Below are 55,046 nucleotides of genomic sequence, written 5' to 3' on the forward strand. Positions count from 1 at the left end.
TCCGAACACGCCGAAGCGGCGCGTTACACCCAAACAAGATTTTGGGTCCCCGCGTTCGCGGGGAAAACGTGGAGGGAAGGTGCGGCACGTGACCGTAGGAGCGACGGGGGCGCCCAGCCCTTGTCCGCGAAAATGTCGCGGATGAATCCGCTTCTACAGGGGGAGGATCGGCTCGCTCCTACGCAGGGCAGGAGCGAGCTGGGGCTGGGATCAGCTGCGGGGCGTCGGCACCGGCAGGCGATGGGAATCGCCGCGGCCCATCGGGAAGTACTCGAAGCCGTAGCGCGCCAGGCGCTCGGGATCGTAGAGGTTGCGGCCGTCGAAGATCACCGGGGCTTTCAGCTGACTGGCCAGCAGCTTGAAGTCCGGCGCCTTGAACTGCTGCCACTCGGTGCAGACGATCAGCGCGTCGGAGCCGCCCAGGACCGCTTCCGGGGTGCCCATCAGGGTCAGGCGCTCGTCGTGGCCATACAGGCGCTGGGCCTCGGACATGGCTTCCGGGTCGAAGGCGCGGACCTTGGCGCCGGCTTGCCACAGCGCTTCCATCAGGTCGCGGCTCGGCGCGTCGCGCATGTCGTCGGTGTTCGGCTTGAACGACAGGCCCCAGAGGGCGAAGGTGCGGCCGGCGAGGTCGCCCTTGTAGTAGGCCTTGATGCGTTCGAACAGCTTGTTCTTCTGCCGGCGGTTCACTTCTTCCACGGCGCGCAGCAGGTCGTTCGAGCAGTTCGCTTCCGCGGCGGTGTGGATCAGCGCCTGGACGTCCTTCGGGAAGCAGGAGCCGCCATAGCCGCAGCCGGGGTAGATGAAGTGGTAGCCGATGCGCACGTCCGCGCCCATGCCCAGGCGCACCGACTCGATGTCGGCACCCAGGTGCTCGGCCAGCTCGGCGATCTGGTTGATGAAGCTGATCTTGGTCGCCAGCATGCAGTTCGCCGCGTACTTGGTCAGCTCGGCGCTGCGCAGGTTCATGGCGATGGTGCGGTCGTGGTTGCGGTTGAAGGGCGCGTAGATCTCGCGCATCACGTCCAGCACTTCGTTGCTGTCGCAGCCGATGATGATGCGGTCGGGGCGGCGGCAGTCGGCCAGGGCCGAACCTTCCTTGAGGAATTCGGGGTTGGAGACGATATCGAATTTCAGCGTGCGGCCGCTGTCGGCCAGGATCTTCTCGATATGGGCCTTGATGCGGTCGCCGGTGCCCACCGGGACGGTGGATTTCTCGACGATCACCACCGGCTCGCTGCGGTGACGGGCGATGCCTTCGGCAACGGCGAACACCGCGCTGAGGTTGGCCGAACCGTCGTCGCTGGGCGGGGTGCCTACGGCGATGAACTGCACCAGGCCGTGGGCCGCGGCGGTGGCGACGTCGCTGGTGAAGTGCAGGCGGCCGGCTTCCAGGTTCTCTTTCACCAGTTCAGCCAGGCCCGGCTCGAAGATGCTGATCTGGCCGCGCTTGAGCTTGGCGATCTTGTCCTCGTCGATGTCCATGCAGACCACGTCGTGGCCCACTTCCGCCATCACCGCGGCCTGCACCAGGCCCACATAACCGATACCGAATACGCTGATTTTCATACGGGACATCCCAAAGCTTGCAAATGATGCGCTGGCGCCGGCATCGCCTCGCCGCGCGGGGCGGCAGCATGCGGGCAATTCATTACGGTTGATCCATCGTCGGGCGCGGGCTGTTGATCGCCAGCACGCCGGCGATCACCAGGCCTACGCCCAGCGTCTTGAACAGGCTCAGGCTTTCCCCGAATCCGGGCAGCAGGGCTGCGCCGAGGTAGACCAGAGCGTAGCTGATGCTCAGCAGCGAATAGGCGCGGCCGAGCGGTAGAAACTTGAGCGCGCCGAGCCAGCACAGCATCGACAGCGCGTAGGCCAGTACGGCGCAGAGCAGCACGCCGAGCATCGGCAGCAGGCTGGTATCCAGCGCTTGCAGGGCATTCAGCCATTCCTGTGGTGCCGGCAGGCGGCTCATGGCCCAGCGCATGCCGAGCTGCGCCGAGCTGACCAGGGCGACGCTGCCCAGGGCGAGAATGAAGCCGGTCGCGCGGCTCATGCCTGCACTCCCAGCAGCACCACGCCGCCGCCGATCAGCAGGATGCCGAGCCAATGGCGGGCATCGACCGGCTCGCGGAACAGGTAGCGCGCGGCGAGGGTGACCAATACGAAGTTGATGCTCAACATCGGGTAGGCGATGCCCACCGGCAGGCGTTGCAGCACCAGCAGCCAGGCCAGCAGGCCGAAGCCCAGGCAGGCGATGGCCAGCAGCAGCCATGGCGACAGAATTTTCTGCAGGGCGCTGTGCTCGCGTGCGCTCCAACTCTCCACGGCCAGTTTCTGGGCGATCTGGCCGAGGCAGGTGAGCAGGCAGGCGATGGCGAGCAGCAGGGCGGTCATGGTGCGGCCTGTGGAATCAGCAGGAACACCAGGTGGTTTTCCCGGTAGCTGATGGAGTCCTTGGGCATCAGCGCGAGCTCGGCTTCGTCGCCGGCGCTGTTGACCCGCATGATGACGCCTACCGAGCCCTGTTTGCGGGCCTCGGCGAGCCAGGCGGGGAATTCCTCGAGACTGAGCGTGCGGCCCTTGGCGTCCGGTTGGGACAGGCCGTACTTCAGCTCGCCCACGGTGTTGAGCAGCTGGATGTTGGCGCGACCGGTGCGCCAGGCCAGCGCCGAGGCGGTGCCCAGGTCGTTGCTCAGCAAGGTGTGCGCGGAGGCGAGCTGGTCCTGGTACTGGGCGATGAACTGGTCGGGCATCTTGCTGTTGACGATCTTCTCCGGCATGGCCGCCGGCACCACCGCCACCAGCAGCCAGGCCGCCACCGCCGGCGCGGCCCAGAGGGCGCGCGGGCGGGCCAGCTGCAGGCCGCCGCAGACGGCCCAGGCCAGGCACACCAGGCCGACCAGCAGAACGCTAGCGGTCTGGTGGTGGTAAACCGGCTTGTGCAGCTGGATGAACACCAGTCCGCCCAGGGCCAGCAGGCCGCCGACCAGGTTCAGCCAGCCGTTGAAGCGCAGCACGCGCAGGCGTCCGCTTTCCAGGGCTGCGAGCACTGCGTCGGCCATCAGCAGGGCGAGCGGGGCGAAGCAGGGCATGGTGTAGGTCGGCAGCTTGCCCTTGGCCAGGCTGAAGAACAGGAAGGGCATGGCGAACCACAGCAGCAGGAACACCGCATGCGGTTGGCGGCGCTGCGCCCAGCCGCGGGCGAATGCCGAGGGAATCAGCAGGGCCCAGGGCAGGGCGCTGGCGAACAGCAGCGGCACGAAGAACCAGAATGGCCGTGAATGCTGGGCGTCTTCACCGGCGAAGCGGCGGATGTGCTCGTGCCAGAAGAAGAAGTTCCAGAAGTCCGGCTCGCGGGCGTAGATCGCCAGGCCCCAGGGCAGGCTCAGCAGCACGGCGACCAGCACCGCCAGCGGGCCGTAGCCGAAGAGTTCGCGCCAGCGACCCAGCCAGAATACATAGGGCAGGGCGACCAGCACCGGCAGCAGGCCGGCGAGGAATCCCTTGGTCATGAAGCCCATGGCGCAGGCGGCGCCCAGCAGGCCCCAGGCGAGCAGCCGGCCGCGCCGGTCCTCGGCCTGGAAGGCCAGCCAGAGCGCGGCGATGCTGAGGTTGGTCCACAGGGTGAACTGCGGGTCCATGTTGCTGTAGCCGGCTTGCCCGGCGATCAGCGCGAAGCTGGCGTAGAGCAGCGCTGCGACTTCGCCGCGACGGCTGTCGGGCCACATGCGGCGGCCGACGAAGAGCACCAGCAGGGTGCTCGCCAGGGTCACCACGACCGAGGCGATGCGCGCGCCGAAGAGGTTCTCGCCGAACAGCATCTGGCCGAGCGCGACCAGCCAGTAGCCGGCGATGGGCTTCTCGAAGTAGCGCAGGCCGAGGAAGTGCGGCGACACCCAGTCGCCGCTGTGCAGGATGGCCTGGGAGATCTGCGCGTAGCGCGACTCGTCGGGGATCCACAGGCCATGCAGGCCCAGGGGAACGATGAAGAACAGCAGCAACACCGCGGCTGCCAGTGGCCAGAAGCGCTGGGTCATCGTTGGACCCCGAGCCAGCCCTCGCGGCCTTCCAGCGTGCCGCGCGTCAGTTGGCCCGCGGGGAGCGCCGCCGGATCGGTCGGCAGCAGCTGGCCCAGCGGCTGGAAATGAATGTCGCCCTGCCGGGCGCGGCCCAGCAACTGGCGGAACTGCTCTGCCATGAGGATTCCTTCCACTTCGGCATGAATGGTGTAGACGTTCAGTGCGTCAGCCCTGAAGCGCCGCAGGATGAAGTCGTTGAAGTCGGCGGCGGCCAGGTTCGGGCCCACCACTTCGTCGTAGGTCGGCATGTCCACCGGGACCTGCGCGGTGCCCAGGCTGCCGTCCGCCAGGCGCGGGCGGAACAGCGAGGTGCCGCGGCAATCGCTGTTGTAGCGGAAGCCGAAGGCTTCCTTGGCTTGCACGGTGCGCTCGTCGGCGCGCCAGCCGGCTACGGCCGAGCAGTCCACGCGCTGGCCGAGGATGTCGCTGAGGGTGTCCACCCCGAGCGCGATCTGCTTGTGCAGCTGATCGGCGCTCCAGGTGCCGGCGTTGGCCTGCCAGCCGTGGTGGTCCCAGGCGTGCAGGCCGACCTCGTGGCCGGCCTCCAGGGCTTTGCGCATCAGGTGGCCGAAATCGCGGCCGATCGGCTTGCCGGGCCAGGCGGTGCCGGCCAGCAGGATGTCCCAGCCGTAGAGGCTGGCAGCCTTGGAACGCAACATCTTCCACAGGAACTGCGGACGCACCAGGCGCCACAGGTGGCGGCCCATGTTGTCCGGGCCGACGCTGAAGAAGAAGGTTGCCTTGATTCCGGCTTCGTCGAGCAGTTCGAGCAACCGCGGCACGCCTTCACGGGTGCCGCGGTAGGTGTCGACGTCGATGCGCAGACCCGCCTGCATCAGGCGTTGTTCCCCGCCTTCGCCGCCTTGGCGGCTTCCTGCTCGGCGATGGCCTCGCGGAGGAAGAAGTCCAGGGTCTTGGCGATGGTTTCGCGCATGTGCACGGTCGGTTCCCAGTTCAGCAGGCGGCGAGCGTTCTCGATGCTCGGCTTGCGGTGCGACACGTCCTGGTAGCCGTCGCCGTAGAAGGTGCGGCTTTCCACTTCGCGGAAGCCGGCGAAGGGCGGGAAGTTGCTACGCAGCGGGTGGGCTTCGAACTGGCGCAGCAGCTCCTCGCCCAGCTCTCGGATGCTGGCTTCGTTGTCCGGGTTGCCGATGTTGACGATCTGCCCGTTGCAGCGGCCGCCTTCGTTGTCGACGATGCGCGCCAGCGCCTCGATGCCGTCCACCACGTCGGTGAAGCAGCGCTTCTGCGCGCCGCCGTCGACCAGGCGGATCGGGGTGCCTTCCACGAGGTGCAGGATCAGCTGGGTGATGGCGCGCGAGGAGCCGATGCGCGCGGAGTCCAGGCGGTCCAGGCGCGGGCCCATCCAGTTGAACGGACGGAACAGGGTGAAGCTCAGGCCCTTCTGGCCGTAGGCCCAGATGACGCGGTCGAGCAGTTGCTTGGAGACCGAGTAGATCCAGCGCTGCTTGTTGATCGGGCCGACCACCAGGTTCGACTTGTCTTCGTCGAAGTTCGGGTCGGTGCACATGCCGTACACCTCGGAGGTCGAGGGGAAGATCACGCGCTTGTTGTACTTCACGCAGTAGCGGACCAGCTTGAGGTTTTCCTCGAAGTCCAGTTCGAACACGCGCAGCGGGTTGCGGGTGTATTCGATTGGGGTGGCGATAGCCACCAGCGGCAGGACCACGTCGCACTTCTTGATGTGGTACTCGATCCACTCGGTGTGGATGCTGATGTCGCCTTCGACGAAGTGGAAGTCCGGGTTGGTCTTCAGGCGCTCGATGGCGTCCGAGCCGATGTCCAGGCCGTACACCTCGTAGTTGCCGTCGCGCAGCAGGCGCTCGGACAGGTGGTTGCCGATGAAGCCGTTGACGCCGAGGATCAGCACGCGGGTCTTGCGCTTGGGCTTGCTCACCGAATACAGCTTCGAGCCTTCCACCAGGCCCATTTCGCGGGCCAGTTGCGGGCCGGCGAGGAACAGGCCGGCGTCGCCTTGCTGGCCGGCGAGGACTTCAAGGCTGTCCTGGCCGCAGGCGATGCGCAGCGGATCGGCGCTCAGCACGCTGCCGGCCGGGCGGCCGTCGTTGCCGGCGACCACTTTCGAACTCCAGACGATCAGCTTGCGCTCGCCAACCGGGGCGAAGGCGCCCGGGTACGGCTGGGTGACTGCGCGCACCAGGTTGTGCAGTTCGCGGGCCGGGCGGTTCCAGTCGATCTGGCCGTCGGCCGGGGTGCGGCGGCCGAAGTAGCTGGCCTTGCTCTCGTCCTGGGCGGTTTCCTGGATGTCGCCCTTGAGCAGCGCCGGCAGGGTCTTGCCGAGCAGCTCGCGGGAGGCTTCGCGCAGCTTGCCGTGCAGGCTCAGCGCGGTGTCTTCGTCAGCGATGGCGACGCGTTGCTGGGCGACGATGGCGCCGGCGTCCGGGCGCTTGACCATGCGGTGCAGGGTCACGCCGGTCTCGGTCTCGCCGTTGACCAGCACCCAGTTCGCCGGGGCGCGGCCACGGTAGCGCGGCAGCAGCGAGCCGTGCAGGTTGAAGGCGCCTTGGCTGGCGCAGGCCAGCAGCTCTTCGCCGAGCAGGTTGCGGTAGTAGAAGGAGAAGATGTACTGCGGCTGCAGTTCGCGGATGCGCGAGATCCACAGCGGGTGGTTGACGTCTTCCGGCGCGTGCACCGGGATGCCGCGCAGGGCGCAGAGCTGGGCTACCGAGCCGAAGAAGCGGTTCTCGCGCGGGTCGTCCGCGTGGGTGAAGACAGCATCGATCTGGTAGCCAGCGGCCAACAGGGCCTCGATGCCGGCGCAGCCGATGTCGTGATAGGCGAAAACGATGGTCTTGGCGGTCATTTGGCGAGGGACTCAACTACAGGAGAAAGGGATGCGGGGGTGTTGCCAGGCAGGGCCTGGCCGCGCAGCACGCGCTCGACGAAGAAACGTGGGCGGGCCCGTACGTCGTTGTAGACGCGGCCCAGGTATTCGCCGAGCAGGCCCATGCCGACCAGCTGTACCCCGGTGAACATGAACAGCACGGCGAAGAGTACGAACACGCCGTCGCCGGCCCAGGCGGCGCCGAACAGCACGCGCAGCATGAGCAGCAGCAGGCCGAAGGCGAAACCGGCCAGTGCCATGCCGCCACCGACCAGGCTGAGCAGGCGCAGCGGGGTGGTGGTCATGCAGGTGACCAGGTCGAACATCAGGTTGATCAGGCGCAGGAAGTCGTATTTCGACTCGCCATGCTCGCGCTCGGCGTGGCCGACCATGATCTCGGTGGTGTGGCGGGCGAAGCTGTTGGCCAGGATCGGGATGAAGGTGCTGCGCTCGCGGCAGGCCAGCATGGCTTCGACGATGCCACGGCGGTAGGCGCGCAGCATGCAGCCGTAGTCGCTCATGGCGACGCCGGTGGAGCGCTGCACGGCCATGTTGATGAGGCGCGACGGCCAGCGGCGCAGGGCCGAGTCCTGGCGATTCTGGCGGACGGTGCCGACCACGTCGTAGCCCAGCGCGGCCTGCTCGACCAGGCGCGGGATTTCTTCCGGCGGGTTCTGCAGGTCGGCGTCGATGGTGATCACCACGTCGCCGCTGCAATGCTCGAAGCCGGCCATGATCGCCGCGTGCTGGCCGTAGTTGCGGTTGAGGATGACTGCCAGCACGTGGCTGCCAGGCGCCTCGGCGGCTTCCTGGAGGAGCTCGGCGGAGCGGTCGCGGCTACCGTCGTCGATCAGCACGATCTCGTAGTCGCGGCCGAGCTGGCGGCAGGCCGCGTCGGTGCGGCGCAGCAGCTCGGGCAGGCTGGCTTCTTCGTTGTAGACGGGGATGACCACGGAGACGCGGTCGATCGGATAGGGTTTCACGAGCTATTACCGAAGGATGGTTTCGAAGGCCCCGACCACACGGTCCAGATCGGCGTCGGTCATGTCGGGGAACAGCGGGATCGAGCACAGCCGCGCCGAGTTCCACTCGGTGTTGGGCAGGCTGACCCCGGGGAAGCGTTGGCGGTACCAGGTGTGCAGGTGGGTGGCGACGAAGTGGATGCCGGTACCGATCTGGTGTTGCTGCAGGGCCTGCATGAAGGCCTCGCGGTTCATGCCGCAGGCGTCTTCGTCGATACGCACGATGAACAGGTGCCAGGCATGCTGTTGCGGGTAATCCGGCAGGGCCAGCGGCTGCACCGGCAGGTGCGCCAGGCGCTCGCGGTAGGCCAGGGCCAGTTCGGTGCGGCGCGCGTTGATCTCGTCCAGGCGGTGCAGCTGCACCAGCGCTATGGCCGCGTTGATGTCGGTCAGGTTGTACTTGAAGCCCGGCTCCACCACCTGCGCCTGCGGCTTGCGGCCGTGGGTCAGGCGGTCATAGGCGTCCACGCCCAGGCCGTGGAACTTCAAGGTGCGCACGCGATTGGCCAGGGCCTCGTCGTCGGTGACGAACATGCCGCCTTCCGCGCAGGTCATGTTCTTGATCGCGTGGAAGGAGAAGATCGCCGAGCCGCGCGAGCCGACATGACGGCCTTTGTAACGGGTGCCGGCGGCGTGGGCGGCGTCCTCGATCACGGCGATGCCGTGCTTCTCGGCCAGGGCGTAGAGCGGGTCGAGGTCGAAAGAGGCGCCGGCGTAGTGCACCGGGATGATCGCCTTGGTGCGCGGGGTGATGGCCGCTTCGATGCGCGCGGCGTCGGTCATCAGGGTGTCGCGGTCGACATCGACGAACACCGGGGTAGCGCCGAGCAGGCAGATCATGTTGGCGGTGGACACCCAGGTCTGCGACGGGGTGATGACCTCGTCACCCGGACCGATGCCCAGCGCCAGCAGGGCGATGTGCATGCCGCCGGTGGCGGAAGCGACGGCTACCGCGTGCTTGCAGCCGACGTATTCGGCGAAGCGCTGCTCCAGGGCCTGGTTCTTCGGTCCGGTGGTGATCCAGCCGGAGCCCAGTACCTCGGTGACGGCTTGGATTTCCTCGGCACCGATGCTCGGGCGCGAGAAGGGGAGGAACGCGTTTTCCATGCAATGGCCTCGACTTTGACCGGCAAGCTAACAATTCGGGGTCGAATGCTAGCGAAGTGATCGTTAAGAACCCGTTATGTCCGAGTTCCGAATTTGTCGCTACTTCCTTGAATCCTGAGTGTACCGAGCTGTCGCTTAACTTCCACGGGGGATTTCAGTGCCCGCGAATGGGGCCTGCAGGGCCCGGCCGCTCTATCTCGGGGCGCATTGAACGGCCGCTCAAATTGGCCGGAAAATACTGTTGAACACTCGTTCATTCGGGTCTATGGTGGCTCGCACTGGCCGCCGGACGATGTGTCGCACCGACGGCTTCCGTCATTCCGGGTGAGGCACTTGCATGCGTTATTCGTCGCTTGTGGACAGGATGGTCGGGCCAGGCACTGCTGCCTGGGATATTCACTACGCCGCAACGGCCGCCCAGCGCACCGGCGAAGACGTGATAGTGCTGAGCGTCGGCGATCCGGACTTCGCCACGCCGGAGTTCATCACCGAAGCGGCGGTGACTTCGCTGCGCGCCGGCGATACGCATTACTGCGACGTGGCCGGCCGCCCGGAACTGCGCCAGGCCATCGCCGATCTCTACCGGCGGCGCTTCGACCTGCAGGTCGCGCCGGACAACGTGATCCTCCTGGCCGGCGCGCAGAACGCCCTGTTCGCCGCCGCGCTCTGCCTGCTGGAGGCGGGGGACGAGGTGATCGTCTTCGACCCGGTCTACGTCACCTACGAAGCTACCCTCAAGGCCACCGGCGCCAAGCTGGTAGCGGTGCCGACCCGTGCCGAGGACGGCTTCCGCCTCGACGCGCAGGCCCTGGCAGCGGCCATCACGCCGCGCACCAAGGCGATCTTCTTCGCCAACCCGAACAACCCCACCGGCGTGGTCATGACTCCGGACGAGCTGCGCGCCATCGCCGCGGTCGCCGAGCGCCACGACCTCTGGGTGGTGGTCGACGAGGTCTACGAGGCGCTGACCTTCGAGCAGCCGCACCAGAGCTTCGCCGCGCTGCCCGGCATGGCCGAACGCACCCTGAGCCTGGGCAGCCTGTCCAAGTCCCACGCCATGACCGGCTGGCGCGCCGGCTGGGTGGTCGCCGAACCCAAGCTGGTGGCGCACATCGAAAACCTCGCGCTGAACATGCTCTACGGCCTGCCGGGCTTCGTGCAGGAGGCCGCGCTGGCGGCGGTCCGCGCCCACGATGAAGTCGCCAGCTCGATGCGCGAGGTCTATCGCCGCCGCCGCGACCTGGTGCTGCAACGGTTGTCGCGCAGCTCGAAGCTCAAGCTGCTTTCGCCGCAGGCCGGGATGTTCGTCATGGTCGATGTGCGCGGCACCGGCCTCAGCTCGCTGGACTTTGCCTGGCAACTGTTCCGCGCCCGTGGCGTGTCGGTGCTCGACGCCGCCGCCTTCGGGCCGCAGGCCAATGGCTTCGTGCGGCTGTCCTTCACCCTCGCCGACGAGACCCTGGCCGAGGCCTGCGAGCGCATCCTCGCGTTCGTCGAAGAGCTGCCGCATGCGCCCGCAGGAGCGGATCTCATCCGCGAACCGAACCGCGCAGCGTCTGATCGCGGACAAGGTCCGCTCCTACAGGAGCCGGCCAAGCCCGCCAGCAACCCGGTAATCGAGGTGGTCGACCTGCACAAGCGCTTCGGCCAGTTCGAGGTGCTCAAGGGCGTTTCGCTCAAGGCCAGCGAAGGCGGTGTGATCTCGCTGATCGGCGCCAGCGGCTCGGGCAAGAGCACCCTGCTGCGCTGCATCAACATGCTGGAAGTGCCGAACGCCGGTACCGTCAGCGTCGACGGCGAGATCATCCGTCTCGACCAGGACCGCCACGGCGAGCCGCGCGTCGCCGATCAGAAGCAGCTGACGCGCATCCGCTCGCGGCTGGGCATGGTGTTCCAGAACTTCAACCTGTGGCCGCACCGCACCGTGCTGGAAAACCTCATGGAGGCGCCCACTTTTGTCCTCCACGAAAGCAAGGCGGAAGCCCGCGATCGTGCCGAGGCGCTGCTGGCGCGGGTCGGCCTGGCGGAGAAGCGCAACGAGTACCCGGCCTTCCTCTCCGGCGGCCAGCAGCAGCGCGTGGCGATCGCCCGCGCCCTGGCTGTGCGGCCGAAAGTCATGCTGTTCGACGAGCCGACCTCTGCGCTCGACCCGGAGCTGGTCGGCGAAGTGCTGCGGGTGATCCGCTCGCTGGCCGAGGAGGGGCGCACCATGATCCTGGTGACCCACGAGATGGCCTTCGCCCGCGACGTATCCAGCCACGTGGCCTTCCTGCACAAGGGGCTGATCGAGGAGGAGGGCACGCCCGAGGAGGTCTTCGGCCGGCCGCGCAGCGAACGCTGCGGGCAGTTCGTCAACGCACAGCAGAATCGCTGAACCAGCCGCCCCGCGCGGCTGCCATGAAAAGCTTCGAGCACAACAATCCACAAGAAAGCGGAAGGGGCATCATGAAAAAGAATGGTCTTTGCGGTTGGTTGGTGGGTACGGCATTGCTGGCATCGGGCATGGCCAGTGCGCAGGCGCAGACCCTGCACTTCGCCCTGGCGGCGGAACCCTATCCACCGTTCTCGGTGAAGCAGCCGGACGGCAAGTGGACCGGCTTCGAGCCGGACCTGATCCAGAAGGTCTGCGCCGAGCTCAAGGCGCAGTGCGAGATCGACGAGGTGGCCTGGGACGGCATCATCCCGGCCCTGCTGTCGAAGAAGATCGACGTGATCTTCAACTCCATGTCGATCACCGAGGAGCGCGAGAAGCAGATTGCCTTCAGCGTGCCCTACTACGACACCCCGGTGGCCGTGGCCGCGCCGGCCGCCAGCGAGATCAAGATCAGCCCCGAGGGCCTGAAGGGCAAGGTGATCGGCGTGCAGACCTCCACCGTCAGCTCCAGCTATCTGAAGAAGTACTACGAGAAGATCGCCGACGTTCGCTACTACGACACCCAGGACTCGGTGAACGCCGACCTGGTGGCCGGGCGCATCGACCTGATGATGGCCGACGGCGTCGCCGTGAAGGCCTTCCTCGATTCCCCGGATGCCAAGGCCGCGGGCATCGTTTCCAAGGGCGAGGTGCCCTACGACCCTGTGTTCGGCCGTGGCGTGGGCGCCGGCCTGCGCAAGGAAGACACCGCGCTCAAGGCGCAGATCGACGACGCCATCGGCAAGCTGCTGGCCAGCGACGACTACAAGCAGCTGTCGAACAAGTACTTCGGCCTGAGCGTAGCGCCCAAGCAGCAGTGATGATCCGGCGCCGCCCACGGGCGGCGCCGTCGTTTCGAGGACTTCGTCATGCAGTCTTATCTGGATCTGGTCGGCTTCGGCGCCCAGGGCTGGGGACCGGCCCTGCTGCGCGGGTTGCTGGTGACCCTGCAGATTTCCTTCGGTGCCTTCCTGCTCGGCCTGCTCATCGGCCTGGGTGTGGCCAGCGCCAAACTCAACGGACCCCGCCCGCTCGCCGCCCTGGCGCGCGGCTACATCACCCTCGGCCGGGCAGTGCCCGAGCTGCTGCTGATCCTGCTGCTCTATTACGCCGGCTCTTCGGGCCTGAACCAGCTGTTCGCCTGGCTCGGCTACGGCGAGGTGCGGCTCAACGGCATGATGGTCGCCATCGCCGTGCTCGGTCTGGTGCAGGGCGCGTATGCATCGGAGATCTTCCGTGGCGCCATCCAGGCCATCCCCTATGGCCAGATCGAGGCGGCGCGGGCCTACGGCATGCACGGCTGGCGCCTGTTCAGCCGGGTGACGCTGCCGATCATGGCGCCCAACGCGCTGGCTGGCATGGCCAACCTCTGGGTCAACCTGATCAAGGACAGCGCGCTGATCAGCGTGGTCGGCACCAGCGAGCTGCTCTATACCGCCCGCCAGGCGGCCGGCTCGACCCGCCACTACCTGACTTTCTACCTCACCGCCGCGGCGCTCTACTACGTGCTCACGGTGCTTTCCAACCTGTTCTCCGGCTGGCTCGAGCGACGATTCCGCCGCTGGATTCCGGCAGTCTGAGAGGCGCGCGATGAGCGATCACTGGATATTCACCTACGGCTCGCTGCTGCTGCGCGGGCTGGGCACCACCCTCTCGTTGTTGCTGGTTTCCGCAGTCCTGGGCTTCGCCCTGGCGCTGCTGGTGGCGCTGGCGCGGATGTCGCGCAACGTGGTACTGGCGAAGGGCAGTCTGGCGTTCACCAGCGTGATCCGCGGCACGCCGTTGCTGGTGCAGATCTACACCTGCTACTACGGCCTGGGCAGCCTCTTCGCCCAATACCCGCCGATCCGCAGCAGCTTTCTCTGGCCCTACCTGCGCGATGGCTACTGGTACATCGTGCTGGCGCTGGTGCTGTCGGTCGGCGCCTACGTCGGCGAGGTGGTGCGCGGCGGCATGAAGGCCGTGCCGCGTGGCGAACTGGAGGCCGCAGCGGCCTTCGGCATGCGCCGCAGCCTGGTGCTCTATCGCGTCTGGCTGCCACGGGCGATCCGCCTGCTGCTGCCGACCCTGGCCGGGGAAACGGTGCTGTTGCTGAAGTCCACCGCGTTGGCCTCGACTATCGCCGTGGTCGACCTGCTCGGCGCGGCCAACGTGGTGCGCGCGCAGACCTTCCAGGTCTACCAGCCGTTGCTGATGGTGGCGGCGATCTACGTGTGCCTGACGTTCATCATCCAGGGCGCCTTCAGCCTGCTGGAACGCAGCACGCCGGTGCGCGGCGCAGCGAACCTGCCGCGCTCGCGCGTCGGCTGGCTGTTCTGGCGGCGCAAGGTAAAGGCAGGCGGTCAGGCGTAGGCGCCGCGGCGCAGACCTTCGACCCAGCGACGGCTGAGTTCCAGGCCGTCCTCGGCGCTGAAGGTAGTCGGGTTGAGGCACCACTCCAGCCAGAGGCCGTCGAGCATGGCCGACAGGCCGATGGCGGCCAGGCGCGGATTGGCGATGCCGAAGTCCTCGCTTTGCGCCAGGTCGACGATCAGCGTTTCGAGCAGTTCCAGGTAGGCGTGATAGCCGCGCTCGTGGGCGTCGTTGACTGGCGCCGAGTGGCGGATGAGGCTCCAGAACACCACCCAGGGGCTGAGCAGGTCGGAGTCGAGCACACCCGGCGAGAAGGAGCCGACGAGGAAGGCATCGAGGCGCGCGGCGGGATCATTACCCGCATCGGCGACCGACTCGCGCAAGGAGTGGGTCACTTCGCTCGCGAGGGTTTCGTAGGCCTGGGCGACCAGCGCCTCGATGCTGCCGAAATGGTGGTTCACCAGGCCCACGGCGACGCCCGCTTCCTTGGCGATCTTGCGCACCGAGATGCCGGCGTGGCCATCGGCGACCAGGCACTTGAGACAGGCGCGGACCAGATCGTCACGGCGCTCCTCGGGTGTCGCACGGCGGGCTTTCGGGCGGGGGCTGTCCACGCGGGGAGTTCCTTGTGCGGGGCGCGGTAGGTGGGGATCGATACTAGGGGGCGCCAGGCGAATTTGCCATGCCCCGCGAGCAGACGAGGAGGCGTGATGATCGAGGAAATTTCGCTGCAGGTGACGGGGGATTCCGGTGCACTCCTGCGCGTGCCGGCATGGCGCATCGACGGCGGTCATAGAGGCCCGCGCGTGCACCTGCAGGCCGGTGTCCATGCCGATGAAATCGCCGGCATGCTGGTGCTCCACCAACTGCTGCCGCGCCTGCGCGAAGCGGCCGAGCACGGCCTGCTCAACGGCAGCGTGACGCTGGTCCCGCAAGCCAATCCGTTCGGCATCGGCCAGTTCCGCCAGGGGCGTATTCTCGGGCGCAACCACGAAGGCAGTGGACGCAATTTCAACCGTGGCTTTCCGGCCTCGGCAAAGGCCACGGGAACCCTGGACAACCTCACCGACTGGCAGCGCCAGCTCGCCGCCCTGGCGGCTCCGGCGGACATCGTCCTCGACCTGCACACCGACGACGAGGCGCTGCAGTACGTCTATCTCCACGAGCGCTTCTGGCCCGCCGGGCAGGACCTGGCGGCGGCGCTGCAAGCCGAACTGGCGATCATCTGGGAAGGCGACGGCGACGGTGCCTTCGAGGAAGTGGTGATCGAGCCCTGGCTCGCCGAAGGCCGCTTCGATGGGCGCCTGGTGGCTACGGTGGAACTGCGTGGGCAGGGCGACGTCAGCGATGCGCTGGCGCAACAGGATGCCGATGGCTTGTGGGCGTTTCTGTGTGGACGCGGCGTCATCGAACAACACGCAAAGCTGCCGCAGTGGAAGGGCGTCGCGGTGCCCATGGGCTTCATGGAAACGGTGTTCGCGCCGGTGGCCGGGGTGCTGGTGTTCGAGCGCGAGCTGGGCGAAGTGGTACAGGCGGGCGAACGCTTCGCCCGCATCATCGCCAGACCCGGCGACGCAGAAAGCGAAGTGGTGCTGACGGCGCCGCAAACCGGCATGCTCGCGACCCGCTACCGTGACCGCCTGATCCCGCGTGGCTCGATTGCGGCGAAGTTCACCGGTTCGGCGCCGTCTTCTACCTGGAGTTCCGGCGCGCTCGATCCGTGACGCGGACGGCTCTTCGTAGGAGCGAGCTTGCTCGCGAACCCTGGCGCCGAAAACAAAAACGCCCGCTGCATGCGGGCGTTTTCGTGAGCGGCGAACTCAGTGGTGTTCGCGGGTAGCGCGGAAGGTGATGTCCGGCCAGCGCTCTTCCATCAGGCTCAGGTTCACGCGGGTCGGGGCCAGGTAGGTGAGGTGGCCGCCGCCGTCCACGGACAGGTTCTCGAAGGCCTTGTCCTTGAACTCCTTGAGCTTCTTCTCGTCCTTGCACTCGATCCAGCGGGCCGACCAGACGTTGATCTGCTCGTAGGCGCACTCGACCTTGTATTCCTCCTTCAGGCGGCTGGCGACCACGTCGAACTGCAGCACGCCCACGGCGCCGAGGATGATGTCGTTGTTGCGCTCGGGGAAGAACACCTGGGTGGCGCCTTCCTCGGCCAGTTCCTGCAGGCCCTGGCGCAGCTGCTTGGACTTCAGTGGGTCCTTCAGGCGCACGCGGCGGAACAGTTCCGGGGCGAAGTGCGGGATGCCGGTGAAGCCCAGGGCTTCACCTTCGGTGAAGGTGTCGCCGATCTGGATGGTGCCGTGGTTGTGCAGGCCGATGATGTCGCCGGCGTAGGCCTCTTCCAGCTGCTCGCGCTCGCTGGAGAAGAAGGTCAGGGCGTCGGCGATCTTCACGTCCTTGCCCAGGCGCACGTGGCGCATCTTCATGCCCTTCTCGTACTTGCCCGAGCAGATGCGCATGAAGGCGATGCGGTCGCGGTGTTTCGGGTCCATGTTCGCCTGGATCTTGAACACGAAGCCGGAGAACTTCTCCTCGGTCGGTGCCACGGTGCGCTCGTGGGTGCCGCGCTCCAGCGGTTGCGGGGCCCAGTCGACGATGCAGTCGAGCACCTGGTCGACGCCGAAGTTGCCCAGCGCGGTACCGAAGAACACCGGGGTCATCTCGCCGTCGAGGAAGGCCTGCTTGTCGAACTCATGGCAGGCGCCCTGGACCAGCTCCAGCTCTTCCAGGAAGTTCTCGTAGAGGTCGCCGAGGTGGGCGCGGGCTTCGTCGCTGTCGAGCTTGTCGATGATCTTGGTCTCGATGCGCTCGTGGCCGTGGCCGGGGACGTAGACGATGATCTTGTCGTCGGCCAGGTGGTAGACGCCCTTGAAGTCCTTGTAGCAGCCGATCGGCCAGGTGATGGGCGCGGCCTTGATCTTCAGCACCGCCTCGATTTCGTCTAGCAGCTCGATGGGGTCGCGGATGTCGCGGTCGAGTTTGTTGATGAAGCTGACGATGGGCGTGTCGCGCAGGCGGCAGACTTCCATCAGGGCGATGGTCCGCGGCTCTACGCCCTTACCGCCGTCCAGAACCATCAGCGCCGAGTCCACCGCGGTCAGGGTGCGGTAGGTGTCTTCGGAGAAGTCTTCGTGGCCGGGGGTGTCGAGCAGGTTGATCATGTGCTCGCGGTAGGGGAACTGCATCACCGAGGTGGTGATGGAGATGCCGCGCTGCTTCTCCATTTCCATCCAGTCGGAGGTCGCGTGACGGTCGGATTTACGCGACTTCACGGTACCGGCGACGGCAATGGCCTTGCCCATCAGCAGCAGCTTCTCGGTGATGGTGGTCTTACCGGCGTCGGGGTGGGAGATGATCGCGAACGTACGGCGCTTGGCGACTTCGGCGGCCTGGTTGGTCATGGATGCGTGCCTGCTGGATAGGTGGCGACGGGCGAGGGTCAGCCCGGAAAAACGCGGGATTATAACGTGAAAAGCCTTCGCGATCAGGTCGCCGGTCCGGGCGGTCGGAACATAGTCCGTTGTCGCCGGTCTGTCAGAAAGGCAGGGGATGATGAAGTGTCGCGAAATGCCCTGGAACCCGCGTCTGTGCGTTATTCCAAGCGTTTTGTTGAGTATCTGAAACAGTCAATCGAGTAAGTGACAAAGGGTTGCTTCAAAGCGGCAATTTTCTATTGAACTCAGGGAGTTCAGGTCCTAAAGTTCGCGCCCGAACGTCCATGCTGGAAACGATCCATCCGGCTCAAGTACTGACGACGAGAGGTCGCTTCGGTGCCATGCGACTCCCGCAACCCTCTCCTGGCGTTGTTGCTCCGCCTTGCCGTAGGACCACTACTGTCTTCGGCGAAGCGCCTAGCCATGAGAGGGTTGCAGTAGCCGCTAAAGCATTGAAGGTCTGATCCTCGGCGACATGCCTTGGGAAGTAGGCGAACCAAAGTGGGGAAACGGATTAGACGTTCAGCTTCACCCCTACGTATCCATTTGTTTTGCCATTGGGAGTCCCAACCATGTCCATCAAGGTCGAGGATTACTTCGCCCCTGAAACCTTCCAGCGCATGAAGGCGTTCGCCGACACGCAGGAAACCCCCTTCGTCGTCATCGACAAGCAGACCATCGCCGATTCCTACGATCAGCTGACCGGCTGCTTCCCGTTCGCCAAGATCTACTACGCAGTCAAGGCCAACCCGGCCACCGAGATCACCGAACTGCTGCGCGACAAGGGCTCGAACTTCGACATCGCCTCGATCTACGAGCTGGACAAGGTGATGAAGACCGGTGTCGGCCCGGAGCGCATCAGCTACGGCAACACCATCAAGAAGTCCAAGGACATCCGCTACTTCTACGAGAAGGGCGTGCGCCTGTTCGCCACCGACTCCGAGGCCGACCTGCGCAACATCGCCAAGGCCGCGCCGGGCGCCAAGGTCTACGTGCGCATCCTCACCGAGGGCTCGACCTCGGCCGACTGGCCGCTGTCGCGCAAGTTCGGCTGCAACCCGGACATGGCCCTGGACCTGCTGATCCTCGCCAAGCAACTGGGCCTGGTGCCCTATGGCGTGTCCTTCCACGTCGGCTCGCAGCAGCGTGACATCGACGTCTGGGACGCGGCCATCGCCAAGGTCAAGGTGATCTTCGAGCGCCTGAAGGAAGAAGACGGCATCACCCTTCAGATGATCAACATGGGGGGCGGCTTCCCGGCCAACTACATCCAGCGCACCAACAGCCTGGAAACCTACGCCGAGGAAATCATCCGCTTCCTCAAGGAAGACTTCGGCGACGAGCTGCCGGAAATCATCCTCGAGCCGGGCCGTTCGCTGATCGCCAACGCCGGAATCCTGGTCTCGGAAGTCGTGCTGGTCGCGCGCAAGTCGCGCACCGCGGTCGAGCGCTGGGTCTACGCCGACGTGGGCAAGTTCTCCGGCCTGATCGAAACCATGGACGAGTCCATCAAGTTCCCGATCTGGACCGAGAAGAAAGGCGAGATGGAAGAGGTGGTGATCGCCGGTCCGACCTGCGACAGCGCCGACATCATGTACGAGAACTACAAGTACGGCCTGCCGCTGAACCTGGCTGCCGGCGACCGCCTGTACTGGCTGTCGACCGGTGCCTACACCACCAGCTACAGCGCGGTGGAATTCAACGGCTTCCCGCCGCTGAAGTCTTTCTACGTCTGAGGCATTGGTGTCATGAAAGAGCCCTGCGATTGCGGGGCTTTTTCTTTGTGGCGAGCAGAGCAGCCGTAGGGCGAATAACCGTTCGCATCGATGCGTCGCCGACCTGTAGGAGCGGGCCATGCCCGCGATCTTTCGCGGTCAAGCTCCGCTCCTGCACTCCTGCACTCCTGCACCGTGCTGCCCATTCACGTCTTCCCCGCGAACGCGGAGGAGGCGAGTCTGTGTAGGAGCGGATTCATCCGCGAACCGCATGGCACGGAGTTCCTCTGTAGGAGCGGCCCATGGCCGCGAATCGCGGGCATGGCCCGCTCCTACAGGGAAGGGCTATTGGTGCGTCTTCCAAAACGAAAACGCCCCGCATGTGCGGGGCGTTTCGGAGTGGCCGGATCAGCCTTCGGCAGGCTTCTTCGCCGGGGTCTTGGCGTCGTGGGCGATCTTTTGCTCGCCCACCGCGTTTTCCGCCGGCAGCTTGTCGAACTCGTGCAGGCCGTTCTTCGCGTAGGGGTCGCCGATCCAGCGCGGCGACTGAACGTAGTTCGGGCTGACCACGCTCTTGCCCGGCTCGAAGCGGTCGTAGCTCAGGCCGGCCAGGTCCGACAGGGTGTGGATCAGGTGTTGGCTGCTGTACGGCCGCGAGGTCATCGACTGGAGGTCGCGCGGATGTGCCAGCTGCCAGCTCGGCGAAGTCCAGACCATGAACGGAATGGTGTACATCGGCCGGGTCGGGGCGTTCTCGTTGCGGCCCAGGCGGTCGTGCTTGCCGGAGCTGAAGACTTCCTCGCCGTGATCGGAGAGATACAGCAGGAAGCCGTTCGGGTCGGTGCCGGCGTAGCGCTTGATCAGGTTGGAGACGACGAAGTCGTTATAGAGCACCGCGTTGTCATAGAAGTTGTAGGTCTGCGCCTGGTCGTCGCTCAGGCCGGAGGGCATGCCCTTGCGGTCGTTGAAGCGGGCGAACTCGTCCGGGTAGCGATAGCGGTAGTCCATGTGCGTGCCGAGCAAGTGCACGACGATGAACTTCTTCGGCGCCGGGTCCTTGAGGACTTTCTCGAAGGGGGCGAAGACCACGTCGTCGTACTGACGCGCGTTCTGGTTGCGCTGGTTGTTCAGGTAGAACTGCTCGTCCGTCTGCTGCGAGAAGGTGGTGAGCATGGTGTTGCGCTTGGTCATCGTCTGCTGGTTGGTGATCCAGAAGGTCTTGTAGCCTGCCTGTTTCATCAGATTGATCAGCGACGGATCGGTGAGGAAGCGGTCGGGGTGCTGCTCGTCACCGAAGGTCAGTGCCTGCTGCATGACCTCGATGGTGTAGGGGCGGGGCGAGACCACGTCCTTGAACACCGCCAGGTTGCGGTCGCTGGCGGCCAGCGCGTCAAGGTTGGGCGTGGTCTCGCGGTCGTAGCCATACAGGTGCATGTGCTCGCGGGTGGTCGACTCGCCCAGCACCAGCACCAGGGTGCGCGGTGCTTCGCCGCTGGCGTCCTTGAGGTTCTGCAGCGGCGGCAGCGAGGCGTTCTGCTCGAGCAGCTTCTGCATGTTGTCTAGCTGCTGGCGGTACTGCGCGTAGCCCACCACCAGTTGCCAGGGCACGGCCGGCTCCATGCGCTGCTGCACTTTCTCAAGTGCCTCGGCGAAGCTGCGCTCCTGGGTGACCATCTGTTTGTAGAAGGGGTACACCAGGTTCATCGCTACCAGCAGCACGGCCACCGGCACGCGGGCCAGCAGCGGCAGGCGCACCGGGCGCACGCGGCGCCACAGGAGCACGGCGACCGCTGTGTAGACCAGCAGCGCCAGGCACAGCCAGATGCTGAAGTACTGACTGAAGTACTCGCCGGCTTCGGCCGTGTTCGACTCGAACATGACGAAGATGACGCTCTGCGAGAACTCCTGGTGATAGATGCCGAAGTAGCTCAGGCCGACCAGCGAGGCCGCCCACAGCACCAGGCCGATGACGGCCGAGATGCCGCGGGTGAAGTGCGGCAGCAGGAGCACCGGGGCTAGCCACAGGCTGCTGAGGAAGAAGGCGTCGCGGAAACCGGAGAAACCGGTGGTGCCGCTGAGCAGGATCAGCAGCTGGGTGACGCCGGAGAAGTACCAGAAGAACAGCAGCAGCCAGCCCAGGCCGGCCCAGTCCACCTTGCGGCGGGAGGGGGTAGATATCGACACGCTCGCCTCGCGAGTTGATTGCGGGCCGCCGCCGGAAAGAAGGGCGGCCTTTAGGAAGCGGGCGAGGCTAGCAGTCCAATTGTGAAAAAGTCGTCAAATCTGTGAAATTTTCAGAAAATCACTCGATCGACGAAAATACCAGGCGTTTTAGGGCTTTGGCCAGGATTTCGATGTCGTTCGCGTCGCCTAGATCGGCTGCGCGGCGGTAATACTCAAGGGCCATTTGTCGCAGCGGCGCCTGCCTGGCCTGTTCCAGTTGCCCGCGGGCGACGCGCAGGAATTTCAGGTTGCCGCCTTCCAGCGCGCGGCGCAGCCAGTCCAGGGCCGCTTCCAGTTCGCCGGCCTCGGCCAGCATCGCCGCATGGCTGAACTGGCCGCGGAAGTCCCCGGCTTCTGCCGAGCGCCGGTACCACTCGCGGGCCTGGTCGAGGTCGCGGGACACGCACAGACCTTCCTCGAAATGCCGGCCGACCAGGTTCATCGACTTGGCGTGCCCCAGGTCGGCCGCGCGCATGTACAGCGCCAGTGCGTGCGCCGGGTCGCGCGGCACGCCGCGGCCGGTGGCGAGCAGGTTGGCCAGGTTGTACAGCGCCCAGTCGAGGTCGTCGGCTGCGGCGAGGGCGTATTGCTCGGCGGCTGCGGCCAGGTTCACCGGCACGCCCCAGCCATGCTCCAGGCAGCGCCCGAGCATGTTGCGCGCCATGCGGTGACCGCGCTGCGCGGCGATGCCGAACCAGGTTGCGGCCAGCGCCGGATCGCATTCGATGCCCTGGCCGTCTAGGAGGATCTGCCCAAGCAGCGCCTGGGCCTCCAACTCGCCTTGGCGGGCCGCCTCGACGATCAGCCGCGCAGCCTTGCGCGGGTCGTCGCCCAGCTCCTGGTGAAAGTCGTCGACATGGACGATGTCGTCGCGGCGTAGCACGAAGCCCATGTCAGACCTCGACCCAGCGGCGCAGCAGGTTGTGGTAGCTGCCGGTCAGCTCGATCAGCGCCGGGTGTTCCGGCACGTCGCGGTTGAGCTGCTGCAGTGCCTGGTCCATCTGGAACAGAAGGCTGCGCTGGCTGTCCTCGCGCACCAGGCTCTGGGTCCAGAAGAAGGAGGCGTAGCGCGCGCCGCGGGTCACCGGCTCGACCTTGTGCAGGCTGGTGCCCGGATAGAGCACCAGGTCGCCGGCGGGCAGTTTCACGCGCTGCTCGCCGTAGGTGTCCTGGATCACCAGTTCGCCGCCGTCGTAGTCCTCCGGATCGCTGAAGAACAGCGTCGACGACAGGTCGGTACGCACCCGCTCGCGGCCGCCCTGGGCGTCGCGCACGGCATTGTCGATGTGGAAGCCGAAGCTGCCGCCGCCGGTGTAGCAGTTGAACAGCGGCGGGAACACCTTGTGTGGCAGCGCGGCGGACATGAACAGCGGGTTCTTCCACAGGCGCTGCAGCATGGCCGTGGCGATCTCCTGCGCCAGCGGGTGCTCCTGCGGCAGCTGCAGGTTGTGCTTGGCGCGGGCCGACTGGTAGCCGGCGGTGGCCTTGCCGTCGCCCCATTCGGCCTGCTCGAGGGCGCCGCGTATGCGTGCCGCTTCTTCGCGGGTGAAGACGCCGGGAACGTGCAGGAGCATGGCGGGGCCTCGCTAAATGAAAGGGCGGAGATGATATTGATTTTCATTGGCGGCGTCCAACAGACAGCTTGCCGCAGGTCCGAATGTGTAAATTTTGTAAATAAAATGCTTCTGAGAATTAGTTCTAATTGATAGGTAATCGCATTTGGACTAGATTGCGCGGCCTTCAGCAAGTCCCTGGGGAGGGAACTTTCGATGTTGCGTCAATCCGCCGAAGCCGCCTTCACTCCGCGCCGCCTGGCCTCCGCCGTCGGCGTGGCCATCACCGCCATGTCCGGCAGCCCGTTCGTCCATGCCGCCGATGCCGTGGAGCACAAGACCGGCGGTGACGTCGTGTCCCTGGGCACCGATACCGTGGTCGACCAGGCTGTCGACGAAACCTCCTACAACGTCCAGCGCTCGGCGTCGGACAAGTACACCGCGCCGCTGCTGGACACGCCCAAGACCGTCACCGTGATCCCGCAGCAGGTAATAAAGGACACTGGCGCACTGACGCTGGTAGATGCCCTGCGCACTACCCCTGGCATCACCTTCGGCGCCGGCGAGGGTGGCAACCCTGCGGGCGACCGGCCGTTCATCCGTGGCTTCAATGCCGAGAGCGATACCTTCCTCGACGGCATGCGCGACGTCGGCTCGCAGACCCGCGAGATCTTCAACATCGAGCGCATCGAAGTGAGCAAGGGGCCGGGCTCGGCCTACACCGGCGCCGGCTCCACCGGTGGCAGCCTGAACCTGATCAGCAAGACCGCCAAGCTCGAGGATTTCAACGACGCCAGCTTCACCTACGGTTCGGACCAGACCCGCCGCACCACCCTGGACGTCAACCACGCGCTGACCGACAACGCGGCCTTCCGCCTGAACCTGATGAAGCACGATGCCAACGTCGCCGGCCGCGACGAGGTCAACGTCAGCCGCTGGGGCGTCGCGCCCACCGTCACCTTCGGCTTCGACACGCCGACCCGCGCCACCTTCTCCTACTACCACCTCAGCACCGACGACATGCCGGACTACGGCCTGCCGCTGACCAACGTCAACCGCAGCCAGCACAACCCGAGCAAACCGGCGTCGGTGGACCGCGACAACTTCTACGGCCTGAACGATCGCGACTACCGCAAGAGCACCACCGACAGCGGCACCTTCCGCATCGAGCACGACCTCAACGACGACCTCACGCTGTCCAACAGCTTCCGCATGGTGCGCACCACGCTGGACTACATCGTGACCAACCCCGACGACAGCAAGGGCAACGTGGTCAACGGCTATGTCTATCGCTCGGCCAAGAGCCGCAACTCGACCACCAAGGGCTGGGTCAACCAGACCGACCTGAAGGCCAGCTTCGACACCGCCGGCTACCAGCACAGCCTGGTGACTGGCGTGGAGTTCAGCTACGAGGACGTGCACAACCGTCCCTACGTGATCACCCCCGGCGCCCCGGGCAACCTCTGCAACGCGCGGCTGTTGGCCAGCGGCGACTGCACCAGCCTGGAGAACCCGACGCCTGGCGACACCTGGACCGGCAGCATCGCCGACAGCCCGGCCTACACCGATACTGACACCAAGACCGCCTCGGCCTACGTCTTCGACACCATCAAGCTCGCCGAGCAGTGGGACCTCAACCTGGGCCTGCGCTACGACGACTTCGACACCGAGTCCAGCGGCTACGCCACGGCCGGGCGCACCACCCCTGCCGGCTACTTCGACCGCGAGAGCAACACCCACTTCTGGAACTACCAGGCCGGCCTGGTCTACAAGCCGCTGCCCAACGGCAGCGTCTACGTGGCCTGGTCCACCTCCAGCAACCCCACCGGCGAGACCGGCGGCAATGGCTCGACCGACGTGAGCCTGGCCAACAGCAGCCTGGACCCGGAACGCAACCGCAACTACGAGATCGGCACCAAGTGGGACTTCTTCGAGGACGCGCTGTCGCTCAATGCCGCGCTGTTCCGTACCGACAAGACCAACGCCCGCGTCACCGACCCGGACAACAGCACCTACCAGGTGCTCGAGGGCGAGCAGCGCGTACAGGGCGTGGAACTGGGCTTCAGCGGCCAGCTGACGCCGAAGTGGAAGGTCTTCGGCGGCTACACCTACCTCGATAGCGAAATCCTCAAGTCGACCACCAAGTCCGACGAAGGCAACCGCATGCCACAGGTGGCGCCGAACAACTTCACCCTGTGGAGCACCTACGAGCTGATCCCGGACCTGACCATCGGCGGCGGCACCACCTACGTCGACAAGCAGTTCGGCAACACTGCGAACTCGACCTACATCCCGTCCTATTGGCGCTACGACGCCATGGCCGCCTACAAGCTGACCAAGAACGTCGACCTGCAACTCAACGTGCAGAACCTGACCGACAAGCGCTACTTCGACCAGGTCTACAGCACCCACATGGCCCACGTGGCTCCGGGGCGCACCGCGCTGCTGGGGGTGAACCTGCACTTCTGATCGCACGGGTTCCCGTGCAACCCGCCCGATGCTCCTTCGGGCGGGTTTTTTAATGTCGGCGCGCGGCGTCTCGAGGTGAAAGCAAGGTGTTGAAGAAAGTCTGGTTCCAGTTGCACTGGCTGTTCGGTATCAGCGCGGGCCTGGTGCTCGCCCTGATGGGCGTCACGGGCGCCACCCTGTCGTTCCAGGACGAGCTGTTGCGCGCCCTGAACCCCGACAGCCTGGTCGTGCAGCGGCAACCGACCGGCACCTTGGCGCTGGACGAACTGGTGCGACGCGTCGAAAGCGCCGTACCGGGCAAAACGGTTGCCAGCGTGTGGAACACCGTGGACGGCGACCAGGCGGCGCGCATCATGTTCAGCCCGCCGCCCGGCCAGCGCCGCGGCGAGATGCGCTATGTCGATCCCTACGATGGCGAGCTGCTGACGGCTCCGGTCGGCGAAGGCTTCTTCGGCTTCGTCATGCAGCTGCACCGCTTCCTCGCCATGGGCGAGGCGGGCGGGCAGGTGACCGGCGCCTGCACGCTGATCCTTCTCTACTTCTGCCTGTCCGGCCTGTACCTGCGCTGGCCGCGGCGCTGGCTGAGCTGGCGCACCTGGCTGACCCTCGACTGGCGCAAGAAGGGCCGTGCCTTCAACTGGGACCTGCACGCGGTGGCGGGGACCTGGTGCCTGGCCTTCTACCTGCTGGCGGCGCTGACCGGGCTGTTCTGGTCCTACGATTGGTATCGCGGCGCGCTGTTCAAGCTGCTCGACGACGCCCCGGCTGGCCAGCAGCGCCAGGGTGGCGGTCCGCGTGGCGGCAAGCGTGGTGAAGCGCCCAAGGGCCCGCCGCCGCAGGTCGACTACGCGGCGCTGTGGAACAGCCTGCAGCAGCACGCCGGCGCCGGCCTGACCGGCTACAACCTGCGTCTGCCACCGGTGGCCGGGCAGCCGGCGACTTTCTACTACCTGCTGGACGATGCGCCCCACGAGCGCGCGCTCAATGAACTGACCCTCGACCCGCTGAGCGGCAAGGTGCGCAGCGGCAAGCGCTTCAACGACAGCAGTTTCGGCAAGCAATTGCTGACCAGCGTGTATGCCCTCCATGTGGGCAGCTACTTCGGCTTGCCGGGGCGCATCCTGATGATGCTGGCGAGCCTGACCATGCCGCTGTTCTTCGTCACTGGCTGGCTGCTCTACCTCGACCGCCGGCGCAAGAAGCGCGCGGTCCAGGCCGCACGCGTCGAACCCGATGGCGATGCCGATGCCTGGCTGATCGGCTATGCCAGCCAGAGCGGTTTCGCCGAACAGCTCGCCTGGAAGAGCGCCGGCCAGCTGCAGGCGGCCGGTTTGCCGGTGCGCGTGGAACCGCTGGCGCGCTTGGGTCGCGAGCAACTGGAGAGCACCCGCAACGCCCTCTTCGTGGTCAGCACCTTCGGTGACGGCGAGGCACCGGACGGCGCCCGCGGTTTCGAGCGCCAGCTGCTCGGCCAGAGCCTGGGCCTCGGCCAGCTGCGCTACGCCATGCTCGCCCTCGGCGATCGCCAGTACGCAACCTTCTGCGGTTTCGCCCGGCGTGTGCAGGGCTGGCTGCAAGGGCAGGGCGCCCGGCCACTGTTCGACGGCGTGGAGGTGGACAACGGCGACGCCGCCGCCCTGCGCGACTGGCAGCAGCGCCTCGCGCAATTGACCGGTACGGCCGCGCCTGCGCCCATCGCTGCGCCGCAGTTCGAACTCTGGACCTTGTCCGGGCGCGAACACCTGAATCCGGGCAGCCAGGGGCAGTCTACCTGGCTGCTGCGTCTGCAAGCGCCGGCCAGCGGTGCCGATTGGCGCGCCGGAGACCTGGTGGAAATCCTCCCGCGGCACCCGCGCGAGCGCGTGTTGGCCTGGCTCGCGCGCCTGGGCGTGGACGGCATGGCCTGCGTCGAAATCGACGGGCGCCTCGCAGGGCTTTCCGATGCCCTGGCCGACCGTGAGTTGCCTGTCTCTCTTGAGCATCTGGTCGGCATGCATCCGCAGGCGCTGCTGGAAGCCCTGGTGCCGCTGGCGCCGCGCGAGTACTCCATCGCCTCGCTGCCCAGCGACGGCCAGCTGGAGCTGATCGTGCGCCAGGAGCGCCACCCCGACGGCAGTCTGGGCGTGGGCTCCGGCTGGCTCACCGAATTCCTGCAGCCCGGTGCCGGCGTGGCACTGCGTCTGCGCCGCAACGCCGGCTTCCACCTGCCGGAAGACGACCGCCCGCTGATCCTGATCGGTAACGGCAGCGGCCTGGCCGGCCTGCGCTCGCTGTTGCGCGCGAGCATCGCCGAAGGTCGCAAGCGGAACTGGCTGCTGTTCGGCGAACGCAACCGCGAGCACGACTTCTATTGCCGGGAAGAGCTGGAAGGCCACCTGGCGCGTGGCGAACTGGCGCGCCTTGACCTGGCGTTCTCCCGCGATCAGGAACGAAAGGTCTACGTGCAGGACCTGCTCTGCGAGCACGCCAGCGAGCTCAAAGACTGGTTGGAAGAAGGCGCAGCCATCTACGTCTGCGGCAGCCTGCAAGGCATGGCCGGCGGCGTGGATGCGGTGCTGCGCGAAATGCTGGGCGATGCCGGGGTGGATGCGCTGCTGGACAGCGGGCGCTATCGGCGGGACGTGTACTGAGGCCGATAGGTACGCCCCGTAGGAGCGGACCTTGTCCGCGATTCGCGGGCAGGGCCCGCTCCTACAGGTTGGGATCGGCGTGGGATTTTCGCGGACGAATCCGCTCCTACGTAGCTTCTGGATCCCCGCCTTCGCGGGGACGACGTGGGAGACGACGAGTCTAAATTCCGTCACTCCCGCGAACGCGGGAGCCCAAAAGACTGTTGCTCCTGCGCGATGAGGGGCTCTACGGTCAACGCGGTTCGCGAGCAAGAACTTGGCGTCCCCCTCGCTCCTACGAAGAGCCGCTGCGGACCAGCCTTCTGCGAGCTGCCACGGCAGAAAAACAAAACGCGCCCCGGGGCGCGTTTTGTTGTCTGTCAGCCTTGCCTCAGATCCACAGGATCAGGCCGAGGAGGGCGGCGAAGAACGACCACTTCTGCAGGTAGTACAGCTTGCGGTTGCGCTTCTTCAGCGCCTTGCCCCGCAGGCGGATCTTGTACAGCGAGCCGAAGGCGCGGTTGATCGCGCCGGTCTTGTCGCCGGCATCGTTGGGCGATGCGGCGGCGGCCATTACGTTGCGGCTGAACCAGCGGTTGAAGGCCTGGGCCCAGCGGTACTTCAGCGGTCTTTCGACGTCGCAGAAGAGGATCACGCGGTCGTGCCGGGTGGTGTTCTCGGCGTAGTGGATGTAGGTCTCGTCGAACACCACGGCCTCGCCGTCCTTCCACGAGTAGCGCTGGCCGTCGACTTCGATGAAGCAGCCCTCGTCGTTCGGGGTGACCAGGCCCAGGTGGTAGCGCAGCGAGCCGGCGTAGGGATCGCGGTGGCGCACCAGGCGCGAGCCCGGCGGCAGCTCGGCGAACATCGCCGCCTTCACCGAGGGAATCTCGCGCAGCAGCGCGGTGGTCTGCGGGCAGACCTCGTCGGCTGACGGGTGCGCCTCGTCGTACCACTTCAGGTAGAAGCGCTTCCAGCCGGTCTTGAAGAAGGAGTTGAAGCCGACGTCGTTGTACTGCTCGGAGCGCTTGATGCTGCCGGCCTCACGCAGGCGCAGGGCCTCGGCGCGGATGACTTCCCAGTTCTCGGTCAGCTTGCGCATCTCCGGGAAGTCGTCGGGTGACAGGTAGGGTTTGTTCGGCACCCGCGAGAACAGGTACATGAAGCAGTTCAGCGGGGCGAGGAAACTGGAGTGATCGCTCAACTGCCGGGAGAGCTTGTGGCGTACTTGGCCGCGCATGTGCACATAGGCGATGGAGGCCGCGTAGGCGCTCAGGATCAGGGCTTTCATCGAGAAATCATCGGATGTCGGCGGGCGGAAACCGGGAATGTTACTCCCCCAAGATGGCTAGTGGATATTACCTACGACCAATTGGGCAGTGTCTGGTTTAACCTAGGAACATTTCCGAAACCTTAAGGCGAATCCGAGGCAAACCATGACCGACCAGTCTCCGCGCATCCTGCTCAACTGCGACATGGGCGAGAGCTACGGCGCCTGGCGGATGGGTGACGATGTCCATGCCATGCCGCTGATCGACCAGGCCAACCTGGCTTGCGGCTTCCATGCCGGCGACCCGCTGACCATCCAGCGCACCGTGCGCCTGGCGGTCGAGCAGGGCGTGAGCATCGGGGCGCACCCGTCCTATCCGGACCTCGCCGGTTTCGGCCGCCGCCATCTGAGTTGCTCGCCGGAAGAGGTGCAGGCCCTGGTGCTCTACCAGCTCGGCGCGCTGGACGCGTTCTGCCGCGCCGCCGGTACCCGTGTCGATTACGTCAAGCCGCATGGCGCGCTGTACAACGACCTGGTGCGTGACGACGCCTTGCTGGTGGCAGTGCTCGACGCTTGCGCCGCCTACCGCAAGGGCCTGCCGCTGATGGTCCTGGCCCTGGCCGACAACACCCGCGAGCTGGCGCTGGCCGATGCCGCCGACGTGCCGCTGATGTTCGAAGCCTTCGCCGACCGCGCCTACCTGCCCGATGGCCAATTGGCGCCGCGGCGACTGGCCGGCGCGGTGCATCACGAGCCGCAGCGCATCCTCGACCAGGCCCTGGCCATCGCCCGTGGCGAGCCCTTCCCGGATATCGACGGCAACCCGCTGCGCCTGCGCGCTGACAGCCTCTGCGTGCATGGCGACAACCCCGAATCCCTGGCGGTGCTGCGCCGCCTGCGCGGCCTGCTGGACGCCGCATGATTCGCATCGAGCCCTTTGGTGCCCAATCGCTGTTGTTGACCCTGGCCGAGCAGCCCGACGCGCAATTGCCGCTGCGCATCGCCGCACTTGCCGAGCGCCTGCGCGCGCGACTGGGCGAATCGTTCATCGATCTGGTACCGGGCTGGACCACGCTGCTGCTGCACTACGACCTGCGCCGCACCGATCACCTGGAGCTGTCCCGCTTGCTGCAGCCGCTGCTGGCCGACTGGCAGGCGCACCCCGTCCATGAAGACGCGGGGCGCTTGCACGAGATTCCCATCTGGTACGCCGGTGAAGACCTCGCCGAAGTCGCGCGCCTGTGTGGGTTGAGCGCGGCGCAAGTGATCGAGCTGCACAGCGGGCGCGACTATCGTGTCGGCGCCATCGGCTTCGCGCCCGGTTTCGCCTACCTCGGCGAGCTCGACGAGCGCCTCGCCCTGCCGCGCCGGGCCACGCCGCGCACGCGAGTGCCGGCCGGCAGCCTGGCCATTGCCGAACGACAGACCGCGATTTATCCCCAGGCCTCGCCGGGCGGCTGGTACTTGCTAGGGCTGACGCCGGTGCGTCTGTTCGACCCGCAGCGCGAGCCGCCCTGTCCCTTCGCGCTGGGCGACCGCGTGCGCTTTCTGCCCATCGACGAAGCGGCCTTCCGCCGTGCCGGCGGCCAGCCATGAGCGGCTTATGCGTACTCAAGCCCGGTGCCCTGAGCCTGTTGCAGGACGCCGGCCGAAGCGGCTGGCAGCACCTTGGGGTATCGCCGGGCGGGCCTGTGGATATCCAGGCGGCGGCCTGGGCCAATCACTTGCTGGGCAATGCCTGGGGCACGCCCTTGCTGGAGATCGCCCTGGGCGGCGTGCGCTTGCAGGCCAAGACGGATTGCTGGCTGGCGCTCTGCGGCGCCGAGCTGCCGATCCGCGTCGATGGCGAGGCACGGGCGCCCTGGTCGCGCTTCCCGCTGCGTGCCGGCCAGACGCTGGAGCTGGGCTACGCCGCCAGCGGTCAACGCGCCTATCTGGCGGTGGTCGGCGGTTTCCAAGTCGCGCCTGTTCTCGGCAGCGTGGCCTGCCAGACACGCGAGGGGCTGGGCGGACTGCATGGCGACGGCCGCGCGCTGGCGGCGGGTGACCTGCTGCCGTGCGAATCGAGCATCGGTGCCTTCACCGGTTCTGCGCAGGTGCCCTGGCCCTATGTGCCGGACTATCGCAATCCGCCGCCATTGCGCGTGATGCTTGGCGGCGATGCCCAGGCTTTCGCGCCGGAGCAGCGCCAGGCGTTCTTCACCCAGCCCTGGCGTCTTAGTCCGCAGTCCGACCGCATGGGCGCGCGGCTGCGTGGCGACCCCCTGCAGGCGCCCAAACGGCAGTGGTCGCTCGGCATGCTGAACGGCGCCATCCAGGTGCCGCCGGATGGCCAGCCGATCGTGCTGCTGGCCGATCACCAGAGCATGGGCGGTTATCCACTGCTGGGCTTCGTGCACCCGTTGGACCTGCCGCGCCTGGCGCAATGCGCGGCGCACGGGCTGGTGCTATTCGTCGAGGCCGATCTGCAACAGGTGCAGGCGGAGCTGCGTGCCTTCTACCGCTTCTTCGGCGCCTGACGCGCCTTAGAGGGTGCCGGCGCGCTTCCAGCCCAGGTAGCGGCTGACCAGTTCGGGGCCGAGCTGGCTGGGGCGGGCGTCGAGTACCGGCACACCGTTGGCCAGCAGCTTTTCGTGCAGGCCGGCGCGGGCGTTGAGGTAGTCGAGGGCGCCGCAGTAGGTCAGGGCTTCTTCGTAACCTTGCACTGGCGCCTGGCGCAGCTGGTCGAGAACTTCCTCGCGCAGGCTGGCGACCAGCACGCGGTGCTGGCGGCCGAGGCGGCGCACGGAGGCGACCAGTTCGTCGTCTTCCTCATCGCGCAGGTTCGTAACCAGCACCACCAGCGCGCGGCGACGCTGGCGGCCGAGTACGGTCTGGATGGCGTTGGCGTAGTCGGCTGGGCGCTGGCTGCTTTCGAGGTCGTAGACCGCGTTGAGCAGGGCGCCGAGCTGGGCGTTGCCCTTGGCCGGCGGCAGGTGACGGGTGCGCTCGCCGGCGAAGGTCAGCAGGCCCACGGCATCGCCCTGGCGCAGCGCCACGTAGGCCAGCAGCAGGCTGGCGTTGAGCGCGTGGTCGAAGTGGGTGAGGTCGCCGTCCTTGCTGCGCATGTGCCGGCCGCAGTCGAGCAGGAAGAGGATCTGCTGGTCGCGCTCGTCCTGGTATTCGCGGGCGATGGGCGTGCGCTTGCGCGCGGAGGCCTTCCAGTCGATCTGGCGCAGGGTGTCGCCGTCGCGGAATTCGCGCAGCTGGTGGAACTCCAGCCCCAGCCCGCGGCGTTGCCCGGGGCGCACGCCGATGCGGCTGAGCCAGTGGTCGACGGCCATCAGCTCGGCGCCGTAGATGCGCGCAAAGTCGGGGTAGACGCGGGTTTCGTCGCGCTGTTCGAGGTAGCGCCGGCCGCGCCACAGGCGCAGAGGGCTGGGCAGTTCGATCTCGCAACGGGGGAAGACGAAGTGGCCGCGTTGCAGCGGTCGCACGCGGTAGCCGAGTTCCGTGAGTTCGCCGGGGTGCAGCTCGACTGCTTGCGGCAGGTACTCGAACTCCATGCCGGCGGGCAGGTGGTCGAAGAGCGTCACGCGCAGGGGCTGGCGGAAGCTGTGGTGCAGTTGCAGGCGCACGTCGCTCCAGCGCCCCAGCGGCAGGTTGCCGGCCAGTTGGCGTTGCAGGCGCGGCGAGGGCAGGCGGCGCAGCCTCAGGGCGTCGACCGCAGCCAGCGCCAATACGGCGAGCAGCGCACCCCACCAGAGGCTGCCGAAGATCGCCGGAGCCGGGCTGCCCAGGGCCGTGGCGCTGCCCAGCAGCAACCCAGCGATAGCGAGCGTGGCGAGCAGCGCGAGCAGCGCGCGCGAGGGCTTCATACGCGCGGCGCCGGCACCTGGTCGATGAGTTGTTGCAGCACCTGGTCCACCGAGAGGCCCTCGATATCCAGCTCCGGCGACAGCCGCACGCGGTGGCGTAGTACGGCCAGTGCGCAGCCCTTGATGTCGTCGGGGATCACGAAGTCACCACCGCGCAGCAGGGCGCGGGCGCGGGCGCAACGCACCAGGGCGATGGACGCGCGGGGACCTGCGCCCAGCGCCAGGCCCGGCCAGTTGCGCGTGGTGCGGGCGATGCGCACGGCGTAGTCGAGCACCTGGTCGTCGATCGCCAGGTCCGCGGCGATCTTCTGCAGGGCGATCACGTCCTTGTCCTTGAACAGCGCGCGCAGGGGCGCCACGTCAAGCATGTCGCTGCGCGCCGAACGGGTGACCTGGCGCACCAGGTTCTGCTCCTCGGCCTCCTGCGGGTAGTCGATGCGCAGCTTGAGCATGAAGCGGTCCAGCTCGGCCTCGGGCAGCGGGTAGGTGCCTTCCTGCTCGATCGGGTTCTGCGTGGCCAGCACCATGAACGGCTGCGGCACCGAGAGGGCGCGGCCCTCCAGGGTCACCTGGCGTTCCTGCATGACTTCCAGCAGGGCGGCCTGGGTCTTGGCCGGCGCGCGGTTGATCTCGTCGGCCAGCAGCAGGTTGGTGAACACCGGGCCCTTGCGCAGCTTGAACTGCTCGCTGGCCAGGTCGTACACGGCGTGGCCGGTGACGTCGCTGGGCATCAGGTCGGGGGTGAACTGGATGCGTGCGAAGGCGCCGTCGAAGCAGCGCGCCAGGGCCCGCACCAGCAGGGTCTTGCCCAGGCCCGGCACGCCTTCGACGAGGACGTGGCCGCCGGCGAGCAGGGCGGTCAGCACGTCGTCGATGACCCCGACCTGGCCTATCAGGGCCTTCTGCAGTTCATGGCGCAGCGCCTGGGCCAGCTGGCTGGCGCGCTGGCGCTGGAGCGTCGGGTTGGGTGGCGTGGTAGCGCTGGATTCGGGCGTCTGATCGGTCATAGGGCATTCCTGAGTGTTTGCAGGTGCGCGACCTGGCGGGTGAAGTCGGCGGCGCTCATGCGCTGTTTCGGGTGGGGCCGCATGGCCTGGCTGATGGCGCCGACCGGCAGGCGCGTCATGCGCCCCAGGTGCTGCCATTGCTCGGCGATGGGCAGGCGTTCGAAGCCGGGCTGGCGTTGCCGCGCGCGGCGCAGGATATCGCGTTGCAAGCCTTGCAGCAGGGCCGCGTGGCCGCGCTGGCGGAGCAGGAAGTCGGCGCTGGCGCGCAGGTGCTCGACCAGTTGCCGGCGTGCGCGGCTGGGCACCGGCTGCAGCGGCCCCTGGCGCAGGCTGACTCGCCACAACACAAGGGCCAGCAGCAGGGCGCCAGCGAGCAGGGCCTGGGGATAATTGCGCAGCAGCAGGCTGAGCAGGCTGTCGCTGTCGGCGCGGTAGACCAGGGTGACGGCGCTGTCCTGGGTCAGGTACCAGAGCAGCCAGGCGTTGTCGTATTCGTCGAGCTTGTCGTTCTGCCAGATCCAGTTGTCGGTAAGGACGGTGATCAGGCCTTCGCCTTGCTGCAGTTGCAGCAGGTGGGTGGTGTCGTGGCTGTTGGCCCAGGCGTAGGCCAGGTTCTTCGAGTCGAAGAGGTGGTATTCGGTATCGAAGCCGAAGTAGGCCGGGGCTTGCTCGTTGTCCAGGTAGAGCTTGGTCAGGTCCGGATAGGCGTCATCAGCACTGGCGCGGGTCGGGTCGTCCGTCTCGGCTGGCGGCGCGGCGTCGGTGTCCGCGCCCTCGGCGTCCTGCGTCTGTCCCTTGTCGCCGTCGGTGCCTATTCCTGGTGCCTTGTCCAGGTCCTTGCTGAGGTACTGGCGCACACCCAGCGGGTCGAGCAGCGGGTCGCCGCTCTTGCCGGTCTTGTCGTCCCACAGGTGTTCGGCGGTGACGATCAGGCTGCCGCCCTGTTCCACCCAGCTCATCAGCTGGCGATTCTGTCCGGGCGTGATGCTGTTGCGGCTGCCGAGCAGCACCAGGGTGTGCCCCTTGCTCGGCATCTGGTCGAGTCCTTCGAGGCTGCGGACGCTGTTGACCGAGAGCCCGCGGCCACGCAGGTAACGCTCGGCGGCGAGGTAGGGGTTGGCGCGGGCTTCTGGCGCCGGGCCGAGTTCCAGGGTGCGGGTCTGCGGGTGCAGGTTCTGCACCAGGTAGTAGCCCAGCCCGCCGAGCACGGCGAGCAGCAGCACGACCAGCAGCGCACGTGTCGTGCGGGTCATGGCGTCACCCTGGCATCGAACAGGCCGCGCCAGCCGTCGCAAAGTGCCTGCTTGTAGTTGGCGGCGGGCAGGCGATGGCCGTAGGCGAGGTCCTGCCAGCGGCCGGTGAGCAACTGCGCGTAGCTGTCCAGCTCGGGGCGCTGCAGGCTCGCCACGCTCTGCAGGACTTCACCCTCGGTGGTCGATTCGCGCAGCGGCAGGCGGAAGTCGTGCAGCAGGCGGCTGAGCAGGGCGCGGTAGAGCAGGCCGAGGGCGGCGCGCGGCTGTTCGTCCCACAGGCGTTCGGCTTCGCCGGCAATGTCGCCGGGCAGGCTTTCCGGGGTCAGCTCCAGACCGAAAAGCACGGGCGGCGCTTCGCGTTTGGCGCGCTGCGGCAGGCCCAGGCGCTCGGCAAACAGGCGCAGCCAGGCGCGGTAGCGCCACAGCAGGAGGAAGGCCAGGGCGAGCAGCGCGGCCCAGAGCAGGGCCTGCACGGATTGGGCGATGAACTCGAAGGGCTTCCAGTGGCGCAGGGCGTCGAAGAACGCCTTCATGTCTGCGTCGCTTTGCTTCGCCTTTTCTTCCTTCGCTTCGCCCAGTCGCCATTGGGTTTGCGTCTCGCGGTTGCGGAAGGGCGGGGCGTCGAGCAGAGAGTGGGCGGCCTGGCGCGACTGTTCGCTGCTCAGGCGCTGATGCTGCAGGCGCGGCGCGTCGGGGCCGTTGGGATCGGTCTGCGGCAACGGGCAACTGCTGGCGCCGGCCTCTTCGGCAGCCCAGGCGGAGGGCGTGGGTAGCAGCACCAGCGCACTGGCGCAGAGCAGCAGGAGTGCGTAGGCACTGCCGATGAGGCGCTGGCGCAGGCGGCGGAAGGTCAGCTCGATGTCCCAGGCTTCCAGCTCGGTGCGGCGGTTCAGATAGAGACTGAAACCGCAGGCCACGTAGACCGGCTCCCAGACCACCAAGGCCACGGCGTAGAGCAGGTTGGCCAGGTGCTCCAGCCATTGCAGGTCGCCCTGCAGCACGTTGAGCAGCGCCTGCCATTTCCAGTCCGACAACCATTGCTGCGGCAGCAGCAGGTAGAGCAAGGCCATCAGCCCGAGGTAGAGCGCGGCCTCGAAGTGCATGCCGATCACCGTCAGCCAGGTCGCGCCGGCGGCGTTGCGCTGGCCGAGGACGATCAGCCGCTGGCTGCGCTCGCGGCCCTTGAGGCCTTCGAGTTGCTGCACCGGCAGGTCGAAGCTGCGCGTCGGGCTGAAGCGCCGCCACAGCAGGCTGGGCAGCAACTGGCGTCGCAGCAGGCCGGGGAAGGCGCGCAGGGATTCGCGTAGGGTCGGGGTGTCGCCGAACAGCGCGCGGGAAAGGATGTACAGCGGCAGGCGCTCGAAGGCTGGCTTCAGCCACCAGAAAAGCAGGATCGCCAGGCCCGGATAGTTCCACAGCGCCAGGCTGAGCACGACGAACACCGGCAGCGTCACGGCCGCCCAGCTCGCCGTCAGCAGGCCGGCGTGGCGGCGCGCCATGAGCACGCCGAGGTCCAGCGCTTCCCATGCGCTGCGCGGGCGAATTGCCACGCTGGCGTCAGTCAGGCGCATGGGCGCGGCGTCCGGCGAAGAGGAAGTAGCTGCCGACCAGCAGCCAGAGCGCGGCGCCGACGCCGTACTTGACCATCGGTGCAAAGCGCGTAAGCGAAGACCAGTAGCCCTCGACGAAGGCGGCGATGAGTAGCAGCAGGATGACCCCGGCGATCAGCCGGATGGCTCGCGCCGCCGCTTCGCGCAACGCTTCGCCGCGGCTCAGGCGGCCGGGGGCGAGCAGCGCCCAGCCGAGCTTGAGCCCGGCGGCGCCAGCGAAGGTGATGGCGGTCAGCTCGAAGGCGCCGTGGCCGATGACGAAGGACCAGAAGGTCTGCACGTAACCGATCTGCGTCAGGTGCCCGGCGACCGCGCCGATCATCAAGCCGTTGAAGAACAGGAAGAACAGGCTGCCGAGGCAGAACAGCAGGCCACTGGCGAAGGTCTGGAAGGCGATGCCGATGTTGTTCATCACGTAGAAGGCGAACATTTGCCAGTTGTCCCCGGCGCCGCGCTCGGCGAGCGGGCCTAGGCGGCTGGCGTCGGGGGAGTACATGGCTTCCATGTCGGCGACCCGGTCCGGGCTGACCAGGCTGTAGACCAGGTCGGGGAAGTAGAACACCAGCAGGCCCATGAGCAGCAGGCTGCCATAGAACAGCAGGCTGGCCACGGCGATGGCGCGCCACTCCTCGCGCACCAGGCGGGGGAAGCCGGCGAGGAGGAAGCCGATCAGGCGCGCACCGAGATGGCTGCGATGGCGGTAGAACTGTTGGTGGCCGCGCATGGCCAGTTGTTGCAGCTGGTCGATCAGATGGCTGCTGTAGCCGCGGTCCTGGGCCAGCGCCAATTGCTGGCAGATGCTGCGGTACTCGCTGGCGAATTCTTCGGCGCGTCCGGCGTCTTCGCGCTTGCCGGTTTCCAGCTGCTCCAGGCGCTTGCCGAAGCGTTTCCATTCGCCGCGGTGGCGCTGTTCGAACAGGCTCTGCTTCATGGCGTGGCCAGGCCTCCGCCGAGCAGCCCGCTGGCGATGCCCTGGATGCGTGCTTCGGCCTGTGCGGCGGGTACGTTGAGCGGCTCGGCAAGGATACCGGCCAACTCCTCGCGGCGTGCGGCCGAGAGGCCGGCGCTGCGTTCGGCGAAGCCAGTGAAGGCGCGTTGTTCGGCCAGGCTCAGCGGGCACGGCGGCAATTGCGCCGGCACTTGCGGCAGCGCCGGTTTGCCGGGCAGCGGATCACGGTAGATCACCAGGGTGCCGGCGGCGAGATCGCCCAGGCGCTTGAATGCCGGGTTGGACAGGCAGGCGAGCAGGCCGAGCGTGTAGCCGAAGGGCAGGATGTCGGCGAAGCGCAGCAGGTTGCGCAGCAGCGAAGCGGACCAGCCGACCGGCGTGCCGTCGTCGTGCACCACGCGCAGCCCCATCACCTGTTTGCCCGGCGAGCGGCCCTGGTTCAGCACCTCGAAGAGCACCATGTACCACCAGGTCACGAGGAAGGTGAGCAACAGCCCGAGGCCAGTACCGAGCTGGCCGAGGAAGGCCAGCAGGATGAACATCGCCAGCATCATCAGCACGCGGATGCCCAGGTCGATGAGGTAGGCCAGGCCGCGAGCCACCGGGCCGGCCGGGCGCAGCAGCAGGTCGATGCCTTCCGGGGTCTCCACCTGGTAGCGGGTGTCCAGCGGCACAACGGCTGGCGAAGGGGCGGGGCGGGGCGGCGCGGCGGCGATCAAGGCAGGTGGCTGTGACATGAGGGAAAGCCAGATGCTAGCCAGCACCGTCCGCGCAGGCAACCAGCGCGGAGGTCAAATCCGTGGCGCATCTCAATTCGCCGGCGGCAGTACGCCGAAGATGGTGCGATAGAGCACACCGATGGCGATGATGGCCATCGGCAGCGTCCACACCAGGCCGATGCCCAGCGGGATTGCGCTCAGCAGCAGGATGCCGCCGATGGCCAGGAACAACCCGAAGACCTTGAACCAGTGCTTGCTGATCGCCTTGCGCGAAGCCTCCATGGCCTGCCAGGGCGAGAGGTTGCGCTCGACCAGCAGCGGCACGGCCAGCGAGTAGGCTACGCCCAGGTAGATGCCCGGCAGCAGCAACAGGAACATGCCCAGGTAGATGAGTGCGGTTATCCCCAGGCCGGTGATGAACAGCGGCATGAACAGGCCGAAGTGGCTGAACATTTCGTTGATCTCCGCCGGCTGGTCGGCCGCGCGGCGGATGCCGATCAGGTTGAGCCCGGCCAGCAGCGGGTAGCAGAGCGCGCCGGCGAAGACGTTCACCACGATCTCCAGGACCTGGGTGCCGGCGTGCGACACCTGGAACAGGCCCAGCAGGCCGAGGACGAGGGCGATCACGAAGCTGATGACGTTGATCGCCACACCGTAGATGAGCACGGCGCCAATCAACGTGCCCTTTATGCCTTTCAACTTGTGCCAGGCTTCGCCGAGCACTTCGCCGATGCGGAAGTCATAGTCGCGGGCGAGGGCTTCTTCGACGCTGAGGGCGCCGGAGTTCACGCGAGGTTCGTGGAGGCTGCTGCCGGGCGTGGCGTAGGGATTGTCGCTGCTGTTCGTCGTCATTTACCTATTCCTTGGTAGTAATCACGTCGCTAACGATAGCCCATCGCCAGCGCTCGCGGGGCGGCAGGGCGCGGGTGATAAACTCCCGCCGCCAGGCCAAGGGAGAGCGCCATGAACGCCAGCATTTTCTGGTACGACTACGAAACCACCGGTATCGATCCGCGCCGCGACCGCCCGCTGCAGGTTGCCGGCATCCGCACCGACGAGGCGCTCAACGAGATCGAGGCGCCGCTGAACTTCTACTGCCGTCCCAGCGACGACATCCTGCCGCATCCGGCGGCCTGCCTGATCACCGGCATCACCCCGCAGCGCCTGGAGGCCGACGGCCTGGGCGAGGCGGAGTTCATGACCCGGCTGCATGCCGAGCTGGCCCGTCCGGGTACCTGCGTGGCGGGTTACAACACCCTGCGCTTCGACGACGAGGTGACGCGCTACAGCCTCTATCGCAATTTCTTCGATCCCTATGCCCGCGAATGGCAGGGCGGCAACAGCCGCTGGGACCTCATCGACCTGGTGCGCACCACCTTCGCGCTGCGCCCGGAAGGTATCGAGTGGCCGCGCAACGAAGAAGGCGTGGTAACCCTCAAGCTGGAGCGTCTGACCGAGGCCAATGGCATCGAGCATGGCCAGGCCCACGACGCGCTGTCCGACGTGCGCGCGACCATCGCCCTGGCTCGCCTGGTTCGTGAGCGCCAGCCCAAACTGTACGACTACCTGTATCGCCTGCGCAGCAAGACGGCGGTGCTCGATCAGGTGCGCCTGTTGCAGCCGCTGGTGCATGTCTCCGGGCGCTTCTCCGCGGCGCGTAATTTCCTTTCGGTGGTGTTGCCGCTGGCCTGGCATCCGCGCAATCGCAATGCGCTGATCGTCTGCGACCTCGGGCTCGATCCGGCGCCCCTGCTCGACCTGGATGGCGACGCCCTGCGCAGCCGCCTCTACACCCGTCGCGAGGAGCTGGCCGAAGGCGAGCTGCCGGTACCGCTGAAGCTGGTGCACGTCAATCGCTGCCCGGTGCTGGCGCCGATGGGCGTGCTGCGCGAGGCGGACCGGGAACGCCTGCAGATCGATCTGGACGGCCAACTGCAGCGTGCGGAGTTGCTGCGCGAGAACAAGTCCGTCTGGCAGGCCAAGCTGGCGTCGATATATGCGGAGGAAAACTTTGCGGCCAGCCAGGATCCCGAACAACAGCTATATGACGGATTTATTGGCGACCGCGACCGTCGACTCTGCGAAGAGGTGCGTCGGGCGGAGCCTGCGCGGCTCGGCAAAGAGCAATGGCCGTTCGATGATCCGCGCCTGGGTGAGTTGCTGTTCCGCTATCGCGCGCGAAATTTCCCGGAAACTTTGTCGGGACTCGAACAGGAACAATGGCGAGAGTTCTGCCGTTGCCGGCTGAGTCTCGAGGAGTACGGTGCGCCGAACACCCTCGGGAGTTTCGAAGTGGCCCTGGCTGGACAGCTTGAAAATACTGGCGTGCAGGGACAGGCGCTGCTGCAAGAGTGGCAAGCCTATGCGGCGAACTTGCGCCAGCGTTATGGCTTGTAGGGCGCGGGAATATTTATCGCGGCAATAAAAAACGCCAGCCGAGGCTGGCGTTCTTGCTGGAGCAGGCGGCTTAGCCGAGCAGGGTGGCCCAGCTCTCGACGGTCTCGGCGCCCCACTTGGCTTTCCATTCCTTGAGCGTCTTGTGGTTGCCGCCCTTGGTTTCGATCACTTCGCCGTTGTGCGGGTTCTTGTATTGCTTGACCTTGCGAGCGCGTTTGGTGCCAGTGCTCTTGGCGGCGCGCGGGGACTTGGTCAGCTTGGCGTCCGGATCGAGCAGCGCAATGATGTCGCGCAGGGACTTGCCATAAGTGCCCATCAAAGCCCGGAGTTTCCCTTCGAACTCCAGTTCCTTCTTCAGTTTGTCATCCTGTTCGAGGGATTTCAGACGGTCTTGAAGTTCCTTGATGGCTTCTTCGGTGGCGCGGTACTCATTGATCAGCGACATTTGGGGTACCTTGTCTTGAGGTTCGGCGTTGGAGGGAAGTTTTACTCTCAATAATAGTCAGTTGATTACTTGGAGTAAACCGGGAATTAATGAATCGTCAGCGTCATTCGTTGTAATTAAGTTAAACATCCGAATGTATTGGCTTGGCTATTCAACAGTTCCGTGGCGCGCTCGGCGGCAGCGGTCGCGGATTTCCCGGGCAGCCGTTAGAATGGCCGCCTTCGCGATGTATCTGGAGTCACACCCTCATGCGCACTTTTCGACTGGTGATCGCTTGCCCCGATGGGGTTGGCATTGTCGCCAAGGTGAGTAATTTCCTGGCCACCTATAACGGCTGGATCACCGAGGCCAGTCACCACTCCGACAACGACAGCGGCTGGTTCTTCATGCGCCACGAGATCCGTGCCGACTCGCTGCCGTTCGACCTCGCCGGCTTCCGCCAGGCCTTCGCGCCCATCGCGCGCGAGTTCTCCATGGAATGGCGCATTACCGATTCGGCAGTGAAGAAGCGCGTGGTGCTGATGGCCAGTCGCGAGTCGCATTGCCTGGCCGACCTGCTGCACCGCTGGCACAGCGGCGAGCTGGATTGCGAGATTCCCTGCGTGATCGCCAACCACGACGACCTGCGCAGCATGGTCGAGTGGCACGGTATTCCTTACTTCCATGTACCGGTCGATCCGAAGAACAAGCAGCCCGCCTTCGAGCGCGTGTCGCAACTGATCGACGAACACCAGGCCGACAACGTGGTGCTGGCGCGCTACATGCAGATCCTGCCGCCAGACCTGTGCCAGAAGTACCGCCACCAGGTGATCAACATCCACCACAGCTTCCTGCCCTCGTTCGTCGGCGCCAAGCCTTACCACCAGGCTTCGCTGCGCGGCGTGAAGCTGATCGGCGCGACCTGCCACTACGTCACCGAGGAACTGGACGCCGGCCCGATCATCGAGCAGGACGTGGTGCGCATCAGCCACCGCGACAACATCGAAGACCTGGTGCGCCTGGGCAAGGACGTGGAAAAGCTGGTGCTGGCCCGCGGCCTGCGCTATCACCTGGAAGACCGTGTGCTGGTGCACGACAACAAGACCGTAGTGTTCGACTGACCGTCGAGGCCGGGCGAACCCCAATCACAGGAGAGCCCGGCCATGTCCGACGAGAAAACCCCCGGAACCGCCACCCCGCCGCCCACCCTGGGCGAAGGCTGTACCAGCCGTTACGACGTCGATGCCCTGAGCGAAGAAGACGGCACCGAGTTTCCCGGTGCCGCCGACCTCTGGCGTGAGTTGCACGAAGAAGGCGACGACAAGCCGCCGAAGAAGCCCGCCGACTAGGAGCGCTCCGCGCGCAGGCCGATCAGCCGACGCAGCAGCGGGCGCCCGGCCATGAGCGCGAACACCGGCCCGCCCGCCACCAGGTAGAAGTAGTAGGTCACCACCCGCCAGACCAGGATGGCCGCCGCCGCGGTCGACTTGCCCACCAGCGGGCCGAGCAGTGCCATCGAGGTCAGCTCGGTGCCGCCGGCACCGCCAGGTAGCAGCGTGGCCAGGCCCGCCGCCAGCGACAGCAGCTGGACCAGGAAGGTCCAGGCCCAGTGCAGCTCAACGCCCATCGCCCGCAGCACCAGATAGAGCACCGAGAAGCGCAGCGTCCAGTGGCAGCTGGTCAGCAGGAACACCAGCAGCAGCCGGCGCGGCGGTTGCTTCAGGCTGATGACGATGTTGTCGCGGAAGTGCAGCAGCTTGCGCGCCCAGTGCAGGCGCCGCCGCGGGCCGACGCGCAGGCGCGCCAGCAGGCGGCCGTTGGCGCGGATCACCCGGCGCTGGAAGCGCGCCAGCAGGATCACTGCGCAGAGCAGGCCGCCCAGCAGCAGGGCGCCCAGCAGCAGCGAGGATTCCAGGTTCGGGCTCAGGCTGTGCGACAGCGTGTAGCCCAGCACCACCAGCAAGGCGCTGAGGAAGAACAGCAAGTCGCTCAACTGGTCGACGGCGAAGATCGCGCTGCTCTGCGCCGGGCGCATGCCGCGTCGCGCCAGCAGCGCCATCAGTGTCAGGGGCGCGCCGCTGCCGCCGGGCGTCGCGTAGAAGGCGAACTCCGAGGCCATGACGATGCCGACGGTCTGCCGCTGGCTCAGCGGGCCGGCGCGGCCGGCCAGCAGCACGCGCAGTTTCTGCGCGTTGATCAGCCAGCACAGCAGGATCATGCCGAACATCAGCAACAAGCTGTCGAGCGGGAAGCGCGCGAGTTGATCGAGCATCGACCGGCCGCCGAGCAGCAGTGGCAACAGCGAAGCGCCGATCAGGGCGATCAGCAGCCACCAGGCGCGGCTCATGGGCGGTTACCGGTGGCAGGCAGGGTAGGGGGCAAAGCGGAAATGACGGTTTCCTCCAGGACGGTGCGCTTCCATCGCTGTGGACTGCCGCGTGCGGCAGGCGTTCGCAGTCGCTCAGGGGATTCTGGCGGGGAACGCGATCGAAGCGGCCCGAACCTTTGCCCGGTTCGGGCCGCTTCGGGTCAGTCGGCGTCTTGTTCGCCGCTGCCTTCGTTCAGGGTCTTGTTCTCCCAGCCTTCTTCGCCAGGGAGGATCATGTTGAGCACGATGGCGACGATAGCGCACAGGGCGATGCCCTTCAGGCCGAAGTCATCCGGGCCGGTGCCCGAGCCGATTAGTACGCCACCGATGCCGAACACCAGGGTCACCGATACGATCACCAGGTTGCGCGCCTGCGACAGGTCGACCTTGTGGCGGATCAGGGTGTTCATGCCCACCGAGGCGATGGTGCCGAACAGCAGGCAGAGGATGCCGCCCATCACCGGTACCGGGATGCTCTGCAGGATGGCGCCGAACTTGCCGATGAAGGCCAGGCCGATGGCGAAGCAGGCCGCCCAAGTCATGATCTTCGGGTTGTAGTTCTTGGTCAGCATCACCGCGCCGGTCACTTCGGCGTAGGTGGTGTTCGGCGGACCGCCGAACAGGCCGGCGGCCGAGGTGGCCAGGCCATCGCCGAGCAGGGTGCGGTGCAGGCCCGGCTTCTTCAGGTAGTTGCGGCCGGTGACGCCGCCCACGGCGATGACGCCGCCGATGTGCTCGATGGCCGGCGCCAGGGCGACCGGGACGATGAACAGGATGGCCTGCCAGTTGAACTCCGGGGCGGTGAACTTGGGCAGCTCCAGCCAGGGCGCTGCGGCGATCTTGGCCACGTCGACCACGCCGAAGACGAACGACAGCGCGTAGCCCACCAGCACGCCGGAGATGATCGGCACCAGGCGCAGCATGCCCTTGCCGAACACGGCCACGATCAGGGTGGTGACCAGCGCCGGCATGGAGATCAGCATCGCGGTCTTGTAGGGGATCAGCTCGGTGCCGTCACCGGCCTTGCCCATGGCCATGTTGGCGGCGATCGGCGCCATGGCCAGGCCAATGGAGATGATCACCGGGCCGATGACCACCGGCGGCAGCAGGCGGTCGATGAAGCCGGTGCCTTTTATCTTCACGGCCAGGCCGAGGAAGGTGTAGACGAAGCCCGCGGCGAACACCCCGCCCATGGTCGCGGCCAGGCCGAACTGGCCCTTGGCGAGGATGATCGGGGTGATGAAGGCGAAGCTCGAAGCCAGGAACACGGGCACTTGGCGGCCGGTCACCAGCTGGAACAGCAGGGTGCCCAGGCCCGCGGTGAACAGCGCCACGTTCGGGTCCAGGCCGGTGATCAGCGGCATCAGCACCAGGGCGCCGAACGCCACGAAGAGCATCTGCGCGCCGGAGATGATCTGGCGCCACAGCGGGTCGTTGAATTCGTCGGCCATGGATCAGGTGTCCTTCTGCTTGGTGCCGAAGATCTTGTCGCCGGCGTCGCCCAGGCCGGGAATGATGTAGCCGTGTTCGTTGAGGCCCTGGTCGATGGACGCGGTGAAGATCTTCACGTCCGGGTGGGCGGTGTTGACCGCCCTGATGCCCTCGGGCGCGGCGACCAGCACCATGGCGCGGATTTCCTTGCAGCCGGCCTTCTTCAGCAGGTCGATGGTGGCGACCATGGAGCCGCCGGTGGCGAGCATCGGGTCGATGATCATCGCCAGGCGCTCGTCGATCTCCGGCACCAGCTTCTCCAGGTAGGTGTGTGCTTCGAGGGTTTCTTCATTGCGCGCGACGCCCACGGCGCTGACCTTGGCCCCGGGGATCAGGCTGAGCACGCCGTCGAGCATGCCGATGCCGGCGCGCAGGATCGGCACCACGGTGATCTTCTTGCCGGAGATCTTCTCCACCTGCACGGCGCCGGCCCAGCCTTCGATCTCGTAGTTCTCCAGCGGCAGGTCCTTGGTCGCTTCGTAAGTCAGCAGGGCGCCGACTTCCTGGGCCAGCTCGCGGAAGTTCTTGGTGCTGATGTCGTGGCGGCGCATCAGTCCGATCTTGTGGCGGATCAGGGGATGGCGAATCTCGAACACAGGCATGGGCGGGGTCTCCGGGAGGGGCGGGCAAAAAAACGCGTTAGCGTAATGCATCTTAGGGGCAGTTGGCAGTTGCCGCGCGAAAAACGCCGGGGCGCGATTATCCACAAGTGCTCTGCACAATTGGTCTGCTCTGGGTCAAGATTGTGCTCGACTTTCGTCCGCCGGCACTTGCCCCCGGCATGGCGGATGAGTACCTTTGCGCACTTTTTCCGGGAGACCCCGCCAATGTCCGCCGATCTCGCGCACATCCGCCAAGTCATGGCCGAAGCCGACTGCCTCTACACCAACGCCGAGGTAGAAGCCGCCATCACCCGCGTCGCCAGCGCCATCAATGCCGAACTGGCCGAGCGCAACCCGGTGGTGTTCTGCGTCATGAACGGCGGGCTGATCTTCTCCGGCAAGCTGCTGCCGCAGCTCAACTTCCCGCTGGAAGCCTCCTACCTGCACGCGACCCGCTACCGCAACGAAACCACCGGCGGCGAGCTGTTCTGGAAGGCCAAGCCGGAAGTCTCCTTCATCGACCGCGACGTGCTGATCATCGATGACATCCTCGACGAGGGTCACACCCTCTCGGCGATCATCGACTTCTGCCGCCATGCCGGCGCCCGCGAAGTGCACACCGCCGTGCTGATCGACAAGGACCACGACCGCAAGGCGCGTCCGGACCTGAAGGCCAACTACGTCGGCCTATCCTGCATCGACCGCTACATCTTCGGTTACGGCATGGACTACAAGGGCTACTGGCGCAACGCCCCCGGCATCTTCGCCGTCAAGGGCCTCTGAGCCATGGCCGGGCCGCGCTTCCTCGACCAGACACTGTTCGACGAGCTGAACGGGAAGGCGGCCGCCAGCCCGCGCCAGCGCCAGCACCACAACCTGCACGAGATGGCCGAGCCCTGCCATCGCCTGCTCAACGCGTTGCAGCCGGACACCTACATCCAGCCGCACTGCCACCGCGACCCGAACAAGGCCGAAGCCCTGATCGTGCTGCGCGGCAGCCTCGGCCTGCTGCTGTTCTCGGATGCTGGCGAGCTGCTGGAAACCCGCGTGCTGTCGCCGCAAGGCGAATGCGCCGGCGTCGACCTGCCGCCTGGCACCTTCCACGCGATGGTCGCCCTGGAGCCGGACAGCCTGATGTTCGAAGCCAAGTCCGGTCCCTACGAGGCGCTGGCCGACGACGAGCGCGGCAGTTGGGCGCCGCGTGAAGGCGAGGCGGGCGTGGCCGAGTACCTGGCCTGGATGCGCGCGCAGTTCCCCGCCTGAGGGAATTCATTGGGCCCCCGCGTTCGCGGGGGTGACGGTGTGTTTGTCTTTCCCTCGTCTTCCCCGCGAACGCGGGACGCGGCTTCATCGCGAACAGCGCTTGCGCTGGCCCGAAGGGGAATCATCCAGAGATCACCATGCATCGACGATGATCGATGCGTACATGCGCTTATAGGCATTTTTGCCGATCCATCCCCTGCCTATGCTCCCGGCCTCGCTCAATCCGCTTCCGAGGTCAGCATGCCTACCCAGCTCTATATCGACGGCCAATGGCGCGACGCCGCCAACGGCGCCACCCTGCAACCGATCAACCCGTCCACCCGCGAGCCGCTGGAAAGCGTCGCTGCCGCAGGTCCGGCCGACGTCGATCTGGCCGTCGCCGCTGCCCGTCGCGCCTTCGCCAGCTGGCGCGAAACCACTGGCGCCGAGCGCGCCCGCTACCTGCGCGGTTTCGCCGAGCAGCTGGAAGCTCGTCGCGAAGCGCTGATCGCCCTGCAGATGCGCGCCAGCGGCAAGCCGCAACTGGAAGCGGAAATCGACATCGGCGACGGCATCGCCACCTTCGCCTACTACGCCGAGTTGGCCGAGGGCCTGGACGCCCGGCAGAACGCCGAAGTCGCGCTGCCCGACGCCGGCTTCCGTTCGCAGACCCGCTTCGAGCCCGTAGGCGTGGCCGGCCTGATCGTGCCCTGGAACTTCCCGCTGGTGACCAGCGCCTGGAAGGTCGCGCCGGCCCTGGCCGCCGGCTGCACCGTGGTGCTCAAGCCCTCGGAAATCACCCCGCTGATCGAGCTGGTGCTCGGTGAAGTCGCCGACGCCATCGGCCTGCCCGCTGGCGTGCTGAACCTGGTCCCCGGCCTGGCCGATGCCGGTTCCGCCATCACCGGTCACAAGGGCATCGACAAGCTGTCCTTCACCGGCAGCAACGCGGTCGGCCGCAAGGTCATGCAGGCTGCCGCCGCGCGCACCCTGCCGGTGGGCCTGGAACTGGGCGGCAAGTCGCCGATCCTGGTATTCGCCGACACGAATCTGGACGACGCCGTGCAGTGGATCATCGCTGGCGTGTACTGGAACGCTGGCCAGATGTGCTCGGCCACCTCGCGCCTGCTGGTCGAGGAGAGCATCGCCGACGACCTGCTGGCACGCCTGAAGGTAGCGGTGGAAGCGCTGCGCGTCGGCAACCCGCTGGCCGGCGAGACCGACATGGGCCCGATGACCAGCGAAGCCCAGTTCCGCAAGGTCCAGGACTACTTCGCCGTCGCCCGCGACGAAGGCCTTTCCCGCCTGACCGGCGGCGAAGTGGGCGAGGGCTGGTGCATCCAGCCGACCGTCTACGTCGACGTGCCGGAAGACAGCCGCCTGTGGCGCGAGGAAATCTTCGGCCCGGTACTCTGCGTACGTCGCTTCGCCGACGAGGCCGACGCCCTGCGCCAGGCCAACGACTGCGACTTCGCCCTGGCAGCCACCGTGGTCAGCGCCGACCTCGAGCGCGCCCAGCGCGTCGCCGAGCGCCTGGAGGCCGGCCATGTCTGGCTGAACTCGCCGCAAGTGGTGTTCCCGCAGACCTCCTGGGGCGGCGGCAAGGCCAGCGGCATCGGCCGTGAGCTCGGCCCGTGGGGTCTGTCGGCGTTCCTCGATATCAAGCACATCACCGCACCGCGCTAAGGCCATCGCAGGAGCGAGCTTGCTCGTGGACGGCCCCGGTGCCGACCGCCCATCCGTCGTCCCCGCGAAAGCGGGACGCGGCTCTATCGCGAACAGCGCTTGCGCTGGCCCGAAGGGGAATCATCCAGAGTCACTGGGTTCCCGCGTTCGCGGGAATGACGGGGAAAGGGCGGGGTGAAGCAGATTCGCGAGCAAGCTCGCTCCTACAAGAGCCGTTTAGGGCATCTCTGCGCCATGCACGGCGCAGAGATCCTCAGCCAACGCCTGTAAAGCCTGGTTATGGCCCATGTCGTCACGCACCACCAGGCTGTGGCTGATGCCGTAGCCAAGCTGGTCGGCCAGCAGCGTGCGCATTGCGCCTTGCTCGACCCAGCGTTGCGCGTAGTGCGTCGGCAGATAGCCCAGATGGGTGCCGGCGCGCACCGCATGAATCACCGCTTCCATGTTGCTGGCCAGCGCCGTGCTGCGCCTTGGGTCGGCCGGCAATTGCACGTCCGCCTGGGCGTAGCCGTACTGCACCCAGGCGCAGGCTTCCAGGTCGGCTTGGGTTAGCTCTTCGCGGTCGAACAGCGGATGGCTCTGGCCGCAGAACACCGCCACGCGTTCGCTGTAGAGCGGCTGGTAGCGCAGGTTCGGCAACTGCCGGCTGAAGCAGGCGACGGCCAGGTTCAGCTCGCCGCCGAGCATCTGCCGCTCCAATTCCGTGGATGAACCTATCGACAGGTGCAGGCGCACGTCCTGATCGCGTGCGCAGAAGCGCGCCAGCGCCTCGTGGATGCGCGCCTCGGGCAGGGTGGCGATGTTGTCGGCCAGGCCGATGCTCAGCTCGCCGACCAGGCGTCCGGCCAGTGATTGCACCTGGTCGCGGAAATCTCCCAGCGCACTGAACAGCACCTGGCTGTGGTCCAGCACCCGGCGGCCCTTTTCGGTCAGGCGGAAGCCGCTCTTGCCGCGTTCGCACAGGCGGTAACCCAAGCGTGTTTCGAGGCTGGCGATATGCGTGCTGATGGTCGACTGGCCCATGCCCAGCTCGCTTTGCGCGGCGGAGAAGCCGCCGCAGCGCACCACGGTGGCGAAGATGCGCAGCAGGCGCAGGTCGAGGTCGGAGACGTTGTGCAGCATGGGGCTCCCGTATCCGTCCGTTGGAATGCGTGTGGTGTGATACATCGAATCCTATCAATGCGTCCGCCTGCGACCAAGGCCCATGGGAGCGTGCCGGAACGCATGCTAGAGTGCCGGACGATTTTTTCCCGGGGGTCGAGATGGTCCTGCGTAACCTGCTTTTCGCTTTCGGCCTGGCTCTGTCCGGGCCGCTGTTCGCCGCCGATGCGGCTGTGGCTCATGCGCAATTCCTGCCGCCGGACGACAGCGGCGTGCGCGTCGGCAAGCCGGACCAGCAACAACTGCTGCAGGTCACCGAGTACAGCGTGGTCCTGGGCAGCCAGCGGCAGTCGAACCAGCAGCCGATTCCGATCACCACCCCGGCGTTGCTGCGTCTGAAGGGCAAGGCGATGAACAAGGGCGGCGACGTCACCCAGGTACTGATCAGCTTCGACAGCGAGGGCAAGAGTCTGAAGAAGCCCAGCTACGACGCCGACAGCCGTACCCTCAGCCTGTCTTACCCGGCCGCAGCCTATCCGCAGCTGCTCGACCTGCTGCGCCACGGTCCGGTGTACTGCCAGTTCCTCAGCTACCCCAATGGCCACATCTGGGCCGACCTGCACAGCGGCGCCGTGCGCGTGCGTTGAGCCGGCGCCCGCCGCGGGGTTACACTGCCCGCCTTTCGTGACGGCCGCGCCGTCGACAGATGCCGTAGAGAGAACGAGCGATGCGTAAAGACAAGAAGCAGGTGATTGGCGAAGAGATCGGCGACGAGTCGATCAAGCTGTTCCTCGAGGTCGAGCCGGCCGATGACACCCCGCCGTCGCTGCACAAGCTGATCAAGGCTTATCGCGGTCTGCGCATCGACGACTTCGAGCGTTTCGTGAAGTTCTTCGTCGAGGCGGGTTACGACCTCGGCGCCAAGGATGCCCAGGGCCAGGACTTCGTCGCCCTGATCCAGGACCAGCGCCTGGCCGAACAGTACATCGAGGTGATCAAGGCTGCCCGCGGCTGATCGCTTGCGCTGTGAAGAAGCCCGCCTAGTGCGGGCTTTTTCGTTTCTGCTGTCCTGTAGGAGCGCCCAATGGGCGCGAATCGCGGGCATGGCCCGCTCCTACAGAACCCTCGACCCCGCCTAGACTTCAGGGAAGAACAACGACAAGGCGAGGACGCAGCCCATGCATGTACAACCCTATCTGTTCTTCCACGGCCAGTGCGACGAAGCCATCGCCTTCTACCAGCAGGCGCTGGGCGCGCAGCTCAACGCGCTGATGCGTTATGAAGAAGCGCCCGGGCCGACGCAGGTGCCCGATGGTTGGTGCGAGAAGGTCATGCACGCCAGCCTGCAGATCGGCCAGAGCGAGGTGTTGATGTCCGATGGGCGTGGCGAGCATGAGGCACGGTTGGCCGGCTTCTCCCTGCACCTGGCCCTGCACAGCGTGCTCGCCGCGGAAAAGGCCTTCGCCGCGCTGGCCGAGGAAGGGCGCATCGACATGCCGCTGGAGAAGACTTTCTGGGCGCAGCGTTTCGGCATGCTGCACGACCGCTTCGGCGTCGGTTGGATGATCAGTTGCCGCTGAAATGAAAAGGCCCGCCGGAAGGCGGGCCTTTTGCACTGCGGTGGACTTATTGGTCCAGCTGCAGCTTCTGCCAGGTGTAGGCGTTGATCTCGCGGTACGCCGAGGCATCGGTTTCCAGCTGCTTCTCGCGTGCCGGGAAGATCTCCTTGAGCTTGGCGCTCCAGGTGGCCGACTTGTACTGCTCCGGGAAGCAGCGCTCGAGCAGGCCGAGCATGATCGACACGGTCACCGAGGCGCCCGGCGAAGCGCCCAGCAGGGCGGCGATGCTGCCGTCCTCGGAGGCGACCAGTTCGGTACCGAACTGCAGGATGCCGCCTTTCTTCGGGTCCTTCTTGATGATCTGCACGCGCTGGCCAGCGGTTTCCAGGCGCCAGTCGGCCGGATTCGCCAGCGGGTAGAACTTGCGCAGGCTTTCCAGGCGCTGGTCCATGGACTGCATGACTTCGCGTACCAGGTAGCGGGTCAGGTCCATGTTGTCGCGGGCTACGGCGAGCATCGGCAGCAGGTTGCTACCACGCACCGAGAGCGGCAGGTCGAGGAAGGAGCCGTGACGCAGGAACTTGGTGGAGAAGCCGGCGTAGGGGCCGAACAGCAGGGACTTCTTGCCGTCGACCACGCGGGTGTCCAGGTGTGGCACGGACATCGGCGGGGCGCCCACTTCGGCCTGGCTGTAGACCTTGGCCTGGTGCTGCTTGACCACTTCGGGGTTGTCGCAACGCAGCCACTGGCCGCTCACCGGGAAGCCGCCGAAGCCCTTGCTCTCGGGGATGCCGGACATCTGCAGCAGCGGCAGTGCGCCGCCACCGGCGCCGAGGAAGACGAACTTCGCGCGGATCTTGCGCGATTGGCCGTTCTGGGTGTTCTTCACGTCGACCAGCCAGTCGTCGCCGGAACGCTCCAGGCCGACCACTTTCTGGAAGTAGCTGACCTTGGTGTCTGACTGCTTGGCCAGGCGGGCCAGCAGCTGGTTGGTCAGGGCGCCGAAATTGACGTCGGTGCCGTGCTCGACGCGGGTCGCGGCGATCTGCTCGTCAGCCTGGCGGCCGGGGATGGTCAGCGGCGCCCATTCGGCGAGCTGCGCGCGATCCTCGGTGTAGACCATCTTCTCGAAGGCGTGATGCTGGCTCAGCTTCTCGAAGCGCTTCTTCAGGAAGTCAACGTCCTTGCCGCGCACGAAGCTCAGGTGCGGGACCGGGTTGATGAAGTTGCGCGGATTGCCGAAGCCGTCGGTGCTCGCCAGGTAGGCCCAGAACTGCTTGGACACCTCGAACTGGGCGTTGATCTGCACCGCCTTCTTGATGTCGATGGAACCATCGGCGGCTTGCGGGGTGTAGTTCAGCTCGCAGAGGCCGGCGTGGCCGGTACCTGCGTTGTTCCAGGGGTTGGAGCTTTCGATGGCTCCGGATTCCTGCAGTTCGACGATCTCGAGTCGGGCCGAGGGATCGACTTCCTTCAGCAGGGTCGCCAGGGTCGCGCTCATGATGCCGGCGCCAACCAGCAGCACATCCAGAGCTTCGTGTTCGTTCGCCATTCTTGCTCGCCACACTCTCGTGAAGTAGTGAAAAACCTTCAAATCACGCTCTTATGGAGACGTGAAGCTCAAAGGGGAGGGCGTCGCTGCGGGCGGGTCCGGTCTCGGTCGGGAGGGGACTCGCGGCAATCCTTGCCGGAAACTTCAACGCAACGAACGGTACAAGGCGCCCGGCCTGTGGCCGTGGCGCGAGTGGCGTCTCTCTAGGAGGGTGTGGCAGCGTTGGGCGCGAGGCGCCGCGTGCTGCGCGGACCCGATCAGGAGGCGTCCTTATAATCGGGGGGCGATTATAACGACGAAATGGAAAAAATGCCTTCGCAGTTAGACTTTTTTCCTAGTTCTGGTCACTTGATTTCGTCGCCCGGCGGGGCCTTGCGAGGTGCCGAGGAACCCTGGGCAAGTTGCCAGCGTCCAAGTACCTGAGCGCTATCAGCGCGCTTCTCCGGCCGCTATACTCCCGGCCTTTCGTGTCCAACCCATGGAGACCAGAGCATGTTCCAGCGTGTGTTGCTCAGCCTGTTTGCCGCCGGCACCCTCGCCTTGTCCGGTTGCGCCCTCAGCCCGCAGCAACTGAACCCGGACCCGCAGTTCAAGGGTCAGCCCGTGGCTGTCGGTCAGGGCCAGCCGGTGGTGGTTAAAGTCGTCGATGGTCGTCAGAGCACCGAACTGGGGACCCGCGGCGGTCTCTACTCGGAAACCAGCTCGATCACCGTGCGCAGCCAGGACGTGATTCCCAAGCTGCAATCCCAGGCCGAAGCCGCCGTGCGCCTGCTCGGCTTCACCCCGTCGCCCAACGCCTACAACGCCCCGACCCTGACGCTGACCCTGGCCGAGCTGAAGTACCAGTCGCCCAAGGATGGCCTGTACGTGACCGAGGCCACCATCGGTGCGACCTTCCGCGTCGACGTGCAGAACAGCTCCAACCGCTATACCGGCCGCTATGGCGCGTCCCTCGACCAGCGCTTCGGCATGGCGCCGAACCAGCAGACCAACACCAAGCTGGTCAGCGACGTGCTGAGCGACGCCCTCGACCGCGTGTTCAAGGACCCGACCATCGGCCAGACCCTGAACCAGCGCTGAGTCTTTGGCGCAAACGAAAAAGCCCGGCAGACGCCGGGCTTTTTCATGGGCGCGAATTCGTCAGGCGGCAGCCTGGTGGAACGGGTCGGTCTCGTAGGCCGGCTGGCGTTCGTCGGCCTCCGGCAGGTCCAGGTGTTCATGGCCGCAGGCCTGGGTGTAGACCAGCCAGTGGTCGTCCTGGACGTTGAAGGAAAGCTCGGTGACGACGGCTTCGATTTCATCCAGGTGTTCGATCAGGTAGGCGCTTTCGTGGGCAACGATCTCGAGCATGACGGAATCTCCGTGGAATGGATCGGGGTGGCGAAAGGGGTTTTGCCAGTCACGTGCCAGGTCGAGAGAAACCCTTAGAACCCTTCTCGATAAAGCACACGTTCGTCGTGAATAAGACGACCGAGCTGGCTGCTGCCAATGGCGTGCAGATACAATCGCCGCCTAATTTTTCAGTCCCGTGACGGACCCCTGCGGTTCGTCGCCTTACGTGCAGAACTCGGCCTCGGCGTTTCAGCTTCAGGCGTGCAGTCCTGAAGTCTTGGAGGTTGTAATGTCGCTGCAGGCGCTCTGGAATCTGCTCCAGGCTCATCCCGGTCGTGTGGTCAACGACCTGGCCCTGTTCTTCTGCCTGGCCGGTGCCTGGCTGCTTTTCGCCACTCGTCGCCGCGAGCGCCATGCAGTTTCGCGCCTGGTCACCGAAGGTGAGGCCGAGACGTCGGCGCCTGCCGAGCTCGATCCAGCGACCGCGCGGATCAACCGTTTCTTCTATCACTTCGGCTTCGCCTGCCTGGCCGGGGCGGTCGTGCTGAGCAGCTACAGCACCCACCTGCGCGGCTGAGTGCACCGAAGCGATGCAAAAGGGCGCCCGAGGGCGCCCTTTTTGTTCGTTTTGTCCCGTCCTGAATAAGGTTTACACCTTCGCCCTTATTTCAGGAGAGCCCCCGATGGCAGAAGGTGTTCGTCGCAGCCAGCGTGATTACACGCTGGCTTTTAAACTGGCGGTGGTCGACCAGGTCGAAAAAGGCGAAATGAACTACAAG

The 55,046-nt window shown here is 66.3% G+C and carries 51 protein-coding genes (1 of these 51 only partly in view); 23 read left to right on the top strand and 28 right to left on the bottom strand.

All coding sequences use genetic code 11. The features are described 5' to 3' along the window. Window positions 1-210: 210 nt before the first annotated feature. The 8 genes from ACA097_RS17850 to arnB form a co-directional block, all read right to left on the bottom strand. A complete protein-coding gene (locus ACA097_RS17850; protein ID WP_371364942.1) occupies window positions 211-1,569 on the bottom strand; it encodes a UDP-glucose/GDP-mannose dehydrogenase family protein in 1,359 nt (452 codons plus the stop codon). Window positions 1,570-1,651: 82 nt separating this feature from the next. Continuing rightward, on the bottom strand, window positions 1,652-2,056 hold the full coding sequence (gene arnF / locus ACA097_RS17855; protein WP_043254921.1) for a 4-amino-4-deoxy-L-arabinose-phosphoundecaprenol flippase subunit ArnF: 405 nt from the start codon (window positions 2,054-2,056) through the stop codon (window positions 1,652-1,654). After that, window positions 2,053-2,397 carry a 4-amino-4-deoxy-L-arabinose-phosphoundecaprenol flippase subunit ArnE gene (gene arnE / locus ACA097_RS17860; RefSeq protein ID WP_371364945.1) on the bottom strand — a complete coding sequence of 115 codons (345 nt, stop codon included), beginning with the start codon at window positions 2,395-2,397 and terminating at the stop codon, window positions 2,053-2,055. The genes arnF and arnE overlap by 4 nt, the downstream gene beginning before the upstream one ends. Further along, the gene (arnT, locus tag ACA097_RS17865; RefSeq protein ID WP_371364947.1) at window positions 2,394-4,040 is read right to left on the bottom strand and encodes a lipid IV(A) 4-amino-4-deoxy-L-arabinosyltransferase; all 1,647 of its coding nucleotides are present in this window, start codon (window positions 4,038-4,040) and stop codon (window positions 2,394-2,396) included. Before arnT ends, arnE begins: the two co-directional genes overlap by 4 nt. Continuing rightward, the gene (gene arnD / locus ACA097_RS17870) at window positions 4,037-4,918 is read right to left on the bottom strand and encodes a 4-deoxy-4-formamido-L-arabinose-phosphoundecaprenol deformylase (protein ID WP_371364950.1); all 882 of its coding nucleotides are present in this window, start codon (window positions 4,916-4,918) and stop codon (window positions 4,037-4,039) included. The genes arnT and arnD overlap by 4 nt, the downstream gene beginning before the upstream one ends. Next, the gene (arnA, locus tag ACA097_RS17875) at window positions 4,918-6,927 is read right to left on the bottom strand and encodes a bifunctional UDP-4-amino-4-deoxy-L-arabinose formyltransferase/UDP-glucuronic acid oxidase ArnA (RefSeq protein WP_371364952.1); all 2,010 of its coding nucleotides are present in this window, start codon (window positions 6,925-6,927) and stop codon (window positions 4,918-4,920) included. The genes arnD and arnA overlap by 1 nt, the downstream gene beginning before the upstream one ends. Continuing rightward, window positions 6,924-7,931, bottom strand: a complete 1,008-nt coding sequence (gene arnC / locus ACA097_RS17880) for an undecaprenyl-phosphate 4-deoxy-4-formamido-L-arabinose transferase (protein WP_043254914.1) — start codon at window positions 7,929-7,931, stop codon at window positions 6,924-6,926. Before arnC ends, arnA begins: the two co-directional genes overlap by 4 nt. Window positions 7,932-7,937: 6 nt before the next feature. Then, on the bottom strand, window positions 7,938-9,077 hold the full coding sequence (arnB, locus tag ACA097_RS17885) for a UDP-4-amino-4-deoxy-L-arabinose aminotransferase (RefSeq protein WP_043254912.1): 1,140 nt from the start codon (window positions 9,075-9,077) through the stop codon (window positions 7,938-7,940). A 337-nt stretch (window positions 9,078-9,414) separates the two neighbouring features. Here arnB and ACA097_RS17890 point away from each other — a divergent pair, with 337 nt between their 5' ends. The 4 genes from ACA097_RS17890 (at window position 9,415) to ACA097_RS17905 (ending at window position 13,842) form a co-directional block, all read left to right on the top strand. Then, entirely contained in the window at window positions 9,415-11,451 is a 2,037-nt protein-coding gene (locus tag ACA097_RS17890; RefSeq protein ID WP_371364955.1) for an aminotransferase class I/II-fold pyridoxal phosphate-dependent enzyme, read from the top strand. A 71-nt stretch (window positions 11,452-11,522) separates the two neighbouring features. Next, window positions 11,523-12,311 (top strand): transporter substrate-binding domain-containing protein, encoded by a 789-nt coding sequence (locus tag ACA097_RS17895; RefSeq protein WP_043254908.1) that lies wholly within the window; start codon window positions 11,523-11,525, stop codon window positions 12,309-12,311. 48 nt (window positions 12,312-12,359) lie between these two features. Next, window positions 12,360-13,070, top strand: a complete 711-nt coding sequence (locus ACA097_RS17900; protein ID WP_043254906.1) for an ABC transporter permease — start codon at window positions 12,360-12,362, stop codon at window positions 13,068-13,070. Window positions 13,071-13,080: 10 nt separating this feature from the next. Further along, window positions 13,081-13,842: an ABC transporter permease gene (locus ACA097_RS17905; RefSeq protein WP_043254905.1), complete on the top strand. Its 762-nt coding sequence runs from the start codon at window positions 13,081-13,083 to the stop codon at window positions 13,840-13,842. Here ACA097_RS17905 and ACA097_RS17910 read toward each other — a convergent pair. Further along, on the bottom strand, window positions 13,833-14,456 hold the full coding sequence (locus ACA097_RS17910; protein WP_043254903.1) for a TetR/AcrR family transcriptional regulator: 624 nt from the start codon (window positions 14,454-14,456) through the stop codon (window positions 13,833-13,835). The two genes, ACA097_RS17905 and ACA097_RS17910, sit on opposite strands and share 10 nt — an antisense overlap. Before the next feature lie 96 nt (window positions 14,457-14,552). Here ACA097_RS17910 and ACA097_RS17915 point away from each other — a divergent pair, with 96 nt between their 5' ends. Continuing rightward, a complete protein-coding gene (locus tag ACA097_RS17915) occupies window positions 14,553-15,566 on the top strand; it encodes a succinylglutamate desuccinylase/aspartoacylase family protein (protein WP_371364959.1) in 1,014 nt (337 codons plus the stop codon). Window positions 15,567-15,662: 96 nt separating this feature from the next. Here ACA097_RS17915 and ACA097_RS17920 read toward each other — a convergent pair whose 3' ends face one another. After that, entirely contained in the window at window positions 15,663-17,246 is a 1,584-nt protein-coding gene (locus tag ACA097_RS17920) for a peptide chain release factor 3 (RefSeq protein ID WP_160288259.1), read from the bottom strand. Between the two features lie 605 nt (window positions 17,247-17,851). Between ACA097_RS17920 and ACA097_RS17925 the strand changes: the two genes are divergently transcribed. Continuing rightward, a complete protein-coding gene (locus ACA097_RS17925; RefSeq protein WP_160288257.1) occupies window positions 17,852-19,015 on the top strand; it encodes a type III PLP-dependent enzyme in 1,164 nt (387 codons plus the stop codon). 387 nt (window positions 19,016-19,402) lie between these two features. On the opposite strand, the gene ACA097_RS17930 is transcribed toward ACA097_RS17925, so the two are convergent. From ACA097_RS17930 to ACA097_RS17940, 3 genes are all read right to left on the bottom strand, one after another. Next, window positions 19,403-21,178: a phosphoethanolamine transferase CptA gene (locus tag ACA097_RS17930; protein WP_371364963.1), complete on the bottom strand. Its 1,776-nt coding sequence runs from the start codon at window positions 21,176-21,178 to the stop codon at window positions 19,403-19,405. Between the two features lie 118 nt (window positions 21,179-21,296). Then, window positions 21,297-22,109 carry a tetratricopeptide repeat protein gene (locus tag ACA097_RS17935; protein WP_371364965.1) on the bottom strand — a complete coding sequence of 271 codons (813 nt, stop codon included), beginning with the start codon at window positions 22,107-22,109 and terminating at the stop codon, window positions 21,297-21,299. Window position 22,110: 1 nt separating this feature from the next. After that, window positions 22,111-22,791, bottom strand: coding sequence for a Fe2+-dependent dioxygenase (locus ACA097_RS17940; protein WP_043254892.1), 681 nt, complete (start codon window positions 22,789-22,791; stop codon window positions 22,111-22,113). A gap of 195 nt (window positions 22,792-22,986) precedes the next feature. Between ACA097_RS17940 and ACA097_RS17945 the strand changes: the two genes are divergently transcribed. Together ACA097_RS17945 and ACA097_RS17950 are read left to right on the top strand one after the other, a co-directional pair. Beyond that, window positions 22,987-25,239: a TonB-dependent receptor gene (locus tag ACA097_RS17945; RefSeq protein ID WP_371364967.1), complete on the top strand. Its 2,253-nt coding sequence runs from the start codon at window positions 22,987-22,989 to the stop codon at window positions 25,237-25,239. Window positions 25,240-25,328: 89 nt separating this feature from the next. Then, window positions 25,329-27,869, top strand: coding sequence for a PepSY domain-containing protein (locus ACA097_RS17950; RefSeq protein ID WP_371370538.1), 2,541 nt, complete (start codon window positions 25,329-25,331; stop codon window positions 27,867-27,869). 370 nt (window positions 27,870-28,239) lie between these two features. Here the strand turns inward: ACA097_RS17950 and lpxO are convergent, their stop codons facing one another. Continuing rightward, a complete protein-coding gene (gene lpxO / locus ACA097_RS17955) occupies window positions 28,240-29,139 on the bottom strand; it encodes a lipid A hydroxylase LpxO (RefSeq protein WP_160288245.1) in 900 nt (299 codons plus the stop codon). A 145-nt stretch (window positions 29,140-29,284) separates the two neighbouring features. On the opposite strand from lpxO, the gene ACA097_RS17960 reads away from it, so the two are divergent. From ACA097_RS17960 to ACA097_RS17970, 3 genes are read left to right on the top strand one after another with little or no spacing between them, the layout of a single operon-like run. Next, a complete protein-coding gene (locus tag ACA097_RS17960) occupies window positions 29,285-30,040 on the top strand; it encodes a 5-oxoprolinase subunit PxpA (RefSeq protein WP_043254886.1) in 756 nt (251 codons plus the stop codon). Next, a complete protein-coding gene (gene pxpB / locus ACA097_RS17965; RefSeq protein WP_371364970.1) occupies window positions 30,037-30,714 on the top strand; it encodes a 5-oxoprolinase subunit PxpB in 678 nt (225 codons plus the stop codon). Before ACA097_RS17960 ends, pxpB begins: the two co-directional genes overlap by 4 nt. After that, window positions 30,711-31,637, top strand: coding sequence for a biotin-dependent carboxyltransferase family protein (locus ACA097_RS17970; protein WP_371364972.1), 927 nt, complete (start codon window positions 30,711-30,713; stop codon window positions 31,635-31,637). Before pxpB ends, ACA097_RS17970 begins: the two co-directional genes overlap by 4 nt. Before the next feature lie 6 nt (window positions 31,638-31,643). Here the strand turns inward: ACA097_RS17970 and ACA097_RS17975 are convergent, their stop codons facing one another. From ACA097_RS17975 to ACA097_RS18005, 7 genes are all read right to left on the bottom strand, one after another. Next, entirely contained in the window at window positions 31,644-32,975 is a 1,332-nt protein-coding gene (locus ACA097_RS17975) for a DUF58 domain-containing protein (protein ID WP_371364975.1), read from the bottom strand. Further along, window positions 32,972-33,982 (bottom strand): MoxR family ATPase, encoded by a 1,011-nt coding sequence (locus ACA097_RS17980; RefSeq protein ID WP_043254880.1) that lies wholly within the window; start codon window positions 33,980-33,982, stop codon window positions 32,972-32,974. The genes ACA097_RS17975 and ACA097_RS17980 overlap by 4 nt, the downstream gene beginning before the upstream one ends. Further along, window positions 33,979-35,235, bottom strand: a complete 1,257-nt coding sequence (locus tag ACA097_RS17985) for a DUF4350 domain-containing protein (protein ID WP_160288242.1) — start codon at window positions 35,233-35,235, stop codon at window positions 33,979-33,981. Before ACA097_RS17985 ends, ACA097_RS17980 begins: the two co-directional genes overlap by 4 nt. Continuing rightward, a complete protein-coding gene (locus ACA097_RS17990) occupies window positions 35,232-36,806 on the bottom strand; it encodes a DUF4129 domain-containing protein (protein WP_371364979.1) in 1,575 nt (524 codons plus the stop codon). Before ACA097_RS17990 ends, ACA097_RS17985 begins: the two co-directional genes overlap by 4 nt. Continuing rightward, entirely contained in the window at window positions 36,793-37,776 is a 984-nt protein-coding gene (locus ACA097_RS17995; RefSeq protein WP_371364981.1) for a stage II sporulation protein M, read from the bottom strand. Before ACA097_RS17995 ends, ACA097_RS17990 begins: the two co-directional genes overlap by 14 nt. Further along, window positions 37,773-38,531, bottom strand: a complete 759-nt coding sequence (locus ACA097_RS18000; protein WP_371364983.1) for an RDD family protein — start codon at window positions 38,529-38,531, stop codon at window positions 37,773-37,775. The genes ACA097_RS17995 and ACA097_RS18000 overlap by 4 nt, the downstream gene beginning before the upstream one ends. 72 nt (window positions 38,532-38,603) lie before the next feature. Beyond that, the gene (locus ACA097_RS18005; protein ID WP_371364985.1) at window positions 38,604-39,365 is read right to left on the bottom strand and encodes a hypothetical protein; all 762 of its coding nucleotides are present in this window, start codon (window positions 39,363-39,365) and stop codon (window positions 38,604-38,606) included. A 111-nt stretch (window positions 39,366-39,476) separates the two neighbouring features. On the opposite strand from ACA097_RS18005, the gene sbcB reads away from it, so the two are divergent. After that, entirely contained in the window at window positions 39,477-40,910 is a 1,434-nt protein-coding gene (gene sbcB / locus ACA097_RS18010; protein ID WP_371364988.1) for an exodeoxyribonuclease I, read from the top strand. Window positions 40,911-40,980: 70 nt separating this feature from the next. Here sbcB and mvaT read toward each other — a convergent pair whose 3' ends face one another. Continuing rightward, entirely contained in the window at window positions 40,981-41,355 is a 375-nt protein-coding gene (gene mvaT, locus ACA097_RS18015) for a histone-like nucleoid-structuring protein MvaT (protein WP_371364990.1), read from the bottom strand. 248 nt (window positions 41,356-41,603) lie between these two features. On the opposite strand from mvaT, the gene purU reads away from it, so the two are divergent. Then, entirely contained in the window at window positions 41,604-42,455 is an 852-nt protein-coding gene (gene purU, locus ACA097_RS18020) for a formyltetrahydrofolate deformylase (protein ID WP_043254870.1), read from the top strand. A 42-nt stretch (window positions 42,456-42,497) separates the two neighbouring features. Further along, window positions 42,498-42,683 carry a hypothetical protein gene (locus ACA097_RS18025; protein WP_371364993.1) on the top strand — a complete coding sequence of 62 codons (186 nt, stop codon included), beginning with the start codon at window positions 42,498-42,500 and terminating at the stop codon, window positions 42,681-42,683. Here ACA097_RS18025 and ACA097_RS18030 read toward each other — a convergent pair. The 3 genes from ACA097_RS18030 to upp all read right to left on the bottom strand — a co-directional run bounded on the left by ACA097_RS18030 (window position 42,680) and on the right by upp (window position 45,795). Further along, the gene (locus ACA097_RS18030; RefSeq protein ID WP_043254867.1) at window positions 42,680-43,681 is read right to left on the bottom strand and encodes a lysylphosphatidylglycerol synthase transmembrane domain-containing protein; all 1,002 of its coding nucleotides are present in this window, start codon (window positions 43,679-43,681) and stop codon (window positions 42,680-42,682) included. The two genes, ACA097_RS18025 and ACA097_RS18030, sit on opposite strands and share 4 nt — an antisense overlap. Before the next feature lie 182 nt (window positions 43,682-43,863). Then, the gene (locus ACA097_RS18035) at window positions 43,864-45,153 is read right to left on the bottom strand and encodes a uracil-xanthine permease family protein (RefSeq protein ID WP_043254865.1); all 1,290 of its coding nucleotides are present in this window, start codon (window positions 45,151-45,153) and stop codon (window positions 43,864-43,866) included. Window positions 45,154-45,156: 3 nt separating this feature from the next. Beyond that, on the bottom strand, window positions 45,157-45,795 hold the full coding sequence (gene upp / locus ACA097_RS18040; protein ID WP_371364996.1) for a uracil phosphoribosyltransferase: 639 nt from the start codon (window positions 45,793-45,795) through the stop codon (window positions 45,157-45,159). Window positions 45,796-46,020: 225 nt separating this feature from the next. Between upp and ACA097_RS18045 the strand changes: the two genes are divergently transcribed. The 3 genes from ACA097_RS18045 to ACA097_RS18055 all read left to right on the top strand — a co-directional run bounded on the left by ACA097_RS18045 (window position 46,021) and on the right by ACA097_RS18055 (window position 48,723). Beyond that, complete coding sequence (locus ACA097_RS18045) at window positions 46,021-46,578, top strand: hypoxanthine-guanine phosphoribosyltransferase (protein ID WP_371364999.1); 558 nt, start codon at window positions 46,021-46,023, stop codon at window positions 46,576-46,578. A gap of 3 nt (window positions 46,579-46,581) precedes the next feature. Further along, window positions 46,582-47,058: a WbuC family cupin fold metalloprotein gene (locus ACA097_RS18050; protein WP_371365002.1), complete on the top strand. Its 477-nt coding sequence runs from the start codon at window positions 46,582-46,584 to the stop codon at window positions 47,056-47,058. Between the two features lie 240 nt (window positions 47,059-47,298). Continuing rightward, window positions 47,299-48,723, top strand: a complete 1,425-nt coding sequence (locus ACA097_RS18055; protein WP_371365004.1) for an aldehyde dehydrogenase family protein — start codon at window positions 47,299-47,301, stop codon at window positions 48,721-48,723. Between the two features lie 216 nt (window positions 48,724-48,939). Here the strand turns inward: ACA097_RS18055 and ACA097_RS18060 are convergent, their stop codons facing one another. Then, on the bottom strand, window positions 48,940-49,845 hold the full coding sequence (locus tag ACA097_RS18060) for a LysR family transcriptional regulator (protein ID WP_371365006.1): 906 nt from the start codon (window positions 49,843-49,845) through the stop codon (window positions 48,940-48,942). Between the two features lie 140 nt (window positions 49,846-49,985). Here ACA097_RS18060 and ACA097_RS18065 point away from each other — a divergent pair, with 140 nt between their 5' ends. The 3 genes from ACA097_RS18065 to ACA097_RS18075 all read left to right on the top strand — a co-directional run bounded on the left by ACA097_RS18065 (window position 49,986) and on the right by ACA097_RS18075 (window position 51,404). Further along, window positions 49,986-50,471, top strand: coding sequence for a hypothetical protein (locus ACA097_RS18065; protein WP_371365010.1), 486 nt, complete (start codon window positions 49,986-49,988; stop codon window positions 50,469-50,471). An 80-nt stretch (window positions 50,472-50,551) separates the two neighbouring features. After that, a complete protein-coding gene (locus ACA097_RS18070; protein ID WP_371365012.1) occupies window positions 50,552-50,839 on the top strand; it encodes a PA4642 family protein in 288 nt (95 codons plus the stop codon). A gap of 163 nt (window positions 50,840-51,002) precedes the next feature. Then, window positions 51,003-51,404 (top strand): VOC family protein, encoded by a 402-nt coding sequence (locus ACA097_RS18075; RefSeq protein WP_043254851.1) that lies wholly within the window; start codon window positions 51,003-51,005, stop codon window positions 51,402-51,404. A 46-nt stretch (window positions 51,405-51,450) separates the two neighbouring features. Here the strand turns inward: ACA097_RS18075 and mqo are convergent, their stop codons facing one another. Beyond that, window positions 51,451-52,935: a malate dehydrogenase (quinone) gene (mqo, locus tag ACA097_RS18080; protein ID WP_043254850.1), complete on the bottom strand. Its 1,485-nt coding sequence runs from the start codon at window positions 52,933-52,935 to the stop codon at window positions 51,451-51,453. A 492-nt stretch (window positions 52,936-53,427) separates the two neighbouring features. Here mqo and ACA097_RS18085 point away from each other — a divergent pair, with 492 nt between their 5' ends. Then, a complete protein-coding gene (locus ACA097_RS18085) occupies window positions 53,428-54,015 on the top strand; it encodes a YajG family lipoprotein (protein WP_160288232.1) in 588 nt (195 codons plus the stop codon). A 60-nt stretch (window positions 54,016-54,075) separates the two neighbouring features. Here ACA097_RS18085 and ACA097_RS18090 read toward each other — a convergent pair whose 3' ends face one another. After that, a complete protein-coding gene (locus ACA097_RS18090) occupies window positions 54,076-54,285 on the bottom strand; it encodes a hypothetical protein (RefSeq protein WP_043254846.1) in 210 nt (69 codons plus the stop codon). A gap of 271 nt (window positions 54,286-54,556) precedes the next feature. Between ACA097_RS18090 and ACA097_RS18095 the strand changes: the two genes are divergently transcribed. Beyond that, a complete protein-coding gene (locus tag ACA097_RS18095) occupies window positions 54,557-54,844 on the top strand; it encodes a hypothetical protein (RefSeq protein ID WP_043254844.1) in 288 nt (95 codons plus the stop codon). Between the two features lie 106 nt (window positions 54,845-54,950). Beyond that, the gene (locus ACA097_RS18100) for an IS3 family transposase (RefSeq protein WP_371365016.1) occupies window positions 54,951-55,046 on the top strand; it runs 1,127 nt beyond the window's last position. Within the gene, window positions 54,951-55,046 belong to an annotated coding region that runs on past the window's edge; the region does not span the whole gene.

The organism is Pseudomonas sp. QL9 (assembly GCF_041409665.1).
Taxonomy (GTDB): Bacteria; Pseudomonadota; Gammaproteobacteria; order Pseudomonadales; family Pseudomonadaceae; genus Pseudomonas; species Pseudomonas knackmussii.

What these genes read in the sequence shown, in the direction of transcription:
- ACA097_RS17850 (WP_371364942.1), bottom strand. Translation starts at nt 1,569, where the DNA reads ATGAAAATCAGCGTATTCGGTATCGGTTATGTGGGCCTGGTGCAGGCC.
- arnF (WP_043254921.1), bottom strand. Translation starts at nt 2,056, where the DNA reads ATGAGCCGCGCGACCGGCTTCATTCTCGCCCTGGGCAGCGTCGCCCTG.
- arnE (WP_371364945.1), bottom strand. Translation starts at nt 2,397, where the DNA reads ATGACCGCCCTGCTGCTCGCCATCGCCTGCCTGCTCACCTGCCTCGGC.
- arnT (WP_371364947.1), bottom strand. Translation starts at nt 4,040, where the DNA reads ATGACCCAGCGCTTCTGGCCACTGGCAGCCGCGGTGTTGCTGCTGTTC.
- arnD (WP_371364950.1), bottom strand. Translation starts at nt 4,918, where the DNA reads ATGCAGGCGGGTCTGCGCATCGACGTCGACACCTACCGCGGCACCCGT.
- arnA (WP_371364952.1), bottom strand. Translation starts at nt 6,927, where the DNA reads ATGACCGCCAAGACCATCGTTTTCGCCTATCACGACATCGGCTGCGCC.
- arnB (WP_043254912.1), bottom strand. Translation starts at nt 9,077, where the DNA reads ATGGAAAACGCGTTCCTCCCCTTCTCGCGCCCGAGCATCGGTGCCGAG.
- ACA097_RS17890 (WP_371364955.1), top strand. Translation starts at nt 9,415, where the DNA reads ATGCGTTATTCGTCGCTTGTGGACAGGATGGTCGGGCCAGGCACTGCT.
- ACA097_RS17895 (WP_043254908.1), top strand. Translation starts at nt 11,523, where the DNA reads ATGAAAAAGAATGGTCTTTGCGGTTGGTTGGTGGGTACGGCATTGCTG.
- ACA097_RS17900 (WP_043254906.1), top strand. Translation starts at nt 12,360, where the DNA reads ATGCAGTCTTATCTGGATCTGGTCGGCTTCGGCGCCCAGGGCTGGGGA.
- ACA097_RS17905 (WP_043254905.1), top strand. Translation starts at nt 13,081, where the DNA reads ATGAGCGATCACTGGATATTCACCTACGGCTCGCTGCTGCTGCGCGGG.
- ACA097_RS17915 (WP_371364959.1), top strand. Translation starts at nt 14,553, where the DNA reads ATGATCGAGGAAATTTCGCTGCAGGTGACGGGGGATTCCGGTGCACTC.
- ACA097_RS17920 (WP_160288259.1), bottom strand. Translation starts at nt 17,246, where the DNA reads ATGACCAACCAGGCCGCCGAAGTCGCCAAGCGCCGTACGTTCGCGATC.
- ACA097_RS17925 (WP_160288257.1), top strand. Translation starts at nt 17,852, where the DNA reads ATGTCCATCAAGGTCGAGGATTACTTCGCCCCTGAAACCTTCCAGCGC.
- ACA097_RS17935 (WP_371364965.1), bottom strand. Translation starts at nt 22,109, where the DNA reads ATGGGCTTCGTGCTACGCCGCGACGACATCGTCCATGTCGACGACTTT.
- ACA097_RS17940 (WP_043254892.1), bottom strand. Translation starts at nt 22,791, where the DNA reads ATGCTCCTGCACGTTCCCGGCGTCTTCACCCGCGAAGAAGCGGCACGC.
- ACA097_RS17945 (WP_371364967.1), top strand. Translation starts at nt 22,987, where the DNA reads ATGTTGCGTCAATCCGCCGAAGCCGCCTTCACTCCGCGCCGCCTGGCC.
- lpxO (WP_160288245.1), bottom strand. Translation starts at nt 29,139, where the DNA reads ATGAAAGCCCTGATCCTGAGCGCCTACGCGGCCTCCATCGCCTATGTG.
- ACA097_RS17960 (WP_043254886.1), top strand. Translation starts at nt 29,285, where the DNA reads ATGACCGACCAGTCTCCGCGCATCCTGCTCAACTGCGACATGGGCGAG.
- pxpB (WP_371364970.1), top strand. Translation starts at nt 30,037, where the DNA reads ATGATTCGCATCGAGCCCTTTGGTGCCCAATCGCTGTTGTTGACCCTG.
- ACA097_RS17970 (WP_371364972.1), top strand. Translation starts at nt 30,711, where the DNA reads ATGAGCGGCTTATGCGTACTCAAGCCCGGTGCCCTGAGCCTGTTGCAG.
- ACA097_RS17975 (WP_371364975.1), bottom strand. Translation starts at nt 32,975, where the DNA reads ATGAAGCCCTCGCGCGCGCTGCTCGCGCTGCTCGCCACGCTCGCTATC.
- ACA097_RS17980 (WP_043254880.1), bottom strand. Translation starts at nt 33,982, where the DNA reads ATGACCGATCAGACGCCCGAATCCAGCGCTACCACGCCACCCAACCCG.
- ACA097_RS17985 (WP_160288242.1), bottom strand. Translation starts at nt 35,235, where the DNA reads ATGACCCGCACGACACGTGCGCTGCTGGTCGTGCTGCTGCTCGCCGTG.
- ACA097_RS17990 (WP_371364979.1), bottom strand. Translation starts at nt 36,806, where the DNA reads ATGCGCCTGACTGACGCCAGCGTGGCAATTCGCCCGCGCAGCGCATGG.
- ACA097_RS17995 (WP_371364981.1), bottom strand. Translation starts at nt 37,776, where the DNA reads ATGAAGCAGAGCCTGTTCGAACAGCGCCACCGCGGCGAATGGAAACGC.
- ACA097_RS18000 (WP_371364983.1), bottom strand. Translation starts at nt 38,531, where the DNA reads ATGTCACAGCCACCTGCCTTGATCGCCGCCGCGCCGCCCCGCCCCGCC.
- ACA097_RS18005 (WP_371364985.1), bottom strand. Translation starts at nt 39,365, where the DNA reads ATGACGACGAACAGCAGCGACAATCCCTACGCCACGCCCGGCAGCAGC.
- sbcB (WP_371364988.1), top strand. Translation starts at nt 39,477, where the DNA reads ATGAACGCCAGCATTTTCTGGTACGACTACGAAACCACCGGTATCGAT.
- mvaT (WP_371364990.1), bottom strand. Translation starts at nt 41,355, where the DNA reads ATGTCGCTGATCAATGAGTACCGCGCCACCGAAGAAGCCATCAAGGAA.
- purU (WP_043254870.1), top strand. Translation starts at nt 41,604, where the DNA reads ATGCGCACTTTTCGACTGGTGATCGCTTGCCCCGATGGGGTTGGCATT.
- ACA097_RS18025 (WP_371364993.1), top strand. Translation starts at nt 42,498, where the DNA reads ATGTCCGACGAGAAAACCCCCGGAACCGCCACCCCGCCGCCCACCCTG.
- ACA097_RS18030 (WP_043254867.1), bottom strand. Translation starts at nt 43,681, where the DNA reads ATGAGCCGCGCCTGGTGGCTGCTGATCGCCCTGATCGGCGCTTCGCTG.
- ACA097_RS18035 (WP_043254865.1), bottom strand. Translation starts at nt 45,153, where the DNA reads ATGGCCGACGAATTCAACGACCCGCTGTGGCGCCAGATCATCTCCGGC.
- upp (WP_371364996.1), bottom strand. Translation starts at nt 45,795, where the DNA reads ATGCCTGTGTTCGAGATTCGCCATCCCCTGATCCGCCACAAGATCGGA.
- ACA097_RS18045 (WP_371364999.1), top strand. Translation starts at nt 46,021, where the DNA reads ATGTCCGCCGATCTCGCGCACATCCGCCAAGTCATGGCCGAAGCCGAC.
- ACA097_RS18050 (WP_371365002.1), top strand. Translation starts at nt 46,582, where the DNA reads ATGGCCGGGCCGCGCTTCCTCGACCAGACACTGTTCGACGAGCTGAAC.
- ACA097_RS18055 (WP_371365004.1), top strand. Translation starts at nt 47,299, where the DNA reads ATGCCTACCCAGCTCTATATCGACGGCCAATGGCGCGACGCCGCCAAC.
- ACA097_RS18060 (WP_371365006.1), bottom strand. Translation starts at nt 49,845, where the DNA reads ATGCTGCACAACGTCTCCGACCTCGACCTGCGCCTGCTGCGCATCTTC.
- ACA097_RS18065 (WP_371365010.1), top strand. Translation starts at nt 49,986, where the DNA reads ATGGTCCTGCGTAACCTGCTTTTCGCTTTCGGCCTGGCTCTGTCCGGG.
- ACA097_RS18070 (WP_371365012.1), top strand. Translation starts at nt 50,552, where the DNA reads ATGCGTAAAGACAAGAAGCAGGTGATTGGCGAAGAGATCGGCGACGAG.
- ACA097_RS18075 (WP_043254851.1), top strand. Translation starts at nt 51,003, where the DNA reads ATGCATGTACAACCCTATCTGTTCTTCCACGGCCAGTGCGACGAAGCC.
- mqo (WP_043254850.1), bottom strand. Translation starts at nt 52,935, where the DNA reads ATGGCGAACGAACACGAAGCTCTGGATGTGCTGCTGGTTGGCGCCGGC.
- ACA097_RS18085 (WP_160288232.1), top strand. Translation starts at nt 53,428, where the DNA reads ATGTTCCAGCGTGTGTTGCTCAGCCTGTTTGCCGCCGGCACCCTCGCC.
- ACA097_RS18090 (WP_043254846.1), bottom strand. Translation starts at nt 54,285, where the DNA reads ATGCTCGAGATCGTTGCCCACGAAAGCGCCTACCTGATCGAACACCTG.
- ACA097_RS18095 (WP_043254844.1), top strand. Translation starts at nt 54,557, where the DNA reads ATGTCGCTGCAGGCGCTCTGGAATCTGCTCCAGGCTCATCCCGGTCGT.